Origin of the sequence: Aliamphritea spongicola, from assembly GCF_017051665.1 — a bacterium.
GTDB classification, from domain to species: domain Bacteria; phylum Pseudomonadota; class Gammaproteobacteria; order Pseudomonadales; family Balneatricaceae; genus Amphritea; species Amphritea spongicola.
The window spans coordinates 519,044-575,024 of sequence record NZ_JAFIDL010000002.1 but is presented as its reverse complement, the minus strand read 5'-3'; the positions used below and the strand labels follow the sequence as shown (position 1 = coordinate 575,024).

Annotated in this window: 49 protein-coding genes (1 of these 49 only partly in view); 18 read left to right on the top strand and 31 right to left on the bottom strand. The window is 53.6% G+C overall.

Translation table 11 applies throughout. The annotated features are described in order from the left end of the window. Positions 1–785: 785 nt before the first annotated feature. The 4 genes from JYB63_RS09165 to JYB63_RS09150 form a co-directional block, all read right to left on the bottom strand. A complete protein-coding gene (locus tag JYB63_RS09165) occupies positions 786–2,018 on the bottom strand; it encodes a GGDEF domain-containing protein (protein ID WP_205657557.1) in 1,233 nt (410 codons plus the stop codon). A gap of 771 nt (positions 2,019–2,789) precedes the next feature. Next, positions 2,790–4,766: an LTA synthase family protein gene (locus JYB63_RS09160; RefSeq protein WP_243431883.1), complete on the bottom strand. Its 1,977-nt coding sequence runs from the start codon at positions 4,764–4,766 to the stop codon at positions 2,790–2,792. A 386-nt stretch (positions 4,767–5,152) separates the two neighbouring features. Beyond that, positions 5,153–6,406, bottom strand: coding sequence for a hypothetical protein (locus JYB63_RS09155; protein WP_205657556.1), 1,254 nt, complete (start codon positions 6,404–6,406; stop codon positions 5,153–5,155). Positions 6,407–6,532: 126 nt separating this feature from the next. Then, positions 6,533–7,414 (bottom strand): LysR family transcriptional regulator, encoded by an 882-nt coding sequence (locus tag JYB63_RS09150; RefSeq protein WP_205657555.1) that lies wholly within the window; start codon positions 7,412–7,414, stop codon positions 6,533–6,535. A gap of 267 nt (positions 7,415–7,681) precedes the next feature. Between JYB63_RS09150 and JYB63_RS09145 the strand changes: the two genes are divergently transcribed. Further along, entirely contained in the window at positions 7,682–8,533 is an 852-nt protein-coding gene (locus tag JYB63_RS09145) for a HalD/BesD family halogenase (RefSeq protein ID WP_205657554.1), read from the top strand. 64 nt (positions 8,534–8,597) lie between these two features. Then, the gene (locus JYB63_RS09140) at positions 8,598–9,149 is read left to right on the top strand and encodes an isochorismatase family protein (protein ID WP_205657553.1); all 552 of its coding nucleotides are present in this window, start codon (positions 8,598–8,600) and stop codon (positions 9,147–9,149) included. Between the two features lie 123 nt (positions 9,150–9,272). Here JYB63_RS09140 and JYB63_RS09135 read toward each other — a convergent pair whose 3' ends face one another. The 6 genes from JYB63_RS09135 to JYB63_RS09110 form a co-directional block, all read right to left on the bottom strand. Beyond that, positions 9,273–9,932 (bottom strand): hypothetical protein, encoded by a 660-nt coding sequence (locus tag JYB63_RS09135; RefSeq protein ID WP_205657552.1) that lies wholly within the window; start codon positions 9,930–9,932, stop codon positions 9,273–9,275. A gap of 165 nt (positions 9,933–10,097) precedes the next feature. Then, positions 10,098–11,846 (bottom strand): ABC transporter transmembrane domain-containing protein, encoded by a 1,749-nt coding sequence (locus tag JYB63_RS09130; RefSeq protein WP_272873553.1) that lies wholly within the window; start codon positions 11,844–11,846, stop codon positions 10,098–10,100. Positions 11,847–11,876: 30 nt separating this feature from the next. Then, complete coding sequence (locus JYB63_RS09125) at positions 11,877–14,978, bottom strand: efflux RND transporter permease subunit (RefSeq protein WP_205657551.1); 3,102 nt, start codon at positions 14,976–14,978, stop codon at positions 11,877–11,879. Position 14,979: 1 nt separating this feature from the next. Beyond that, the gene (locus JYB63_RS09120; RefSeq protein WP_205657550.1) at positions 14,980–16,365 is read right to left on the bottom strand and encodes an efflux RND transporter periplasmic adaptor subunit; all 1,386 of its coding nucleotides are present in this window, start codon (positions 16,363–16,365) and stop codon (positions 14,980–14,982) included. Next, positions 16,362–16,997, bottom strand: a complete 636-nt coding sequence (locus tag JYB63_RS09115) for a TetR/AcrR family transcriptional regulator (protein ID WP_205657549.1) — start codon at positions 16,995–16,997, stop codon at positions 16,362–16,364. The genes JYB63_RS09120 and JYB63_RS09115 overlap by 4 nt, the downstream gene beginning before the upstream one ends. 256 nt (positions 16,998–17,253) lie before the next feature. Continuing rightward, entirely contained in the window at positions 17,254–17,997 is a 744-nt protein-coding gene (locus tag JYB63_RS09110; RefSeq protein ID WP_205657548.1) for a YkgJ family cysteine cluster protein, read from the bottom strand. 230 nt (positions 17,998–18,227) lie between these two features. Between JYB63_RS09110 and JYB63_RS09105 the strand changes: the two genes are divergently transcribed. Then, the gene (locus JYB63_RS09105; RefSeq protein WP_205657547.1) at positions 18,228–20,030 is read left to right on the top strand and encodes a hypothetical protein; all 1,803 of its coding nucleotides are present in this window, start codon (positions 18,228–18,230) and stop codon (positions 20,028–20,030) included. A 25-nt stretch (positions 20,031–20,055) separates the two neighbouring features. On the opposite strand, the gene JYB63_RS09100 is transcribed toward JYB63_RS09105, so the two are convergent. From JYB63_RS09100 to aldA, 3 genes are read right to left on the bottom strand one after another with little or no spacing between them, the layout of a single operon-like run. Next, a complete protein-coding gene (locus JYB63_RS09100) occupies positions 20,056–21,669 on the bottom strand; it encodes a GMC family oxidoreductase (RefSeq protein ID WP_205657546.1) in 1,614 nt (537 codons plus the stop codon). A 2-nt stretch (positions 21,670–21,671) separates the two neighbouring features. Then, complete coding sequence (locus tag JYB63_RS09095; protein ID WP_205657545.1) at positions 21,672–22,904, bottom strand: mandelate racemase/muconate lactonizing enzyme family protein; 1,233 nt, start codon at positions 22,902–22,904, stop codon at positions 21,672–21,674. Positions 22,905–22,915: 11 nt separating this feature from the next. Beyond that, positions 22,916–24,340 (bottom strand): aldehyde dehydrogenase, encoded by a 1,425-nt coding sequence (gene aldA, locus JYB63_RS09090; protein ID WP_205657544.1) that lies wholly within the window; start codon positions 24,338–24,340, stop codon positions 22,916–22,918. Between the two features lie 339 nt (positions 24,341–24,679). Here aldA and JYB63_RS09085 point away from each other — a divergent pair, with 339 nt between their 5' ends. The 4 genes from JYB63_RS09085 (at position 24,680) to JYB63_RS09070 (ending at position 27,464) form a co-directional block, all read left to right on the top strand. After that, positions 24,680–25,429: an IclR family transcriptional regulator gene (locus JYB63_RS09085; RefSeq protein WP_205657543.1), complete on the top strand. Its 750-nt coding sequence runs from the start codon at positions 24,680–24,682 to the stop codon at positions 25,427–25,429. Positions 25,430–25,537: 108 nt separating this feature from the next. Further along, positions 25,538–25,927: a hypothetical protein gene (locus JYB63_RS09080; RefSeq protein ID WP_205657542.1), complete on the top strand. Its 390-nt coding sequence runs from the start codon at positions 25,538–25,540 to the stop codon at positions 25,925–25,927. A 50-nt stretch (positions 25,928–25,977) separates the two neighbouring features. Beyond that, positions 25,978–26,706 (top strand): HupE/UreJ family protein, encoded by a 729-nt coding sequence (locus JYB63_RS09075; protein ID WP_205657541.1) that lies wholly within the window; start codon positions 25,978–25,980, stop codon positions 26,704–26,706. A gap of 26 nt (positions 26,707–26,732) precedes the next feature. After that, a complete protein-coding gene (locus JYB63_RS09070; protein ID WP_205657540.1) occupies positions 26,733–27,464 on the top strand; it encodes a transmembrane anchor protein in 732 nt (243 codons plus the stop codon). A 43-nt stretch (positions 27,465–27,507) separates the two neighbouring features. Here JYB63_RS09070 and JYB63_RS23640 read toward each other — a convergent pair whose 3' ends face one another. Then, complete coding sequence (locus JYB63_RS23640; RefSeq protein WP_205657539.1) at positions 27,508–28,530, bottom strand: helix-turn-helix domain-containing protein; 1,023 nt, start codon at positions 28,528–28,530, stop codon at positions 27,508–27,510. Between the two features lie 268 nt (positions 28,531–28,798). Here JYB63_RS23640 and JYB63_RS09060 point away from each other — a divergent pair, with 268 nt between their 5' ends. The 4 genes from JYB63_RS09060 to JYB63_RS09045 are packed head-to-tail and all read left to right on the top strand — an operon-like array spanning position 28,799 to position 33,500. Beyond that, complete coding sequence (locus JYB63_RS09060) at positions 28,799–29,962, top strand: mandelate racemase/muconate lactonizing enzyme family protein (RefSeq protein ID WP_205657538.1); 1,164 nt, start codon at positions 28,799–28,801, stop codon at positions 29,960–29,962. A 50-nt stretch (positions 29,963–30,012) separates the two neighbouring features. Continuing rightward, positions 30,013–30,774 carry an SDR family NAD(P)-dependent oxidoreductase gene (locus JYB63_RS09055; protein WP_205657537.1) on the top strand — a complete coding sequence of 254 codons (762 nt, stop codon included), beginning with the start codon at positions 30,013–30,015 and terminating at the stop codon, positions 30,772–30,774. Between the two features lie 11 nt (positions 30,775–30,785). Then, entirely contained in the window at positions 30,786–32,216 is a 1,431-nt protein-coding gene (locus tag JYB63_RS09050) for an amidase (protein ID WP_205657536.1), read from the top strand. 15 nt (positions 32,217–32,231) lie between these two features. After that, complete coding sequence (locus JYB63_RS09045) at positions 32,232–33,500, top strand: TauD/TfdA family dioxygenase (RefSeq protein ID WP_205657535.1); 1,269 nt, start codon at positions 32,232–32,234, stop codon at positions 33,498–33,500. A 52-nt stretch (positions 33,501–33,552) separates the two neighbouring features. On the opposite strand, the gene JYB63_RS09040 is transcribed toward JYB63_RS09045, so the two are convergent. The 5 genes from JYB63_RS09040 to JYB63_RS09020 all read right to left on the bottom strand — a co-directional run bounded on the left by JYB63_RS09040 (position 33,553) and on the right by JYB63_RS09020 (position 40,342). Further along, a complete protein-coding gene (locus tag JYB63_RS09040) occupies positions 33,553–34,431 on the bottom strand; it encodes a DMT family transporter (protein WP_205657534.1) in 879 nt (292 codons plus the stop codon). An 84-nt stretch (positions 34,432–34,515) separates the two neighbouring features. Continuing rightward, positions 34,516–36,807, bottom strand: a complete 2,292-nt coding sequence (locus tag JYB63_RS09035) for an ATP-binding protein (protein WP_205657533.1) — start codon at positions 36,805–36,807, stop codon at positions 34,516–34,518. Then, positions 36,764–38,167, bottom strand: coding sequence for an extracellular solute-binding protein (locus JYB63_RS09030; RefSeq protein ID WP_205657532.1), 1,404 nt, complete (start codon positions 38,165–38,167; stop codon positions 36,764–36,766). The genes JYB63_RS09035 and JYB63_RS09030 overlap by 44 nt, the downstream gene beginning before the upstream one ends. Then, positions 38,145–39,476, bottom strand: coding sequence for a diguanylate cyclase (locus tag JYB63_RS09025; protein WP_205657531.1), 1,332 nt, complete (start codon positions 39,474–39,476; stop codon positions 38,145–38,147). Before JYB63_RS09025 ends, JYB63_RS09030 begins: the two co-directional genes overlap by 23 nt. Positions 39,477–39,595: 119 nt before the next feature. Further along, complete coding sequence (locus JYB63_RS09020; protein WP_205657530.1) at positions 39,596–40,342, bottom strand: response regulator transcription factor; 747 nt, start codon at positions 40,340–40,342, stop codon at positions 39,596–39,598. A 309-nt stretch (positions 40,343–40,651) separates the two neighbouring features. Between JYB63_RS09020 and JYB63_RS09015 the strand changes: the two genes are divergently transcribed. Further along, positions 40,652–41,110, top strand: coding sequence for an Lrp/AsnC family transcriptional regulator (locus JYB63_RS09015; RefSeq protein WP_205657529.1), 459 nt, complete (start codon positions 40,652–40,654; stop codon positions 41,108–41,110). Between the two features lies 1 nt (position 41,111). Here the strand turns inward: JYB63_RS09015 and JYB63_RS09010 are convergent, their stop codons facing one another. Together JYB63_RS09010 and JYB63_RS23510 are read right to left on the bottom strand one after the other, a co-directional pair. Further along, the gene (locus tag JYB63_RS09010; protein ID WP_205657528.1) at positions 41,112–41,996 is read right to left on the bottom strand and encodes a DMT family transporter; all 885 of its coding nucleotides are present in this window, start codon (positions 41,994–41,996) and stop codon (positions 41,112–41,114) included. A 131-nt stretch (positions 41,997–42,127) separates the two neighbouring features. Then, the gene (locus JYB63_RS23510) at positions 42,128–42,250 is read right to left on the bottom strand and encodes a hypothetical protein (protein ID WP_272873552.1); all 123 of its coding nucleotides are present in this window, start codon (positions 42,248–42,250) and stop codon (positions 42,128–42,130) included. Between the two features lie 31 nt (positions 42,251–42,281). Between JYB63_RS23510 and JYB63_RS09005 the strand changes: the two genes are divergently transcribed. Together JYB63_RS09005 and speB are read left to right on the top strand one after the other, a co-directional pair. Then, positions 42,282–43,043, top strand: a complete 762-nt coding sequence (locus JYB63_RS09005; protein ID WP_205657527.1) for a transporter substrate-binding domain-containing protein — start codon at positions 42,282–42,284, stop codon at positions 43,041–43,043. A gap of 9 nt (positions 43,044–43,052) precedes the next feature. Next, complete coding sequence (gene speB, locus JYB63_RS09000) at positions 43,053–43,871, top strand: agmatinase (RefSeq protein WP_205657526.1); 819 nt, start codon at positions 43,053–43,055, stop codon at positions 43,869–43,871. Between the two features lie 6 nt (positions 43,872–43,877). Here speB and JYB63_RS08995 read toward each other — a convergent pair whose 3' ends face one another. After that, positions 43,878–44,321 carry an Lrp/AsnC family transcriptional regulator gene (locus JYB63_RS08995; RefSeq protein ID WP_205657525.1) on the bottom strand — a complete coding sequence of 148 codons (444 nt, stop codon included), beginning with the start codon at positions 44,319–44,321 and terminating at the stop codon, positions 43,878–43,880. A 182-nt stretch (positions 44,322–44,503) separates the two neighbouring features. Here JYB63_RS08995 and JYB63_RS08990 point away from each other — a divergent pair, with 182 nt between their 5' ends. Together JYB63_RS08990 and JYB63_RS08985 are read left to right on the top strand one after the other, a co-directional pair. Beyond that, on the top strand, positions 44,504–45,607 hold the full coding sequence (locus JYB63_RS08990; RefSeq protein ID WP_205657524.1) for a PfkB family carbohydrate kinase: 1,104 nt from the start codon (positions 44,504–44,506) through the stop codon (positions 45,605–45,607). Between the two features lie 37 nt (positions 45,608–45,644). Continuing rightward, positions 45,645–46,559 (top strand): pseudouridine-5'-phosphate glycosidase, encoded by a 915-nt coding sequence (locus tag JYB63_RS08985; RefSeq protein ID WP_243431912.1) that lies wholly within the window; start codon positions 45,645–45,647, stop codon positions 46,557–46,559. 141 nt (positions 46,560–46,700) lie between these two features. Here the strand turns inward: JYB63_RS08985 and JYB63_RS08980 are convergent, their stop codons facing one another. Beyond that, positions 46,701–48,128, bottom strand: coding sequence for an aldehyde dehydrogenase family protein (locus JYB63_RS08980; protein WP_205657522.1), 1,428 nt, complete (start codon positions 48,126–48,128; stop codon positions 46,701–46,703). Between the two features lie 290 nt (positions 48,129–48,418). Between JYB63_RS08980 and JYB63_RS08975 the strand changes: the two genes are divergently transcribed. After that, positions 48,419–48,715 carry an MTH1187 family thiamine-binding protein gene (locus tag JYB63_RS08975; RefSeq protein WP_205657521.1) on the top strand — a complete coding sequence of 99 codons (297 nt, stop codon included), beginning with the start codon at positions 48,419–48,421 and terminating at the stop codon, positions 48,713–48,715. Positions 48,716–48,781: 66 nt separating this feature from the next. On the opposite strand, the gene JYB63_RS08970 is transcribed toward JYB63_RS08975, so the two are convergent. The 5 genes from JYB63_RS08970 to JYB63_RS08950 form a co-directional block, all read right to left on the bottom strand. Beyond that, positions 48,782–49,030 carry a hypothetical protein gene (locus tag JYB63_RS08970; RefSeq protein WP_205657520.1) on the bottom strand — a complete coding sequence of 83 codons (249 nt, stop codon included), beginning with the start codon at positions 49,028–49,030 and terminating at the stop codon, positions 48,782–48,784. After that, on the bottom strand, positions 48,997–49,605 hold the full coding sequence (locus JYB63_RS08965) for a LysE family translocator (protein WP_205657519.1): 609 nt from the start codon (positions 49,603–49,605) through the stop codon (positions 48,997–48,999). Before JYB63_RS08965 ends, JYB63_RS08970 begins: the two co-directional genes overlap by 34 nt. Before the next feature lie 92 nt (positions 49,606–49,697). Next, on the bottom strand, positions 49,698–50,207 hold the full coding sequence (locus tag JYB63_RS08960) for a DUF411 domain-containing protein (RefSeq protein WP_205657518.1): 510 nt from the start codon (positions 50,205–50,207) through the stop codon (positions 49,698–49,700). A gap of 41 nt (positions 50,208–50,248) precedes the next feature. Further along, positions 50,249–50,644 (bottom strand): Cu(I)-responsive transcriptional regulator, encoded by a 396-nt coding sequence (gene cueR / locus JYB63_RS08955; RefSeq protein WP_205657517.1) that lies wholly within the window; start codon positions 50,642–50,644, stop codon positions 50,249–50,251. A gap of 33 nt (positions 50,645–50,677) precedes the next feature. Next, on the bottom strand, positions 50,678–51,028 hold the full coding sequence (locus JYB63_RS08950; RefSeq protein WP_205657516.1) for a hypothetical protein: 351 nt from the start codon (positions 51,026–51,028) through the stop codon (positions 50,678–50,680). Positions 51,029–51,214: 186 nt separating this feature from the next. On the opposite strand from JYB63_RS08950, the gene JYB63_RS08945 reads away from it, so the two are divergent. After that, a complete protein-coding gene (locus tag JYB63_RS08945) occupies positions 51,215–53,419 on the top strand; it encodes a heavy metal translocating P-type ATPase (RefSeq protein ID WP_205657514.1) in 2,205 nt (734 codons plus the stop codon). 99 nt (positions 53,420–53,518) lie between these two features. On the opposite strand, the gene JYB63_RS08940 is transcribed toward JYB63_RS08945, so the two are convergent. The 3 genes from JYB63_RS08940 to JYB63_RS08930 all read right to left on the bottom strand — a co-directional run. After that, positions 53,519–54,460 (bottom strand): LysR substrate-binding domain-containing protein, encoded by a 942-nt coding sequence (locus JYB63_RS08940; protein WP_205657513.1) that lies wholly within the window; start codon positions 54,458–54,460, stop codon positions 53,519–53,521. A 309-nt stretch (positions 54,461–54,769) separates the two neighbouring features. Continuing rightward, positions 54,770–55,714, bottom strand: coding sequence for a Bug family tripartite tricarboxylate transporter substrate binding protein (locus JYB63_RS08935; protein WP_205657512.1), 945 nt, complete (start codon positions 55,712–55,714; stop codon positions 54,770–54,772). A 99-nt stretch (positions 55,715–55,813) separates the two neighbouring features. Further along, positions 55,814–55,981 carry the final stretch of a tripartite tricarboxylate transporter permease gene (locus JYB63_RS08930; RefSeq protein ID WP_205657511.1) on the bottom strand. Its footprint extends 1,344 nt past the window's final position, so only the last 168 of its 1,512 coding nucleotides appear in the window; its start codon lies beyond the right edge, outside the window; the stop codon is at positions 55,814–55,816.

Genomic DNA, 55,981 nt, shown 5'->3' with positions numbered 1-55,981 from the left:
AATCACGCGTCGTGATTCGGCTTATTCGAGACCAGGCCTCCGGGCACCAACAAATTCTTAAAGAATCCTAGCTTCGTGCTGGGATTTTTTATGCCTGAAAATCACGCGTCGTGATTCGGCTTATTCGAGATACGGCCTCCGGCACCAACAAATTCTTAAAGAATCCTAGTTTCGTGCTGGGATTTTTTATGCCTGAAAATCACGCGTCGTGATTCGGCTTATTCGAGACCAGGCCTCCGGGCACCAACAAATTCTTAAAGAATCCTAGCTTCGTGCTGGGATTTTTTATGCCTGAAAATCACGCGTCGTGATTCGGCTTATTCGAGTGATTTTGAAAACCCGCCCCTCCGGGCACCCATTTATTTTAAGCCTCGCTCCTTAGCGGGGCTTTTTCGTACCTGGCGGACAGAAACCCAGCTACCGGTAATGCAGCCTGATCCTTTATTCATCAGTGCAAGTTTGCCTTTCTCCAGCAGCGGTGATGTACAAAGCCTATTTACTCTATCTAAGCCCGGTCATCATTTCGCACACAGTCCTCCAAAAGGCTGAGTATGAATCGCCCCCAAATTCTGTGGATAAACCTGTTCGCAAAATGCGTATGAATCAAGTCCGGGCTGAACAGCCGTGGCTATAGGTTTAACGGTCAATATCTGACCACAGCAAACCCAACTGCTCTTACTCCAAAGTAAGAATGGCCTGCAAACTGAAAAGGGGCTGTCAGCCCCTTTCCGGATTCTGTTATTCGCTCTGTAACAGTCATCACCTACAGATACTGAACAGCCTTCTCAGGCAACTTCAGCGACTTTATCGGGTATCAACTGCCCACTTTCATTTGTCATGCTCAGATCATCAACCACCTTATCACGACCAGAAGCTTTAGCCTGGTAGAGCAGATCATCTACGCGCTTCAGGGTCTGTTCGATATTTTCACCTGTCTTATACTGAGTTACACCAATGCTCGAAGTGACGTAAAGGTTCTCGCCATCACTAAGCGGAATCGACGTGTTACGAATAGAATGTGCGACGCGATGGGCAATCTGAGTGGCTTCCCCGAGCGACACCCCGGGTAAAACAGCCACAAACTCTTCGCCACCAAAGCGGGCTATGATATCTGTGCTACGCAATTCATGTTTCATAATCCGGGCGACGGTCACCAGTACCTGATCACCCGTTGCATGGCCGTGATAATCATTAATACGTTTAAAGCGGTCCAGATCAAACATCATCACAGAAAATGGCTGTGAATCCTCAGCCGATTTTTTTTGCTCCTGGCTGGCCTGACGTAGCAGCACTCTGCGGTTAATTAACTCAGTTAAGGGATCTACCGTTGATTCCCGATACAGCTTCATAAGCATCAGCAATTGCCCGGTCTGAAGCCACAAACTGATACCGGCAAACAGAGATAACAACCAGAGCGTATTAAACAGAGCATAGTAATCGCCATTAAACCTGCTCACCTCAAACAGCGCGACAGGGATGGAAATCACGCCGGCCAGAAACAGGCCTCCGCTGATAGTCAGAGGAAAAAGTCCCAACATTGCCATTATCAGATAGGGCATCATGCTGAAAAACAGGGGGATACCGCCATCGGGAATAACACTGAAACTTTGCATACTGCAAAGATAGAAAACCGTCGGTACCAGAAATGTCAGCGTGATGACTATTCGGGTAACAACGACAGAGGTCTGACGGTAGAGAACATAACCAAGAAAAAACAGTGAGACTGACAGAGCGATGCGAGTTTTAAGTAAAAACTGCGCCTGTTCAGATGGCAGCGTCAGGAAATCAAACAGCGCAAATACCGGCACCATGATGGCAAAAAACAAACACATCAGCTTAAGACGAACAGCGACATAACTGTAGCGGGTCTGAGTAAAATCTGCAGAATGAAACCAGCTTGAAATAGCATCAGCTTTAGCGTGATTTATGATGGATAAATACACACTTTGCTTTGCAGGCCGCTGACTCTTTTTTCGTCGCTCGTATTCTTTGCTTTGGGTGTCGATTTGTCCGGGCATAACAAATAATTCCTTTTTTACTCTTATCAGAGTGCTCTTATTTTTATTAGAAATTTAAGGAGTAGCGGCTATCGTTTCGAAATAATTTCAAACTGGAAAGGCTAAAAACCACCTTCTTAACCAATTGATTTAAAACGCTTGTTTGCTTTTTATTGCGACTAAGATGCGCTACGCGTGTTGGATTCTAGCGGTCAGACAAAGCGCTTTCCCTGTCTCACATCAATTTTTTCTGACTCTGTTAAGCCTGCTCGACTTACCTATTCGGATTGCCCGACGGATGATAAAAGTAAGCGTTATACCGATGAATGTTTCGGAGTCCCTGAGTCTGGCCGACAGATATAAAAATCAGATGACGACTGATGCAAAGGCTTGGCTGCCCCCGCCAATAAAGTGTATTGAAGATATGCTTCTAAAAAAGATAAATCACCGAAATCTTACAAGACAGCCCGATGCAAAGAGCACCTACCCGGTCGCTCCCCAATACGTAACTTTGGAGTCTCGCCGCCCTCTGGCCAAACTGAGATAAGAGTAGATGATACTTAAATGCGCTGAAAAACCGAATGTCCAGCCATGACGGGAGTGCTTTGCTGCACTCTGCAAGAATATATAACCGGTTTCAGGTTTGTAATGACTAAAAAGTACTGTGTCTGCAATTCGGCTTACCTGAGAGTCTGGCCTGCAGACACCAACACATTCTTAAAGAATCCCAGTATTTCTTTTCACAAAGAACACTGGGATTTTTTATACCCGAATATCCCACATAAACTCAGCTTACTCCGGCTCAGGCCTCGTAGGCTGATAATCCGGCAGCGCCTGGTAATATCCCTTCTTAAACGCCAGGCTGCCCCACATGGCATTGGCGTGGGCCCGCTTGATGTCTGCTTCGCTGAGCGGCGTGGGAGTCAGGCTATCTGCCTGAGGATCATAGGCATAAGTGGAAATCCCCTGTCCCGGCTGGATAACAACCACACCGTTATCGGCCTTCATCCAGCCAAAGTTCTTCCCGCGCTGCATCAGCGCCCGCTGTTTATCAACAGGAACATCTTTGGTTAAGTCATTACCGATCATCGGGTTCTGGCTGCTGATACCCGCCAGTGATAACAGGGTTGGAGGTAAATCAATCTGAGATGCCAGCCGGCTGTCCTGACGGGCTTCAATGCCGCCACCAAAGATAATGGCAGGGATCTTAAAATGCCCCACTGGCACCGATAAACTGCCCGAGGCTCTGGAGTCATGATCCGCGACCGCAATGAAAATGGTCGACTCCCAATAGTCCGACTGTTTTGCCCGTTCAACAAACTGCCCTAGCGCGTAATCCGCATACTTAACCGCATTTTCAACCGTAGCAGCAGGCTGATTGTAAGGCGTAATTTTGCCTTCTGGATATTCGAACGGCGTATGGTTGGAAGAGCTGAACACCAGACTGAAGAACGGCTGTTCCTGCTTCGATAACTGGCTGAACTGCTGATGAGCTTCTTTGTATAAATCCTCATCTGACGCCCCCCAGGAACCCACAAACTCTGGACTTTCAAAACGGGGGAAGTCATGCATATCGGTAAAGCCATTCCCCAGGAAAAAGCTCTTCATATTATCGAAATGGCTTTCACCGCCGTAAACAAACTGTGTGTGGTAACCGTTGGACTTCAGTACATCTGCAATCGTAAAGAAGTTCGTCTGGCTGGCCCCTAACTTAACCACAGCTCTGGCCGGGGTAGGCGTAAAACCGGTGGTAATGGCTTCAATCCCCCTTACCGAACGGGTACCTGAGGCATACATCCGGGTGAAACCCCAGCCCTCCTGCATCAGCTTATCCAGATTTGGGGATGCATCTATCCCACCCAGACTTTTCACATACCGCGCGCCATGACTCTCCAGCAACAGAATCACAATGTTTTTCGGCTTACCCTGATAGCTGGCATAGTGATTCGCCAGCGTTGGCCGGGAACCGGGAATAAAGGCATCCTTATCCACAACCATTGAGGCTTTTATTTCTGCGATGATGTCCTCTTCCGGCATGTCCGGGTAATAGCTGAACGCACTGGCTTCGCTGCTCATCTGTTTCGCCGCAAACAACACCGAGTATCCGGAATTCAGCACCAGATCATTCATCAGTGGGTCACTGGAAAACGATACCATGGCAGGATTCAGAGGCCGGTGACCCAACGATGATCGAGCACCAAGCGCGCCGATCAGCACCACAGCGACCAGAACCAGCGGCCGCCAGTACCATTTGGGATAACGCAGCCCTGTTACCAGATATCCACTGAACCGCCAGCCCAGCACAAGGGTAATCACACTGACCACCAGACTCAGCGCCAGCTCAAACTTGTAGCCGGTCCAGAGCATGCTGAACACTTCTTTAGGGTAAATCAGATACTCAATGAACAGCCGGTTTGGCCGCAAATCATATTCCAGAATAAACGCCGGCGTCGCCGACTCCATGTAGACAACAAACCACAACGCAACGGTTATCCAGATCCTTAGCAGGTAATTTAAAACCCGGCCAACCAAATGCTCACCGCTGAACAGGCTGAGTAACATTGCCGGTATCAGAAACAGAATACAGACTGATGCAATATCAACCCGTAAGCCGCTGGCGAATACCGCCAGCCAGCCATCAGTGGCGCTCACCCGGTCAGACTGCCACAGTGCCAGCCCCAGACGGAAAACGGTCATCAGCAAAATCAAGGCAAAACCCGCCATCACCACCGGGTACACAGGCCCCAGCGTGTTTTTAAGATTTTTCATTGGAATGACTACACCCTTTACATACGGAATATGACTGCTGAACGATGTAAGCAGAGCCTGGTACAGCGTTTCCGGATCCCGCCGGAATCTGAGAAAAGTGTGCAACCGGAACGGATACAGAGGGCCGGTTTACCCACCGGCGCCGATCTTAGTCACAGGGGTGTGGAAATTTTGTGAACCGCAATCTGCGGTTCAAATCAGGGATAAACAAAAGACAAAACGGCAAACTGAGAAAGGAATATCAGAAAAATACAGACGTACCGGGCACAGCCACAGTAAAGGGTAATCACACTTGCCCACAGAAGCTGAGGATAACTCTGTGGGCAAGGTGAGCATGAATGGTTACAGCGCTGTTTCAGCGGGAAAAGCGCCGGTCAGGCTATATTTCAGCCACTTTTGCTGCCCGCCGGCGCTAACAGCCGTTCATAGTGATCCAGCAGATAATTGCGCACCAGAAGCGGATTCTGCTGCAAGTATTCAGCAGCGGTTTCCGGCAGCTCATTCAGCTGTTGCTGGCGGGCACTGTATTGCTCCAGCACCAGCCGGTTATCCTGCCAGTACTGTTCGACCTGTTCAGCCTCAGGGTGCAACGTGCCGTTATCCAGAGTCCCCAGAGGCCGGCCGGCAAGATGGTTATCCACCATGTCCTGCAGGCTGAACCCTCCGGCACCGGAACTCAGAGAAAAGCGCCCGGAAAACTCACTGAACATCCCGTTCATAAGGGTTTGCATCTGCTGATAGAGAGAAGATCGCTGGTCACTGAACATTTCCCGGGCAGCAATCTGATCCAGCCCGTCCAGGTCTTCCCAGCTGCGGGCAGAATCGTCCATCATCAATCGGACACTTTCACCCAGCTCAGGTTTGTACTGGTTCACGTCTTCACGCTCAAGCTGCTCAACGGTACCGTTGCCGGTATCCCCAAAGCCAACCGTTACCGGCCGGTATTCACTGCCCCGCTCAACAGGGCCTGCCGCGTAGGCGTTTTTCAGTTTATCAATCACCAGATTTACATCGTCGGCAGGCTGAATATCACGGCTGCTGAGCCAGCCCTCGACGTCTTCAGGAAAGCTTTCCAGCGCCTGATAGCTCTCCTTCATGGTATTAATCTGAGGCTGATGCGCCGTGACAAAATCATCGATTAAAGCGCTGTCCGGATGCAGGCTGCCATCCGGCATCTGAGCGGCCGGCTTACCTTCTTTGATATTATCCAGCACCTGCTCCGCGCTGATTGCCGGACTGCCTTCAGGGAACTCCACCTGACGGAACTGTTTTTGCAAATTCAGAAAACTGCCCAGATACTGGCTCGCCAGCTGCTGGCGCTCAGTGACCATCTGCTGCTGATAATCTGCAGCCTGATCACCAGCCGCCGTGCCTTCTGCCCGGTATGCCTGCCACTGGCTATGATCTTTTTCGCTCCAGAACATGACTTCCGTAACGCCGTAGATTTCACCTTCAGCATTTTGCCGGAAGCTGCCCATGGTCATACTTTCCTGGCCGATTAAGCCACTGGCCTTAAGCTCATCCACTTCAGACAACGCCTGAAAGCTGGACATGTTGTTGCTGTTAACAACCTTTCTGGCCGGTGGTAGCTGATACGGATTCTGCGACGCCGTCTGCACAATGGCACTGTGTGTATTCATTGTCTGACTCCCTGACTGAACGATGATTGGCTGATTCAAATAATAGAAAGCAGCAAAATCCATTCCATCAGTGTTCAGAACAACACATATACTGTCCCCTGTTCCCGCCGGGCCCCTGCAGCACGCTTATTCTGTGGCCTGAAAGATATCCGCCAGCCATTGCCTGAATGCCCGGCTGTGTAATTTGCCCTCGCCGGCGCTGGCGGGAACGGCAAGATAATGCCGCTGGGTAATTGCCACCGGATCACCGACAATGCTCAGTGGCCGGCCACTGTCGATCGCCCCCCGGGCAAAGCGTTCCAGTACCACAGCGCAGCCCAGGTTATTCGCCACCAGCTCAGCGGCGGCCACGAAAGTATCCACCTGGAAATGTGCCTGACGGCTATCCTGATGCAGCTGAAAAGGACTCAGATAATGATCCCAGTGATCCTCATAGCCCAGAATATGCACCGACGGGCAGTTCAGCAGGTCAGCCGGTCCGTTAATCTGTCCGGCCAGCTGAGTACCACACACCGGCACCAACCGTTCCTCAGACAGCACCTGAGACAGATGCCCCGCCGGCTCACTCGCCGCCAGTACAATGTCGATATCCACATCCTCAGCATCCAGCCCGTCCGGCCAGATAGAGGTAATGAACTTGATACTGACATCCGGGTGCTGCTGCTTAAAACTGCCCAGCTTCGGGGCCAGCCAGACAATCAGCGCCACTGACGCCCGCACCACCAGGGTTTTGCCCTGCTCCGTACTGAACAGGCCGTCTGTTGAAACCGAAAGATTACGCAGCGATTCACGTACCGCCGGCAAATAGGCTTTGCCAATATCGGTCAGACCAAGACTTTTAGGCCCCCGGATAAACAACTTCTGCCCCAACTTGGTCTCCAGCGATTTTATCTGGATGCTCACCGCCGTCTGGGTCAGACCCAGCTCTTTACTGGCCGCTGTAAAGCTCAGATAACGGGCCGTCGCCTCAAAGGTTCGCAGCCAGTTCAGATTAATATTCCGGTTCATTCGCACCCCATCCTTTTGACTCAGTTCAGCCTGTTTCAGCAAAGCCCGTCACAGCCAAGCCCGTCACAGCCAAGCCCGTCACAGCAAAGCTCATCACTGCTATCCGCCATAAAAAATTTATGCCCATTGGCCATGTTTTTTTCGTTGTTCAATTTTTACCGCTCTTCACATACTAACTGTATCACTCATCGCCAGTGAAGCCCTGATCCGGCCAGCCTGCCAGGCGCAGGCTGACCTATAAAAATAATCATAAGCAGGAGATGCTGTATGACGGCCCAGCCCCTTATTCACAGTGACGACTTCATTCTCAGCCTGGTAGATCTGGAACGCTACCCTATCGAAGACCTGACCCAGGGGGCCGGTGCAGAATTTCTGGCCGCCTGCCAGCAACAGATGGAACAGGTCGGCTGGTGCAGCTTTGCTGACTTCATCAAGCCTGAACGGCTGGCAGCCCTGGCAGCAGAAGCGAATAACCTTTTGCCGGAAGCAGAAGAGCTGGTGATCAAACGTAATATTTATCAGGGTGCTGCCAATGCAGACCTGGCAGACGATAACCCCGCCAGTAAAGAATACACCCACCGGGCGCTGCAGCTGGCCGATGATCAGCTGGCAGAAGACACCCTGATCAAGCAGCTATACAAGTCCGATATCCTCACCGACTTTATCCGCCAGGTGCAGAAGAAACCCACTCTATACCGCTGTGAAGACGAATTTCAGGCCCTGAATATCGTGGCACTGGAACCGGGTAGCTGGCATGCCTGGCATTATGACACCACAGAATGCACGGTCACCCTGCTGCTGCAACCGGCGGAACAGGGCGGCGAGTTTACTTTCCTGGCCAACTCCCGTACCGATGACGACGAAGATCATGAAGCCGTCGCCCGGCTACTCAGCGGCGATACTTCCAAGGCCAACACCCTCAGCAGAGGAGCCGGTACACTGACTCTGTTCCGCGGCGGCTACTCCCTGCACGGTGTAACAGAGATCGAAGGTTCAAAACCCCGTATCAGTGCTATTCTGACCTACGCAGAAGAACCCGGCGTGGTCATTGACGACGACATCAACATACGGATATACGGCCCGCGGGCACAGAAAATTATTGAATCCCGTCAGGGCTAACAGCCCTGGCTAAACAGCTTGAAAACAGTTTTAAAAACAAAGAGATCCTAAAAAGGGACCCGACATGAATACAGCTCTACTTGTGATCGATGTGCAAATGGCACTTCTCGAAGACGACAATAACGGTGCCAAGCGCTCGAACCCTGCCGCCGCCGACAACATTACCCGGCTGCTGACCGCTTTCCGGGAAAAAGGCGATGTAATTGTTCACGTTCACCACCATGGCACCGATCCGGAAGACCCGTTCTTCTCAGAAGCACCGGGTGCCGCGGTACAGCCGTTTGCTGCCCCTCAGGGTGATGAGCCGGTAGTCATTAAGTTCGGCAGCAGCGCCTTTGTCGGCACCGACCTGGAGCAAATGCTGCGCGCTCAGAACATCGAACGGGTGGTTATCTGTGGTGCCACCGCCAACCACTGTGCAGAATCCGCCGCACGCTCAGCGAGCAACCTTGGTTTTGACACCCTGTACACCGCTGATGGTGTATGGGCTTACGAAGCGACCGGTCCGGACGGCATTACCCACAGTGCGGAAACCATTCACTCTGTCAGCCTCTCAACCCTTCAGGGTGAGTTCGCAGATGTACTGACCACAGAGGAAATACTGGCAAAGGTCTGAACAGACCCGGCTGTAACCGGGGAGCATGGCGCATGTCTCCCCGCTGCTTATCCGGCGCAGTAAAAAACTGAGCCGGATATCACATTTCAGGGCTCAGGACGCCCCGAATCTCATCATTCCGAATCAGCCAGACTGCTTCAGGATAGACATATACTTGCTGACTTCCGCCGAAGTACGCTGCTCCGGGCTGAGCTTGTCCGCAATGGTGAGTGCGGTCTGTACATCCTTAAGAGATTCTTTCTCTTTCTCAGTCAGAATGTCAGCATCATCACTCTTCAGAAAGCTCTCCAGCTCAGCGGCAGCCGTGGCCGGGTCAACCGGAAAGGTTTTGCTTTTAGAACCGTCCAGGTTATCCAGAATCTCTTTGGAGTTTTCCAGCAGCTTCAGCAGGTTTGAAACACCGTCTTCATCCTTCACCCGCTCAGAGATAGCATCAATAGCACCTTTCAGCTCGCCTACCGAATCCGTAGAACCGGTCACGGAATTCAGTCCGCCCGCCAGTTTAGAGGCTTCACTCTCGGTGATAAGGCCCAACTCAGACAGGCGGTTAAGAAATCCGTTAGTAATCTTAAAATCCGAACCGGTAATGTCGAATTCTTTATTCAGCTGGGCAAACTTTTCCCCCCGGGAGCTGAAAACCTGTTTCTCTTCACTGGCAGCGGTTGCCGGTGTCGCCGTGTTGCCGGTTGTGTCAGTCGCGGTTGTCTGAGCGGCTGAGCTGGCAGTGGTATCGGTCTGTGCCGGCTGGCTGGTTACCTGAGGAGAACTTGTCAAAACCTGCATAGTGTATGTCCTTATTGATTACTGCCTGATGCTATACAAAATTGATGCCAGAAAAATCCTCTTACACAGTTTTCCCGCCAGACGGCGGTTAGCGGCACTCTGCTGCGAAAAAGTCACCCGTTACAATGACATAAGCCACTGAAAACCGGCAAACCGGCGGCAATATCAGGCCTCCCGGAACTGCAGAGCGGCCAGCCGTTTATACAGCTCTGAGGTCTCCAGTAAGGTCTCGTGTGTGCCTTTCGCAACCACCCTCCCCTGATCCATCACCACAATCTGATCTGCGTGCAGAATAGTGGATAAACGGTGGGCAATAATCACCGTGGTACGCCCTTCCATCAGGTTATCCAGCCCCAGCTTAATAGCATGTTCGCTTTCGGTATCCAGCGCACTGGTGGCCTCATCCAGCAACAGAATGCGCGGATCATTCAGAATGGCCCGGGCAATGGCAATCCGCTGCTTCTGCCCGCCAGATAACCGCACCCCCTGCTCTCCCAGATCACTGAGATAACCATCCGGCAAACGGCGGATAAACTCATCCGCATAGGCTGCTTTTGCGGCCGCCTCCACTTCCGCATCTGTGGCGTCTGGCCGCCCGTAACGGATGTTATCCAGTACGTTTGCCGTAAATAACGAAGGCTGCTGGGCCACCAGCGCGGTTTGCTGGCGTAACTGCTGTGGGTGCAGCTGCCGCAGGTCAGTATCCGCCAGACAGACAGCCCCCTGCTGGGGATCATAGAACCGCAGCAATAACTCAAATACGGTGGACTTACCCGCCCCGGAAGGCCCCACCAGCGCGGTGATCTTACCTTCCGGGATATGCAGGCTGAAATCCTCAAGCGCTGCCTGTTCCGGGCGGGACGGATACCTGAACGTGACATCTTTCAGGCTCAGGCTGGCATCCAGCTGTGTAGCATCTTCCGGCTCGGCCGGCGGAGTGATTTCACTCTCGGCATGCAGCAATTCCATCAGCCGTTCAGTCGCCCCCACTGCCCGCTGCAGCTCGCCGTATACTTCGGACAGGGTGCCGGCCCCCATGGCAACGATCAGTGCATAAAATACAAATGCCCCCAGATCACCACCGCTCATAACCCCGGTAATCACGTCGTAACCGCCAATCCAGAGCATCCCGGACAGCGCACTGAAGACCAGCACAATCACCACCGCCATCAGCAAGGCTCGCTGGCTGATCCGCTTACGGGCAACCGTAAAGGCGGTATCCACTTCCCGGGCGAAGGCCCGGCTTTCCTGGGCTTCCTGGGTGTAACTCTGCACGGTTTTAATCTGCTGAATGGCTTCACCGGCATAGGTGCCGACATCGGCAATGCTGTCCTGGCTTTTGCGGGCCAGAGCACGCACCCGGCGGCCAAACAGCAGGACCGGTAACAACACCAGAGGGACACCGGCCACAATGATCAGACTCAGTTTCACATTGGTTACGAACAGCATCACCAGCGCCCCTATCGTGGTCACAATGCTGCGCAGGGCCATCGAAAAAGAACTACCAATGATTGACTGTAACAGAGTGGTATCCGTGGTGAGCCGCGACATAATTTCGCCGCTGCGGTTTATTTCAAAATAGCTGGTATGCAAACGCATCAGGTTATCGAACACCGCCTGGCGGATATCTGCGGTGATCCGCTCACCCAGCCAGGAAACCAGATAAAAACGCACAAAGGTGCCGCCGGCCATCAACAGCGCCATGACGATCAGTACGATAATGGCCTGATTCAGCTGTGCCACGGAGCCGGCAATAAAACCATTATCAATGACCAGCTTTACTCCCTGGCCGATCGCCAGCGTCACCCCGGCGGTGAACAGCAGGGCCACCATCGCCCCCAGCCACTGCCGCCGGTATGGCAACATGAACTGCACCAGTTGGAACAGTGTTGAAAGCTTGCGGATTTTACTCAATGTCTCAATCCTGTATTCATCGTAAATCGCCTACTCAGCGGAAACGTGCTGGCGGGAATTCGCCAGTCCGAAATCTTCCAGAATGCTGTAACAGCACGGCACCACAAACAGCACCAGCAAGGTCGAGCTGGCTATGCCGAACACAATGCTGACCGTTAACGGAATCAGAATCTGCGCCTGCAAACTAGTTTCAAATAACAGCGGTGTCATCCCGGCAATGGTGGTCAGGGAGGTCAGTAATACTGCCCTGAAACGGTCATGGCTGGCCCTTGCGGCAGCGGCATGCACGCTCATGCCTTCGGCAATGCGCCGCTTCACAAACTCCACCAGCAGAATTGAATCATTCACCACGATCCCCGCCAGCGATACAAACCCCAGCATCGAAGGCATGGTGATATCCAGCCCCAGCAGCCAGTGCCCCCAGATCACCCCGATCAGCGCCAGTGGAATATTAATCATCACAATGACCGGCTCCATATAGGAGCGGAACTGGAAGCTCAGCAAAATAAATATCCCCGCCAGCCCCATCAGCATGGATTTACCCATCGAGCCCTGGGTTTCTCCCCCTTCGGCCACTTCACCTTTAAAGACCAGCTTCACATCCGGGTAACGCTCCGCAAACCCCGGCAGAAAGTTCTTCTTCAGATCGCCAAGCACCGCATTGGTGTTATTCAGATTAGCGTCAATATCCCCCAGCACCGTCACGGTTCTGAGGTTATCCACACGGTGAATCCGGGAGAAACTTCTCGTAGGAACGATTTCCGCCACATTGCCTAAGGGAATCACTGCACCGTTCGCCGGATTAATAATCGGGAAGTTATCAAAATCCGCTAACTCATCCCTGGAGGCCTCATCCAGCTCAACAACCACTTCATAGTTTTCCAGCCCGATACTGGATTCAATCACCTTGCTGCCCTGAAACGCTGCCCGCAACTGCACTGCAATGCTCTGGGCCGTCATCCCCAGGCTGTAAGCTCCTTCCTTCAGATGCAGGGTAAATTCCGGTTTACCCGGACGCAGATCATCCAGCAGATTATTCACCCCGGGATAACCGGCCAGCCAGCCCTGTAACTCATGGGAAGCCACTGATAACTGTTCCAGATCGGCCCCCTGCAAACGGATTTCAATGGCCCGTCCGGCAGGCCCCAGACCCGGCTCTTTAATGGCAATACTCCAGGGGCCCTGAATGTCTTCAGCCAGCGCCAGCCACTGTTGTTTCAGGGTGTTAATAGAAAAGTGACGCTGCTCAGCCGTCAGCAGATCTACACTGATGGTTGCCAGGTGCGGCCCGGATTCAAAGGCATCCGAATTAGTGCCGTAATTCACCGTCACGGCATTCACCACAGGCTCGCCCTGAGTACCACTTAACGGGCCGGCAACGTCCTCCAATTGTTGCTTAAGCTGCGCCACCACCTGCTCAGTTTTCTCGATAGGCGTGCCGGTCGGCATCAGAATTTTGGCCTGCAGAATATCCCCTTCAATGGTAGGAAACGCAGAGAACTTCACCACCCCGGATGCCATCAGGCTGACCGACACAATCAGTAAGGCGATGACCCCGCCCACAAACGCATAGCGGATACGGATCAGGGCATTAACACCGGCATCAATCTTTAACCTGAGCCGGTCAAAAACCTCATCCACCCGGGTTCGCAGGGCCGACGATTTTTGCTTACCCGCATGCTCAAGAGAGTGATAAAGATGGCTCGGCAAGATAAAAAAGGCCTCAATCAGCGACACCGAGATCACTGAAATCAGCACCACCGGAATGACCACCAGAATCTGCCCGATATCACCGGTCAGGCTCAGCAACCCACTGAAAATACACAGGGTCGTCAGGAAGGAAGAAAACACCCCTTTGGCCACCAGCGAGGTACCGTCAATGGCCGCCTGCAAAGGTTTTTTACCATGCCGTAATTGCTGGCCGATACTCTCAGAGATCACAATGGCATCGTCCATCAAAATCCCCAGCGCCAGCAACAGCGCCACCATCGACAGCATATTGATGCTCATGCCCATCATGCCCAGCACAAAAGCACTGGCCAGAAAGGAAACCGGCAACCCCATCACCACCCAGAACGCATAGCGGGTGCCAAAGAACAGCCACATTACCGCAAAGACCAGCAACAGGCCCTGCCAGGCATTCTTCGCCAGCATGCTGATCCGGTCTTCAATAATACTGGTGGAATCCTGGGTCAGTACCAGGGTCACAGCACCGGGCAGCCGCTGCTGCTCTTCAGTTATAAAACCTTCCACAGTAGCCAGCACATCCAGGCTGTCATCAATAGTATTCTTGCTGACTTTCAGGAATGCCGCTGGCTGGCCGTTATAGGTCACCTTATTGGCATCCGTATCGAAATCGCTACGAATAGTAGCGATATCCCCCAGACGCAGTTCATTACGCTGATCACCACTGATAATCACCAGTTCCGCCAGCTCATCCGTGGTGCGCTTTTCGTCACTGAAACGGATCTGGTATTCCTGTTCCCGGCCGCTGAGTTCACCAGCGGGCATATCCACATTCTGGCCGCTGATTTTATCGGCAATATCCTGCAGGCTCAGACCATACTGCCGCAGGTTATGCTGGGCTACCTGTATCTGAAATTCCCGTTTACCAAAGCCCTGAATTTCCACCAGCGGGATACCCGGAGTTTGCAACATCCGCTGTTTAAGCTGTTCCGCCAGGGTTTTCAGATCCCGCCTTGGCAGGTCTGCGGTCAGGGCAACAGTCACTACATCCTGAGTCCGGCCGGTTTCGGCCACGACCGGGGTTTCGCTGTCCTGGGGGAAGTTATCCACACCGTCCACGGCGGAGTTTACATCCTCCAGAAACTCACTGAAGTTACCGGCTTCGAGCATTTTCAGGGTCATGATGGCGTTGGAATCACGGGCCTCGCAGCGCTTTTCTTCCATGAAGCTGATGCCGTCCATAGCATCTTCCAGCGGTTTACAGATGCCCAGCTCAACGTCAGTTGCAGCAGCGCCCGGATACGCCACCGAGACCTGCACTTCATACTTCTTAACTTCCGGAAAGGTTTCCCGTTTGATATCCGGCAGGGCCAGAATCCCCGCCAGCATAAACAGCCCCATCAGCAGGTTGGCGGCCGTCGGATGAGCCGCAAAAAAACGAATCATCTCAGTGTGCCTCCAGCCAGTCAGCCAGTGCCTGCTGTGCAGCAGAATCAGCCTGCGGCTCCAGCAACATACCCTTTACCGCCGGAAACAGGTCAGAGGTAATAACCCGGTCTGATGTCAGCGTTATCTGTTGCGGGTCCAGTAACAGCATTTGCTGCTGCGCAAAACCTTCCACCGGCTGGCGCAGCAGTTTCTCACCCTCACCCGCCAGATACAGCTCCCCTTCATGCAGGGCATTTCGCGGCACCACCAGGAACGGCTGGGCCCGGCCCTGCAACTCAACCTGCATATACATGCCATCAATCAGAGGGGGTTTCAGCCCCGGTTCAACCTGCTCATAAGGCCGGTCAACACTGACGATCACCCCCACCGTACGGGACGCCGGATCAAGGTTATTACTGATCCGCTCCACCTTCGCCTCCCAGCTGACCCGGGCGTCATTGCCCACCAGGCTGACACGTGCTTCCAGTCCCAGACGGGACATCAGTGTCTCAGTATCGGTACCTTCTTCAAGAAAGATATCCGCCTGCTCAGCCGGCAGATCAAAGCCTTTGGATAACAGGCGCATTTGCGGCAGGGCGAACTGCGCATTCACCAGCACTTTATCAATGGTTTGCGCCGAGAATAGTGATGTATTCAACCCCACATACTGATCAGTCTCCACGGACTGGCTGGCGATCCGGGCGTCGAATGGCAAGCTGATCCGGGTACGTTCCAGATTCAGTTCCTGAGCCGCCACTTCTGCTTCGGCGATTTCCAGCTGTGCCTGCAAAACTTCGGTGTTATACGGCAGGGCATCCAGACTGTTCTGTAAACTCTGCACTTCCTGCCGGGCCTGCAGCACAGCATTACGCTGGCTGTCTACCTGCGACTGGGCCACAGAACGCTTCTTAAGTAACTGTTCAAAACGTACCAGCTCTTTTGAGGCCAGATTCAGCTTGTCTTTCGCCAGTTTCAGATCCAGTTCCGCATCCTGACGGGTGATCTCCTGCTCCGCCAGATTCGCCCGGTTCTGGGCCAGAGTGGCCTGGGCTTTTTTCAGCGCCAGCACATAGTCACTGTCATCAATCTGCACCACCAGTGTTCCGGCCGGCAGCAACACACCCTGTTTCAGCTGCGGATGCACATACACCACTTTACCGGCCACTTCCGCCCGTACATCCAGCAGAATATCCGGCTCAACCTCTCCGTAACCGGTCACCGTCGGGCGGACTTCATATTCCGCCACCTGCAGCGTGGTTACCGGCACGCCTTTTTCGGCACTGACCTGATGCTGCATCTGTGGCTGGGATTTGATGATCACCAGTGCGATGACAACTCCCAGCGCCACCACCAGCGGCAACGCCCAAAACCGGCCCAGCCAGGATTTCTTATCGGTCTGGCTCATTGCACAGCCCCCTCTGTAAAAATACGGTATACATGTTCTGCCCAGGCATCGCTGGCAATCTCGTCATGGCTGATCTGCCAGACCTGCTCACGCACAGGCACAGCAACAAACGGAGTGATGATCATATTGATCAGCGAAAAGCCCAGCCATTTAGGATTCATATCGCCCTTTATCCGGCCGGCTTTCTGCTCTGCAGCGATCAGCTCAGGCAGCATTTCAGCGGTGCGCTTCGGCAGGGTAGCGATAAAAACCTTTTTCAGCTCACTGTCTCCGGCAATCACTTCATCGGCGATCAGCCGGGTTATCGGCTGATTTTTGGCGAAGAACTTCACCGACCGGCTGATAAACATCTTCAGCGGTTCATCCGACGCCTTAACAGCCGCAAAGTCTTCCTGCTGCTGTTTACTGACCCGTTCCAGCAACGCCAGAAACACTCCCTGCTTATCATTGAAGTAATACTTGATCATCGCTGACTGGGTATTCGCCTGGCTGGCCAGCTCCCGGATGGTAATGCTCCGGTAACTCTTGTGCCGAAGCAGTTCAAATGCAGCATCAAGCAGATCCTCACGGCGCTTTTCCTGCAGGGCAGGATCGGTCGGACGGCCTCTCTTTGGCTTTGCTGGCTGGGTCATAACGGTGTACTGCCTTTTAATTATCATTTAATTGATCAATTGATAAATTAAATGATAAACCTTAGGGAACCGGCGAACAAGTCCGAAACTTATTCACAACACGCCCTCTCCCCGCAGAGCTGCGCGCAGGAGTATCCCTCAGGTAAGTGTTAACTTGCGTTAAGTGGCTGTAAAAATTTGCAAAGATGGCATGTAGCGTCAGGCGCTGAAGAGATAAGCCACCGGGCGCTGAAGGGATCAGGCCGGGATGAGAGAATCAGGCCCCGGCGACCTGCAAGGTATTCAGTGCTTCAAGATAGACCGGCTTCCAGGAACGGCAGAAGTCAGACGGTTCTGCGTCAGTCTCGGTCAGTAATTCCAGCAGCCCCGGAATCAGCAGCCCCTGTTCTTTGTACATACCCTGCTGCTCCGCAGCGATCAGTAACGCAGTAACCGCTGCCTGAAAAATGCGGTGGGTCAGCGGGCGCTGGGAAATCTGCCGTCCATCCGTCAGGGACTGCTCACAACTAAAAGCATTCTGGGAGCTGAACATACGGCACACCAGTGGCCGGTGCTCATATACGCTGCAACTCTGCTCCGCCGTCAGTAACGGGCAGGGGGCCCGCATAAAGGCGCCGCCCCTCTGCTGAATATCCTGCTGCAGTCGGGTATTCAGGTCGGCAAGTTCGGCATCACTAAGGCTGAGCTTAAGGTGCAGCGCTAACTGAACAATGTCCTGAGGTGCAGCCTGCACCGGAAAATGACAGCAGTGACTACAGCCCTGCTGACAGGCGGTCTGGTAGTTATCCGGAAAATTGGCAACGAATATATGTTCCGCATGAACAATGCTGTTGTTGCATATTCTGAGGGTATCAGCCGGTGTGGCAGCGTCTTTTACATCTTCATAAATCTGCCGGCAAAGCTTATTAAAAAGATCATCATAAATGACGCCGGCCTTGCGCATGGCTTCGGCCGCAAATTCAACTTCACTGTGATCAAAGAACTTATCCGTTTGAGACATAACCCCTCACCAGGCTGCTATTGCGGATTCAGCGCTGATTATACCCGCCGGGGCCTTCTTCCCGCCAACCGGATTCCGCGCAAATCTGTACCTGTCAGTTTTTTTTCGGCTGTACATATAAGAACCTTCTGAACAGCCGATATAAGCCTTATCAACATTTCAAAGGAGGCTGCGCCGCTCTGTATCCACACGTATAGGGATGATTTCTGAGGACAGGCAAGGATGACATCATGAAACTCTATTCTGCAACGCTGACCACACCACCGCCAAACAGCCTGACCGGCCCCCGAACCACGGAGGCAAAGCAGCCGGACGCTCAAACAGCGCAGCAGCTGAAAAGCGCACAACAGGCCAGCCAGGACTCGCTGATTAAAAGTGATGGTCCGATTGACGCCCCCCGGGGTGAAAAATTCACCGTTACCGATCCCTCAGCCACGGTTAAAACCTACTTTGTACTGGGCGATGAGCGTAATGAACGTATCGAGAATGTCCTCAACCGGGTCAGCAAAGAACAGCGCCAGTCGCTGATTAACACCGAGATGATTCTCGATGATAACTTCCTGTCGCTGGCAGAATCCCTGGATGACAATGCCCTCGGGCAGCTGGCCAGCAGCATTCATAAAATGCAGACCCCGGCGACGGTGCATATGGCCCCTAACTACGGGCTGGCGACAGCCCGGCTGGCCAAAGAGTTTGTTGCGGATCTGACGGCCATGTCATCAGACACACAGTTACGGGTACTGGAACGGGCTGCGGGTTATGCGGAACAGGTTATCAGCCGGCCAACGGAATCTACCTACAATGCCAACGGCACGCTGCCGTTTGCGCAACCTTCGCCTTCAGCGAACAACCTGTATAACTTTGTCAGCGCGGTTCACAAAAGCGATGACCCGGACGCCATGCTGAATTCCCTGCAGCCCTTCACCGAATCCCAGCAGGATACCCTGTTACTGATTTACGCCGCCGATAATCAGCTAGGTCAGGATGTTGTTGAAGGCCTGACAGACCGTTCTGAACAGGCCACGGATTCCTTCCTGAATTATCTGGGGGGATTAGCCGAGAAGGCCCGGCCGGGATTCGAATACGGTTTCAATAAACCGGTTGGATATGAAGAACCTGACCGGGCCAATATCGATTACGATAACGAAATGCTCTGGGTCGTCAAAGACATGCTGGATACCACCATGAGCTTCATATCTGAATACCAGTTCAGCGATGAGCAGTTATCCGCCATGACCGATAAGCTCAGTTACATGGAATCGACCCACCAGCGCAGTTATCTTGAGATCACCAAAACAGGCCTTGAAACCCTGGTCGGCGATGAAGCAGACACACTGGAACTGGAAGATAACCCTGAAATCATCGAAGCCCTTGATCAGCTGCGGGATAACCACTCCACCCGGGAAGGCATCGCCCTGAGCCGGATGGGTGATGACACCGGTGACCCGACCTCCCGCTATGAAGTCAAAGACGATTACGAAAGTAAACGGGATCAGAAAAACATGATCCGCCTGATGGTCACCGATGCCTGGCTTAACAAAGATGACATCAGCCGCAGTACTGCACTGAACACCACCTTCTCTGAGTTGAACGCAGAACAGCGCGACCAGTTGGTGCAGGACATTAACCAGCTGAACACTGCGGAGGTGCCACTGGCCCTGCAGGAGTCAGAGGAACAGAATCAGCAGTTTTCCCGCTTCCTGACCCGTACCAATACACTGGCTGAAACGGATAATCCGGCCGCGCTGTTACAGGCCGAAGCACAGCAGCCCGGCGAGCAGAAAGAAACCTTCTGGCAGGTTGCCGAGTTTGCCGGCGATCAGGTTGATGCGCTGGTCGGTGTCCTGCTGACCAGCAGTGAAGCGGTTGGCACTCAGCTGCTGGAAAATCTGAGCAGCAGTGCCGACAGTGTTCAGGCCGGGGAAACCGGCGCCCTTCAGGCCCGCACCGAACTGGTGGAAACCCTGAGCTTCTTCAGTGAACCGCGCCCGGAAGAAGAACAGCTTGAATACCTGCAGAAGATAGCCCGGTAAAACAGCCGGGTGGAAGATCAGGTCATCAGACCTGATCTTCCAGAATCATGGTCGCACCCTTCTCCGCCACCATCATTGCCGGCGCATTGGTATTGCCGGAAGTGATATTGGGGAAAACCGACGCATCCACCACCCGCAAGCCGCTGATGCCGTGAACCCGCAGCCGGGCATCCACCACACTGTCAGCAGGGGCCGGCCCCATCCGGCAGGTACCGCAGACATGGTAAATAGAGCCGGCATTTTCCCGGTAATAGGTCAGCAGTGAGTCTGCATCATCCGCCTGTTCCGCCGGCATCACCTCAGCTTCAGTGATAGCCTGCAAAGCCGGCGCCTGTATCAGCGTCCGCACCAGCTTATGCCCCTGCTGCACTTCCGCCAGATCCTTCTCTGTCGACAGATAGTTAAAGGTAATGGCCGCCGGCACAGCAGGATCAGCAGACGCCAGACTGACACTGCCCTTACTGGTTGGCCGGCAGGGATTAAACGCCACCAGAAAACCGGAGTACGGCTCCGGCTTAAGCTGCGCTTTCGGGTCAGGCGGAATCTGATAGGACATGGGATTAAAATACAGCTGAATATTCGGCAGCGCTTCTGCCGGATCCCCCTTAAAAAAGCCCCCGGCCTGATTAACACTCATGGACAACGGCCCCCGTCGGTTCAGCGCATACTGTAACCCGGCTTTCGCCTGCCCCAGCAGCGAGCCAAAGTCATCATTCAGCGTTTTCACCTTCGCTTTGAAATAGTAACTGAGGCACAGATGATCCTGCAGATTCTGCCCCACTGCCGGTAAATGCTGCACTTCGGAAATGTTAAATTCCGCCAGCGATTCCCGATCACCAATACCGGAAAGCTGCAACAGTTTAGGTGAATCTATTGCCCCGCAGGCAAGAATAATTTCCCGTTTTGCGGCTGCCGTTTTCTCAGTTCCGTTCTGCACAAAAACCACGGATTCCGCGTGTTTCCCTGCAGCAAAACTTACCTTTTCCACCCGGACATCACGCAGCAACGTCAGGTTAGAACGTTGCAGAGCAGGCTTAAGATACGCCGTATTACTTGAATCCCGCTGTCCCTTACTGATATTCGCTTCATACACCCCGGCCCCTTCGAAGTCAGCGCCGTTAAAATCATCGGTAAGTGGCCAGCCAAGTTGCTCCGCGCCCTGCAGATAATAATCACACAGAGGGTGAGCATCCTGCTTCATCGGCAGAATACCCATTTTCCCTTCCGCAGAACGGTACTCAGTATTCCCCGCCGGATGACGCTCCAGCTTTTTAAAGTACGGCAGCACGTCATCATAGGACCAGCCCGGGTTTCCGGCCGCCGCCCAGTCATCGAAATCCGCCCGCTGACCGCGCACATAGATCATGGCATTGATCGAGCCTGAACCGCCCTGCACCTTCCCCCGGGGCACATACATATTACGGCCATTCATCGCCGCTTCCGGCTGGCTGTAATACATGTAGTTGTAATCCGGGTTGTAGTAGGTTTTGGCAAAGCCCACCGGCAATTTAATCCACGGCAGGCTGTCTTTTCCGCCAGCCTCTAACAACAGCACTGAATACCGTCCCGACTCACTCAGCCGGTCCGCCAGAATACAGCCGGCAGAGCCGGCCCCGACAATAATAAAATCGTACTGCATACTTACAGCCCGGTTTTCTTCCAGTGAGTGGATGACTGACGTTTGTAATCATAAGGCCGGGCATCCATGGAAAGATGCAAGGTCGGCTCCGTATAAGGGGAGCAGGCCTTAACAGTTTCCATGTTCAGCTCGACACCTAAACCCGGTTTATCAGAGGGAATAATATAACCATCCTGCCAGTCGATTTTCGCTTGCAGTACTTCGGCATGGAAACCGTCCCAGGTGCCGATACTTTCCTGAATCAGGAAGTTAGGTGTCGCCGTTGCCAACTGAATGCTGGCGGCGGCTCCCACCGGGCCGTTATACAGATGCGGGGCGATCTGGCAGTAATAGGCTTCAGCCAGCGCCGCAACTTTTTTACCTTCCAGAATGCCGCCGACCCGGCCCAGGTTCATTTGCAGAATGGCTGCTGCCCGGTTTTTCAGTACGTCGTGGAACTCAAACTTGGTGGTTAGCCGTTCGCCGGTGGCCACCGGTATGCTGGTAGCCTGAGCCACCTGTGCCATGGCTTCCGCCTGTCCCGGCGGCACCGGTTCTTCAAACCACAACGGGTCAAAGGGCTCCAGGCGCTTTGCCAGCCGAATGGCTGCCGCCGGCGTCATCTGGCCATGGGTGCCAAACAACAGGTCACAGCTATTGCCCACCGCTTCACGGATTTTCTCACAGAAGGTGGCAGACTTTTCCAGATCATTCTGGGACAACTGGTGCCCGGAATACGCTGTATAAGGGCCCGCCGGATCAAATTTCAGTGCGGTAAAACCCCGTTCTTTATTCTGTAACGCGCACTCAACCGCCAGCTCGACATTATCGTAGTCGTACTCGCCCTTTGAATTTTCCGGATACAGATAGGTGTAGCTGCGCAACTTATGATTTACCTTACCCCCAATCAGCTCATATACCGGCTTACCGGCCGCTTTACCGATGATGTCCCAGCAGGCCATTTCCAGACCGCTGACCACCCCCATCATGGTCAGGTCCGGCCGCTGGGTAAAACCGCTGGAATAACACTCCCGGAAGAAGCGTTCCACATGGTGCGGGTCATGACCTTTAAGATAACGCTCAAAGACATCTTCAATGGCTTTTTCCATCACTGTCGGGTGGAAGGATGCAGCATATACTTCACCGACCCCTTCAATGCCGCAGTCGGTTCTGAGACTGACAAAGATCCAGTACATGCCACCGACATGGGGTGGCGGGGTGGCAACAATATGGGTTTCGCAGGCAGTTACGTGCATCACAGAACTCCTCAGTAATTGAGTACAACCAGGCGGGTCTGGGTAAATTCCAGCATACCGTGCTTACCGTCATCGCCCCCCAAACCGGAACGTTTCCAGCCCGCATGGTAGCCCTGATACGGGTCTGCCGGGGTCCGGTTAATGTAGATCTCGCCGGCCTCAATATTATTGGCGACGCGCATCGCGGTACGGTAGTTTTCGGTATAAATCACCGATGCCAGTCCAAACTGATGATCATTGGCCAGCTGCAACGCTTCTTCAGAATCGGCGAATTTCAGTACTGGCAGCACCGGCCCGAATATTTCTTCCTGCACGATTTCCATATCCTGCCGGCATTGCGTCAGTAAGGTCGGCGGATAGAAGTTACCGGCGCCCTCAGGGATATAACCGCCGGTTTCCAGCACGGCACCGTCATCAATTGCCCGTTCCACCATCTGGTGAATATTCAGCCGGGCGTTAGCATTGATCAGCGGCCCCATATGGCCAGGCTCTGCATTACGGTCGCCGAACTGCCGTTCACTCATGTGCTGTTTCAGCAACGCAACGAACGCATCATAGATATCTTCATGAACATAAACCCGCTCCACTGCCGTGCATAGTTGTCCACAGTTAGTGGTTTTAGAACCGACGATTTCACGGGCGGCTTTCTCCAGATCCGCATCCGCTTCAACAATCGCCGGCGTCTTGCCTCCCAGTTCCAGCGAAGACTTGGCAATATTCACCTGGGAGTATTCCAGCACTTTACGGCCGGCCCCAACACTGCCGGTCAGGGTGATCATACCCACCTTCGGATGAGTACAGACGATCTCGGAGACCCCATGATCCATGGTCAGGATGTTCACCACGCCGTCCGGCAGGCCGGCGGCCTGAACCGCTCTGGCAATCTCAAAGGCTGAACAGGGGGTGTTATTACTCGGGCGTACAACCACAGTATTGCCGGTAATCAGCGCCGGCGCGATTTTCCGCAGCAGGGTATACACCGGATAGTTAAACGGGATCAGGCAACTGATGACGCCAATAGGCTCACGCTGCAGCAAGAGATTTTCAGAGGGTGTATCACTGGGGATGATCTCCCCTTCAATTCGCCGTGCCCATTCCGCGTGATAACGGGTAATGTCTGCGGCATACACCGCTTCATTGGTGGCATCTTCCAGGCTTTTACCGGACTCCAGTGCCAGCGCTTCGCCAATCTGCCCTTTGTGCGCCAGCAGAGCATCCGCCAGTTTATGCAGGCAAGCCCCCCGTTCGGTGCTGGTCAGCTGACGCCAGCTCCGCTGAGCACGGGCGGCAATTTCCACAGCTTCGATTGCCTCGGCAGCAGTGGCCGACGGCACCTGAGCAATCAGCTCATCGGTTGCCGGGTTATATACCGCCAGCATGGCGGTATTGGCCGATGCCGTAAAAACATTTGCTACAAAATTCTCTTCAACCCGCATACCGTCAAACCTGTTTTCAAAAATGACTTCACCGGCATGCTAGGAAGCTTTCTGAACAGCGTCAAGCAAGTTTCCATATCATGAATTTTAATTTCATATATAAAATATTCTTTAATATCAACAATATAAACTCATACAAATTGTTTCTCTCAAGCCTCCGTATTACCTCTGGTCGACCACAACACCGATCAGACCAGTCGCCAGCAGCCCCGCTCAACCAGTCCACAAAAAGAGAATTTTTTTCTGCAGCCACACACCGGGCTGACATTTCCCCTGTTAACCGGCATCAACTGCTGAAATAATTCCATATATAAAAAACAGCCCCATCAGGATTTTTCAATGACTCAGGCAACCGGCAGTAAAGCACCGGCAATTGATCACAGCGTACAGATTCTCGATTTGCTCACCGCCTCCGCTTACCCGCTGACACTCTCAGAAATCTGCGAAGCCACAGGCATATCACCTGCCAGTGGGCACCGGATCATCAACGCGATGCTCAGCCATCAGCTGATTGCCAGAGATCCGGCCCGTAAAAAGGCCTACTGTATCGGCTCAAAAATCTTTCAGATTTCTTCCAGCATTTACAGCAAACAAAGCCTGATAGCGTTCTTTCATCCGATTGCTGAAATCCTTAAAAACGAAATCCACAAAACCATCTTCCTCAGCATCCCTGTGGGCGATCAGGCCGTGGTGGTCTCCAAGGTAGAATCTTCCCTCAGCCAGGCCTGGAACATATTCACCGGCCAGACCATTCCCCTGCAACAGTCCGCGGCCGGCAAGGCCATTCTGGCCATGCAGTCAGGACACTTCCGGGACAACCTTACCCACAACCTGCAATGTTCACACACGGAGCTGACCGAGCTTCAGGATGATCTGCAACGGGCACAACGGCTCGGTTATGCGGTCAGCCACGGCGAAACCGACAGTGAAATCAGCTGCATTGCCGCCCCGGTACTGAACCTGCGTAACGAACCGGTCGCCGCCATCAGTGCTGCAATCAGCGGCGCACATCTCAACCCGCAGGATGCCCGGGACTATTCCAAAAAACTGATTCAGGCGGCCCGGCAATTATCCGCACGGATTGTTTAATCCGCCGGGAACTCAGGACCCAAAACAGGTTCATAACAGCAGGATTGAGAAACTCTGCAGCATCCTTTATGCTGCCGCCATCTGATAACCCGGACACCCAGACTGACTGTGAAAACTGCCACCCGTAAACGCCTGATCCCCCAGCTGATCTTCATGCTGCTGTATGCATGGGGCGGACATCTGTTTACCCTGGCGGTTACCGTTCACCTGCCGGCACCGGTTGCTGCAAACACGCAAATCCTGGCGGGCAATGATGATCACGGCCACAGTCACGACCATGATCACCGGCAACAGACATTCCATCAGACGTTTAATATTACCCACCAGCACCCGCCCCAGACCGCTGATCATCTGCATGATTCGGTTCAACTGGCGCTGGACAGCAGTGATAATCAGGCTCCGCTGCCTGCTACAGATATCCCCCAATACCGGCAGTGGATTCCTAATCCGCCGCTGTTCCTGATCGAACGCCCTCCAAGAGTTCAGCAGCACGTCTGAAACCGGCAGGCCCGCGCCTGCCTGATGTGTATTAACTCATAGGGCTAATTATGTTTAGTGAACTATCTGCCGGCCGGCCTTTGCCCGCTGGCCGCTACACGCTGCTTATTGTGCTGGCGTGTATGCTGCTGCTCAGCAGCTTTGATGCAGCCTTTGCGCACGGCGTTGCAACCGGCGACAAAGGCTATATTCAGGAAAGCTCCGGGGTACTGATCATCCCGTTTATCTATCTGGGGGCCAAACATATGGTCACCGGATACGATCACCTGCTGTTCCTGTTCGGTGTCATTTTCTTCCTCTACCGGCTTAAGGATGTCGGCCTGTACGTCACCCTGTTTGCGGTGGGCCACTCGGTCACTCTGCTGTTTGGTGTGCTGACAAACATCAGCGTCAGCGCCTACGTGGTGGATGCCATCATCGGCTTTTCCGTGGTCTACAAAGCACTGGATAACCTGGGGGCTTTCCCCCGCTGGTTTGGCTTTCAGCCGAATACTAAGGTCGCCACTCTGCTATTCGGCCTGATGCATGGTTTCGGCCTGGCCACCAAAATTCAGGACTTTGAGATCTCGCCGGACGGCCTGCTGATCAACCTGATTGCCTTCAATGTGGGAGTAGAGTTCGGCCAGATACTGGCCCTGTCCGCCATTCTGATCCTGATGGGCTTCTGGCGGCGCAACCGCAACTTTATGCGCCATACCTATACCGCCAACGTCGCCATGATGAGCCTCGGCTTCCTGCTGATGGGCTACCAGATCAGCGGCCTGATCCTCACCCCGTGACCAGACAGATTTAAGGAAAACTTATTATGTATAACAGTGAATATTCGTCCCAACCCCAGCCCAGCGCGGCTCAGCTGATCCGTTCTACCCTTGCAGCACTGGTAGTTGCCATGGTGCTGCTGGTCTGCGTGGTACTGCCATCAGAATACGCCATCGACCCGACCGGCGCAGGCCGCTTACTGGGCCTGACGGAAATGGGCGAGATCAAGCAACAGCTGGCGGCAGAAGCCGCCGCCGATGCCGCTGGCACTGCCGTTCCGGCACCTGCTCCTGTACCGGTCGCCACCGCTGCGGCGAGCACTGCCCCGGTGCCGGCGGTTACCGTCACCGCTAAGCCAGTGGCGCAGCCCGAACCGCAACCAGCCGCAAAACCGGTGGAGATTGCCGCCGCCAAAACTGAGCAGGTAATAGCAGAACCGGCCAAACCAGCTGCCAACAGCCAGACGGTTAGCTTTGTGCTGAAGCCCGGTCAGGGCGCTGAAATCAAACTGGAGATGAAGCAGAACGCACTGGTGACGTACAGCTGGAGTGCCAACGGCGGCAAGCTTAACTACGACACCCACGGTGATCCGTATGATGCCCCGAAAGGCTTTTATCATGGCTACGGCAAAGGCCGGTTTGTACCTGGCGACAGTGGCGAACTGAAAGCCGCTTTCGATGGTAAACACGGCTGGTTCTGGCGTAACCGCACCAAACAGAACGTCACCCTCAGCCTTGAAGTGAGTGGCGATTTTATTAACCTGAAACGGGTGATCTGATCCGTGCGCAGGGGCTGTACTGAATTGGCCAGCCCCTGCTTTTTTACGTTTTATCCACAGTGACCGATGCCATATCTGCTGTGGTCTGCAATGCGGAAACCGCCCGTTCATCCCGCGGAGAACGGCCGAAAACATCCCGATAGCGACGGGCAAAATGTTCCTGGCTGAGAAAGCCACAGGCAACCGCCACCTGCAGTACTGACATCCGGGTATGCAGCAAATACTGCCGGCCTTTTTCCAGCCGTAAACGCAGATAAAACACCGCCGGCGACATTTGGGTATGTTCCCTGAATAAGCGTTCCAGGGTACGCAGTGACGTGCCGGTCTGCTCCGCTATATCCTTCACCATCAGCCGGGACTCGGTATTCTTTTCCATCAGGTGAATGGCGTACTGCAGCTGTTTGGGAAAGTCATAGCCATATTCCCGCACCAGTGCCTTCTGGGATTCGCCACCGCTGCGCAGTTGCTGATAAAACAAATGCCGGGATACCCGGTGAGTAATCTCCTCCCCCCAATGTTCATGCATCAGCAGCAACATCATATCGATAGGGGCCGTGCCCGCCGAACAGGTCATGCGGTTATTATCCGCTTCGAACAGATGGTCAGTCACGGTTACCCGGGGGTGATCCTCCGCGAACCCGGCGATCACATCATAGTTGGCTGTCGCCCGGAAACCGTCCAGCAAATGCGCCCGGGCCAGCACAATCGCGCCGGTATCAATGCCCCCCAGCCGCAAGCCACTGCGGGCATGCTGGCGTAACCAGCCGAACAGTTGCTCGTCATCCAGCTGTTCCGGATACCAGCTGGCGCAGACAAACAGGGTATCGCAACCGTCGGCCATAAAGGCATCCGCCGTCGCAAGGTCACCGTCCACCGTAATCCAGGCAGTGTTACTCGCCTGCACCTGCTCCGGTCCGGCGGAAAACAGCTGCCAGCGATACAGGGTCTGGCCGGATAACATATTTGCTACCCGTAACGGTTCTATCGCCGCAGACAGCGCCATCATATTGAAAGATGGTAACAACACGAAGGCAAAACGCCGTTGTACAGGCTCGTTAGCAGACACCAAACACCTCCTGACGCAGACAATCAGACATACTTTAACGACTCTGCCAGTTGTTGAAGTAAAACAACAGTCCAAAAACAAAACATACTGCCAAGTAACACGAAAATGCAGAGATCATCGGGTAATAGCGCTACATTTTCATAAATAATAAATAAACCGTTAATTTCAACGCTGCTCACTGCAATCAGAAATATGGCGCATATCATCAGATTTATCATCAATTCCTGACATTAAATGAGGGCTGACACTGAATATCAGGGAGCCGGTTATGTCTGTAATTGTCGATCTTGAAGCCATCATCGTTTCCGTTCCGGCGGAAGGAAATGCGTTTGCCGAGGGGGCGGAAGAAACCGTTCTGGTGAAAGTCACCGACGCCGAAGGCCGCTACGGTATCGGTGAGTGTGTCGCCACCCCTTCCGTGACAAAAGCCATGATCGACATGCCCACTGTGCATTTCTGGAGTCAGGGCATTAAAGAACATGTGATCGGCCGTGAGCCGGTTGAAGCCCGTGCCATTTACGATGCCATTTATCATTCATCCTTCTATCACGGCCGCCGGGGCATTCTGATCCACGCCCTGTCTGCGGTAGACATTGCCCTCTATGATCTGGCGGGAAAACAGTTAGGGCTGCCTGTGTATAAGCTGCTGGGGGGCGCACGCTGTAACAGCATCCGCCCTTACGCGACCATTTACCCCGGTGATATTTACGACGGCCCTCTGAACACAATCGTCAGCGAACTGGAAAAACAGGCCCGGATTGCCGTGGATCAGGGGCTGCGTTCGGTGAAGGTGCCGATCCTGTTCGGCGAACACCTCAGTGACCGCAAACTGGTGGGCTTCATCGAAGACTGCCGCCGGATGGTCGGCGATGACATCAAACTGTCGCTGGATTTTGGCTACCGCTGGCGCGACTGGCAGGATGCTGCCTGGTTGCTGAAACGGATCGATGACTGCCGCATCGCCTTTGCCGAGGCACCTCTCTGGCATGATGACCTGCACGGACACCGCAAACTGGCGGAAGTCAGCCCGGTGAAAGTCGGCGGTGCCGAATTCGCCGTCAGCCGCTGGGAAGTGCGCGACTGGCTGGAAACCGGTGGTGTGTCACTGGTGCAGCCGGGGATCAGCCGGGCCGGCGGTTTTACTGAACTGATGCGCATCGCCGAGATGTGCGAAATGTACGGTGCCAGCCTGATTCCCCATTCCTACGCCACCGGCATCACAGACATCTGCAACATCCACTTACAGGCCGCCTGTCTGACCATTCCGATGGTGGAATTCCGCTCTTCCCGGCTGGGACCTTCCCGGTTACGGACCGAGCTGGTCAGCCCCGCTGAGCCAGACATTAAGGACGGTCTGATCGCCCTGCCGGACGCCCCCGGGCTAGGTATCACCCTGAATGAAGCACTGGTCAGCCAGTACGGCATTCGCTGACCGCTGCTCCGCCAGTTATCTATAACAACAATAATTCTGAGGAATACATCATGATTCATGCGGATCTGAAAGGTAAAACCGCCATCATCACCGGTGGCGCTTCCGGACTCGGGCTTTGCGCCGTTGAACTGTTCACCGAGATGGGCTGCACCGTGGCAATCTGTGACGTCAATGAAGAACGCATTGCAACCCAGGTAACCCGCCTGACGGAAATGGACCGGCATGTACTGCCTGCCCCGGCTGACCTGCGTGACAATGACTCGGTAGACGCGATGGTGAAGCAGGCGGCAGAGGCCATGGGTGGCATCGACTATCTGGTCAATGTTGCCGGGCATTCAGTCACTCTGGAAATCATTCCGCCAGGGGATCTGCAAAGCCAGACCGAACAACTCTGGCAGGACATTATGTCCGTCAATCTGATGTCGGTATTCCGGACGGTGAAAGCGGCCGAACCTTATCTGCGTGAATCCAAAGGAGCCGTAGTTTCCACCAGCTCCATGTCAGGCTTCCGCTCCGGTGGTTCCAGTACCCCTTACTGTGTCGCCAAAGGCGGTGTCGCCACCCTGACCAAGGAACTGGCCCGGGGCCTGTCACCGGATGTCCGGGTAAACGCTATCGCCCCCATGTACGTTGACCCGAATGACACCAACTTCCCCCTCAAATGGGAAACTGTATTTGAAGACAGTAAAGACCTGCCCATCCCCCGCCCGGGCACCGGCCGCGAGTACGCCGAAGTCATGCTGTTTCTGTGTGCCGGTGCCGGCTATATGACCGGCGAAACCCTGCACGTGGATGGCGGCTATAACGCCTGAGGTAAATACTGATGACTGATCAGGATCTGTGTTACCTCAGTGCCTGCGAAGCCCTGCAGCGCTTCAGCGACCGGTCCCTGTCGCCGGTGGAATTGCTGCAGGCACTGATTAAGCAAAGTGAACGGCTGGAACCACAACTGAACGCCTTCACCCAGACTTACTTCGAAGAAGCCATGGACGCTGCCCGGGCCGCTGAGCAGCGTTACACTCAGGGACAGCCCATCGAATTACTGGACGGCCTCTGTGTTGCCATCAAGGAAGATAAAGGCGTAGCAGGAAAACCCACCTCTGCCGGCTCAAAGGTATTCAGTGAAGGCGTAGCTGGCAGTGATGCTCTGCCGGTACAGAAAATCCGCGCTGCCGGCGGCATTATCCACAGCCGGACCAACGTCTGTGAAATGGGTACCGCTGCGATTACCGGTTCAGAAATGCAGAGGCCGACTCATAACCCCTGGCATCCGGAATATAACAGCGGCGGTTCATCCGGCGGGGCGGCAGCTTCGCTGGCTGCCGGCACCACGACACTTGCCAACGGCTCCGACTACTGCGGTTCAATCCGGGTACCCGCTGCCAGTTGCGGGGTTGTCGGTTATAAACCGCCCCGGGGTCGCAATCCGGTGTCGCCCTTCTTTAATCTGGACTGGTACGACCACGACGGCCCGTTAGCCCGCACCGTTGGCGACTGCGCCCTGCTGCAAAACGCCATGAGCGGCCAGCACCCCGGAGATCTGTTCTCACTGCCGGACACCGCTCCTTTACCATTGCACTATCAGGGATCCCTGAAAGGCAAAACCATCGGCTGGTCGATGGATTTAGGCTATGTGGAAGTCGACCCGCAGGTACAGGCCAATACCCGGGAAACCCTGGCATTACTCAAAGAACTGGGTGCAGAGCTGGTCGAAATTGACCTGAACTGGACAGAACAATGCCTGCAGGCCTTCAGGGATCACGGTGCAGCCATCTTCGGTGCCTGGGTGGCCGACTACCTGCCGGAGCACAGCCATGAGATGACTGATTATGCCCGGGCTTACGGTGCAACCGCCGAAGCCGTCAGCGGCAAAGCCTTTATGAATTCCATGGCCCAGGAAGCCTATATGTGGCAACAGTTAGCGCCGGTGCTGCAACGTTGTGATGCACTGATCTGCCCAACACTGGCGTTACCGGCAGTGCCATTGGAGCATTCACCGCTGGATGAGAATTTCAGCATCAACGGTAAACCGGTCGCCGCCGACTTTGGCTGGCTGCTGACCTACCCCTTCAACATGCTCAGCCCTTTGCCGGTCATCAGCATACCGTCAGGGTTTGCCGCCAACGGCATTCCCACAGGCATCCAGATAATTGGCCGCCCCTATGATGACCTCAGTGTTTTCAGCATTGCCGGTGCCTGTGAAGCAGCCCGCCCCTGGCTGAACACAGCAGATCAGCGGCCCCGTTTCAGCTAATCAGGAGAACACAGGATGAAGCAGGAACAGAGTATCTCCGGCGTCACCACCAGCAACGCCTTTATGGGCAATCAGTGTGCCGCACCTGCCGGTTTCAGCGCTGAGCAGAGTCAGATACGGCAGGTAGAAAGCAACGCCCGCAGCATCACTCTGAGCTGGCAGGATAATCAGAAAAGTGAGTTTCACTACATCTGGTTGCGACATAACTGTTTCTGCAGCCAGTGTGGCAACAGTGCCGATGGCATCCGGGCGCTGACCATTCTGGATATTGACCCGGACATCCGTCCCGCCAGGGTCAGCCTGGATGATACCGGTAACCTGCTGATCACCTGGCCCGACGGCCACCGCTCGGAATACGGCCCGGTCTGGCTGCGGTTGCACAGTTACAGCAAACAGCAGCGTCAGCATCGCCTGAGTTTTACACCCACCCTGTGGAAAGCGGATATCACCGATAACTTTCCCAGCCATGATTACCGCCACATCCATGAGGATGAAAGCGCCCATCTGGCCATGCTGGAAACCCTGCGGGACTATGGCATCGTCAAACTGGATAACGTCGGCAGTGAACCGGCAGAAACCGAACGGCTGGCCAGCCTGCTCGGCCCGATTCACGAGACCACCGTATATGGCCGGATCTTCGAAGTTCAGGTTGAAGCGGTGTCCAAGCTGGGATCAAAAACAGCAATCCATCAGGATACCCATCACGATGATGCCTTCTGCTATAACCACCCCGGTGTGGTGGTCTTTCACTGCCTGCAGAATATTGACGGGGAAGGCGGCGAATCCACCTACTGTGACGGCTTCGCCATCGCCGAATCCCTGCGCAATGAAGCCCCGGAAGCCTTTGAGCTGCTGACCCGTATTCCGGTGCAGCATATCCGCCGCCATCCCGGTGAAATTGATTTCCGGATTCACGCCCCGCTGATCCGGCTGGACTGGAACGGTAATGTGTCCGGGGTCCGTTACTTCGATCGCGCCATGGCACCGCTGGATCTGCCCGCCGAATTAATTGAGCCGATGTATGCTGCGGTCAGGGAATACCACCGCCGGATGGTCAGCGATGAGTTCAAAGCTGTGATTAAAATCCCCGCCGGCACCGCGGTTTTCATCGACAATAACCGCAGCATGCATGGCCGTAATGCCTTTGTGCCAACCTCTCCCCGCCGCATCCGTACCTGCCACGTGCCACGGGATGAATTCCATGGCAGGCTGCGGGATCTGGGAGCCCGACTGGGGCGGGATGATTTTGACCTGATCCTGCCACAGGGGGCCTGCCCGGCCTGATGCCCCCTGCCGTGGTCAGTAACAGATCCGGCAGCCAACAGGCATGTAGTGATTACCGGCGGGCTACAGACTGCCGCCGGTATTCATACACCGAAGTGTAGATACCACTGATACAGATAATGCCAATTCCCAGCCACATCAGCGCATCCGGCAAATAAGAGAAAAACAGATAGCTGACGGTACAGGCACCGACAATCTCGGTGTAATTGAAGGGTGCCAGTAATGACGCCGGTGCATACTCACAGGCTTTGATAATCAGGAAATGCCCGGCTGCGGCGAACAGGCCCATCAATGCCATAATGCCCCAACCCTGAAGGTCTGGTGCCACCCAGACAAAGGGCACCACCAGAGTCATCCCCACCAGCCCGACAATGGCGATATACATCAGCCCCATTAACGGCTTGGCACGCTGCGACATCTGGCGGGTATACATAATGTAAAACGCATAACAGACGCCGGCCGCCAGCGCCCATAAACTGGAAAACTGAAAATCATCCGCCGCGGGCTGCAACACAATCAGCACACCGACGAAACCCAGCCCTGCAGCACCGGCCCGGCGTAAGTCCAGCCGCTCCCGCAGGATCAGCGGCGAAAATGCCGTAATGATCAGTGGCGCAACAAATAACAGCGCCAGAGAATTAGGAATAGGATTACTTTGTATCGACAGGAAAAAACACAGGGTACAGGCCAGCAGAAAGAACCCTCGTAACCCCTGAGAACCGGCACTTTCAGGCCAGCGCCACCAGGCCATGCGTTTCCAGGCCAGCAGCGGCAGTAACCAGAGGAAATGAAAGAAATAGCGGGCCCAGACAACCTCAAGCACGGGATACGTCTGCCCCAGTACCTTGGCACACACATCCAGAAAAGGCACCACCAGCATACCGGCGATCATCAGCCCTATTCCCAGCATCGGACGTTGCGGTGTATCCATTCTGTTTCCCTGTTCTGCGCCATTCGGCAAGCCAATTCTCTGAGCTTACTAAATGACAGCAAAACGGCCTGAATACAAGCCTGATCAGTCAGAATATCCGGAACGCCGGCTCATACACTCGCTGATCTGCTCAAACTCAAAATGCCAGAGCAGTTTCTGCAGGATGTCATACATATCCGCATCATGGGCGCGGACAGCTTCGATCATTTGCTGACAATGGGTGAAATTCATTTGCCGGGAAGCCTGCAGTAAGCCCTGATGTAAATCGTCCGGCAGAGCATCCAGCTGTGTCTGGGTAATATCATCCGGCTGGCTGACCGACTTACCGGAGGCAAACCGCTCGAAAACGTATTCAAGCCGTAACAGCCGGCCAACCAGAGATAACAGTTCGAACTCATTCACGGGCTTGCGTAAAAACGCATCGGCACCGGCTTCAATTGCCACCCGCTCTTCATCTTTAAACGCACTGGCAGTGACCAGTATCACCTTCGGTACCCGCAGCCGGGCATCCGCTGCAGCAGACTGAATTTGCTGCATCAGCATAATGCCGTCCATTTCCGGCATCCGCTTATCCATCAGAACCAGATCCGGCTGCCAACTGCGGTATAACTCCAATGCCCGGCTCGCATTCCCCACTTCAGCCAGCCGGAACCCCAGCGGTTGCAAAAATGCCTTAAAGATATCCCGGTTACTGGCCACGTCATCAACAATCAGAATTTTCGGTACGGGCTGCTCAGCAGCCAGCGCCACCGGCCGGCGGTTATACTCGCTCATCCGCCGGGTCTGGTTATCAGCAATATGAACCGGCAATTCCACCGAGAAACAGCTGCCTTCCCCCAGGTGGCTCTGCAGGCGCATTTCCCCTTCCAGCAATTCCAGATACTGGCAGCAGATTGCCAGCCCAAGCCCGGTGCCGCTGCGGCCGTATTGCCGGCTCGACATAACCGACTGCTCAAAGGGCTCGAATATACGTTCCTGCTCTTCCGAACTCAGCCCGACGCCGGTATCCACCACCTGAATAATCAGCCGTCCGGTATCCTCCGTCACCGACTGAAAAACCGTCCGGACAGTCACCCCGCCCTGATGGGTAAATTTAATCGCGTTGCCAATCAGATTCACCAGTAACTGCCGTAACATGCCTTCATCGGTGATCAGAAAATCCGGCATCTGTGAGTCGTTTTCCACCCGGAACAGCAACCGTTTGGAACGGGCTTTATTGGCGAACATACTTTCCATGTCGCCGATGACTTCACGGATATTGAAATAGGCCAGCTGCGGCTCCAGCCGGCCGGCTTCGATCTTGGACATTTCCAGTACATCGTTAATCAGCGCCAGCAGGTGAGTCCCCCCACGGCTAATCGCATCGACAGACTCCCGTTGCTGAAAGCTCAGCCCTTTATCCCTCAGCAGCAGTTGTGAATAGCCCAGAATGGCATTCATAGGGGTACGGATTTCATGGGACATATTTGCCAGAAAAACACTCTTCGCCTGATTGGCAGCCTCAGCGTTTTCTTTCTCTGCCGCCAGTTCTGCAGTGCGCTGCTCCACTTCTTTTTCCAGCTTATCACCGTAGCTGCTCAGTTCATTCAGTTTGCTCTGAATGGAGATACGCATCATATCGACACTGCGTGCCAGCTCGACGATTTCGCCGGAGCCCCTTAACACCACAGGGTTATTCAGATCGCCGGAAGTGATCCGGCTGGCGGCCTCATGCAGCACCATCAGTGGTTGCAGAAAGAAGATCTTTAACAGGTAATACAGGCCGGTAATGCCCAGCAAGATGCACAGGAAAAATACCAGCACTGAAATCAGCAATGAATGGGACAGTTTATTCTCCAGCCCGTAGGCGTCTTCGCCCACAAAGATGGTGCCCATATAACTGCCGTCATTACCGAGTACCGGTATCAGGATGTAAATAATGCCATCCCCCAACAGAGCGGCTTCGCGATACAGGCTTTGACCGGAGGGCAGCACACCGGTAACCGTTGCGCCGATCTGATTCACATCACTATGTGCCACTGCTACCCCCTGCTCATCCAGCAGGGATACAAACTTTACCCCCTGAGTACTCCCGCTCCGGTATAACTCAATACACCGGATCGTCTGGACCTTGCGTATCCAGCTCAGGTTATCATTACTTTCCCGTAACTGCTGCATTTCCCGGGGCAGTTCCTGGGTAAACGTACGGGCATTATTGGTGGCTTCATTAAGGTAAGCGATGCGCAGTTCATAGAGGTGCAGCCAGGTACTGAGCGCAAAGCTGGCAATGATGATCAGCGCCACCCCCAGCAACAGCTTAAGTTTTAAAGAGATCCTTTCCAGCATCTGCACCTCAGTCGCCACTCCGTCCGGAGCCTGATTGCATAATCTGCTCAACCCGGATAACCGCCTGATCCAGTGTGGACGCTACCGGCGCACCGAAGAAAATCTCATTAAACGCCTGCGAAGCCACGCTACCAGCCCGGGGGAATTCAGCAATACCGTTCTGTATCGGATCAATATCTCTCTGATTCAGCAGCCAGCGGCTCACACTGATAAATCCGGGGGCATCAAGGTAATCATAGACGTCAGAATGCCATAGCGATGTTCTGGCCGGTGCATCGTCATGGTGTAACAGCATGGCGGTTTCTTTGGAAGACGCCCATTGCAGGAAGAGCCAGGCAGCATCTTTGTGCTGGCCGCTGGCATTAACCGCAAAGCCCCAGGACCACAAAGATGTGGCTCTGGTCCTCGGCCCCCGGGGCATCGGGGCCGCTTCCCACTTATCCCATATAACTGATTCTTCCGGGCTGTCCATTTCGGCAAATAAATCAGATGCAGCAATAACAGACGCCAGACGCCCTGCTTTAAACTGTTCACGGATTTCGTGGAAATTTAACATTTGTGCCCCGGGCGGGCTGCCGTAACCGGTCACCATGTCCCGGTAGACCCGCAATGCATGCTTGGCCTGAGGGCTGTTAAACACCGGCCGCAGGGACTCATCCATCATCGCACCGCCATAGGCCCGGATCACCGGAATAACCGTCCAGGTATTCATACCGGCACCGGCGCGGGTCCGGGAGGCAAAGGCATACATGTTCTGCATTTCATCCCGTTCCAGGGCCATCTGCAGTGCGGTTTTCATCTGCAGCAATTCTTCATAGGTATCCGGCACCGCGAGCTCATAACGCTGAAAAAGATCTTTACGGTAGAAAAACACGGGGGCAAAAAAATCAAACGGCAGGGCTAGCATCTCACCATCAATGCTGCTCAGAGCCAGACTGCCCGGGGTAATATCAGCCAGGTCATACCAGCAGGCGTCTGTCAGTTGCGGATCATCAAAGTAAGGCTGCAGGGGCTCCAGCCAGCCATTGCGGTGAGCTTCTCCCAGATAGGAAATGCCAATCGGTACAACATCATAGATACCCGCGCCCGCCGCCAGATCCACCCGGCGAACTTCCCGCATCCGTGCCTGAGGTAAAACGTGAAAGCCAACTTTTATACCGGTGAGTTGTTCAAAATACGGGAGCTTTTTCTCTAAAGCGCGAAACGCCGGCTGCGTATTCGCCAGCACAGATAACGTGGTACCTGAAAACTGCCGCCAGTTAATCTGCGCGTTCTGCCAGGGTGAGACATCCGGCTGACTGGCTGCCGCCGTTGCGCTGACTGGCAGAGATGACCATACCAGCAGCACACACAAAACAGCCCGGCAAATACAGAACCGGTTACCCATGTCAGTCATAAGCTGGCTGAACACAGTTGCGGCCCTGGCGCTTGGCATTTAACAGATGGTCATCCGCCACACGGACCAGCCGGTTATAGCCATCTCCGTCTTCCGGATACACCGACACGCCAATACTGACCGTAATGTTAACGTCACCGCTCTCCAGCTGCAGCGGCTGTGCTGACACCCTCAGCCGGATACGTTCAGCCACCTGCAACGCCTGTTCCAAAGACTCTTCCGGCAGAATCACCACAAACTCTTCACCACCGTAACGAAACGCCGAATCAATTGAACGGATCTGTTCTTTAAGTACCGCCGCCAGCGCACACAGCGCAAGGTCACCGGCCATATGACCATAGCAGTCATTGACGGATTTAAAATGATCGACATCAATAATTAACAGTGCCAGTGAATGCCCGTGACGTTTCGATCGGACGATCTCGCTCTCAACCCGCTCAGCAAGCTGCAGCCGGTTGCGTAAACCGGTCAGTGGATCATGATTGGCCAGATAATTGAGGTTTTGCTCATTGCTCTTACGTTCAGAAATATCCGTACTGACCCAGGCATAACGGTCATCATTATGGTTCGCCGGCTCAATCCGGTACCCCTTAGTCTGCACCCACTTCATCGAACCGTCAGACAATATAAGGCGGTAATCCGGCAAGCTGATCATATCCGGCACTTCCCGCATCGCCCGCTCAATACACTGGCGGATTGTCCGTGCATCAGCGCTGGCCAGACGGTTCAGCCAGGCCAGAGGTTCAGCGCGTAAACGGTCAGAACTTTCCCCCCAGACGGATTCATAGGCCGGATTCACATAGTGCATCTGTTGCCAGTCACCGCTAACGATCCAGTACACGCTGTTAACCCGTTCGATCAGCCGGTGAAAAAAACCTTCGCTGCTCTGCGAGAAAGTATCGCGGCATTCATTCAAAGCGCGGCGCAAGGTTGCGGTCTGTTGCTGAAGGTTCAGGTGGTTTTTGATGCGTGCCAGGATTTCCGCTTTATCAAAGGGCTTACGGACAAAATCCACAGCACCGCTTTCCAGCGCGCTGACAATCTCATCACTGCCGCACACAGCACTGACAAACATAACCGGAATATGCCGGGTTCGTTCATCCCCTTTAAGCCGCTGGCACAGTGAAATGCCATCCATTTCCGGCATTTTATAATCCAGCACGATTAAGTCCGGCAATGACTGCCCGATCAGCTCCAGCGCATTTTCAGCGCTGACACTGACTCTGACATCCAGCCCAAGCTCTGCCAGATACTGACTTAATAAACGCAGATCATCGTGGTTATCATCGACCACCATCACCTGATGCTTCTGCACTGCCTTCATAAATCCTGAATCCGATAAAAGGGGCGACCGCATTCCCTGAAAAGTTATCCGCCTGCCCTATATAAAGAAACCGCCGGATAACTGTCATCGCTGACAGCCATTCCCGGCGGTTAAGACGTCTAATGAAACGCTGGTTCCATCAATCCCTGCATAATTGCGGTGACCAAAGCCTGTTCCCGTGTTTTGGCTTCAAGCTTGTTGCGCACATTCGCCAGATGAAACTCCACAGTGACAGGCTTAATATTCAACTGATCCGCTATTTGCACCGTCCGGTAGCCCTGCGCCAGCAGTGACAGGCAATCCAGTTCTCTGGCGGTAAGCTTAACGGTGCCGCCCGCACCGGATTTTTTGGTTTTGCGGGCCGCTTTACTGACCGGTGCATTACCTTTGGCACCGTCAAAATTATCAATAATGCCTTCAAGCTGCTTATTAATACGCCGCAGGGACTTATTGCGCAGCTCAAGCTCAGAATACCCCCGGCAGATCTCCAGATGAACTGCAATCCGGGCCAGTACTTCTGCCGACTTCAGCGGCTTTACAAGATAATCCACTGCCCCCAGCTGTAATCCTCTGACCACATCTTCAGTCTCACTCAGGGCACTCATATAAATGACGGGGATATCCGCCGTGCGCTCATTCGCTTTCAGTTGCCGGCACAGTTCAAAACCGTCCATACCGGGCATTTTTATGTCGAGTAAAATTAAATCTGCTAACTGATTGTCCAGTGCGGCAAACGCTTCACTGGCACTCAGAACGGGTCGAACCTGATAATTTTCTGCCTGTAGCAGCTGACTCAGAAATCGCAGGTCATCTGGCGAGTCATCCACAACCAGAATTTCTTCCACACCACTTAACCGCATACGCATTGCAACCATTCATGTAAACGCTGAACCCGGTGTACTGACCGGCATCCCTGAACGTTCAGCGCCAGAAATCTCCATAACAACCAATGCCATCGCCGTTTAAAACAATTTTTCCTTTGTAAACACTAGAATTAATGTAACCAATAATCTACCTATGAATATCCATAGGTCATTGATCTATAAACCATATAGAAACCAACCACCTGAATAACAGCTGTATAAAGCCGGCCGGAACAGCGAATAAATGCCTCTTGCCAGCCCCACAGGAAACACCCATAGTTAGCTATCCGCAATCAGGACTCGCAGCTACAAATGACTGACGCTATAAACCGAAAAATAATTGCCGCTCTTCAGGAAAATGCCCGCATTTCGTATGCAGAACTGGGCAAACGGGTACACCTGTCAGCCCCGGCGGTGGCAGAAAGAATTCGAAAATTAGAGCAAAGCGGAGTTATTACCGGTTACAGCCTGAAAGTAAATCTGGATAAGCTCGGATATCCTATCGTCGCGCTGGTGCAATGCAAGGTATTCCGTACCAAAGAACGCCAGTTTAAGGCCCTGGTACTGAGCTATGATGAGGTCATTGAATGCCAGAACGTCACCGGTGAACAGGCGTTTCTGGTTAAGCTGGCGGTGGCATCCATGTCACATCTGGATGCCATTCTGGAAGAGTTTTGTGACCTGAGTGATACCAACACCATGATGATATTGTCCACCCCGGTGGAACGGCCACTGCCCCAGACATTTTTCAACGCTGAGGCAGAGTCCTGAATCAGCTCTGTGCGGCCAGCTGACGCTTGCGTTTTGCCGGCCACTGACTGACCACCATACCCGCCAGCATCAGGCTGCAACCGATCATTTCCTTGATACCGATGTGTTCGCCCAGCAGCAGCCAGCCACCCAGTACAGCGAACAGTGCTTCCATTGAAAGGATCAGCGCCGTCGTACTCGGCTCTACTTTACGCTGGGCAATAATCTGCAGCGTACAGGCAATACCGCTGGAAGCGATACCGGCATAGAGAAGTGGCAACCAGGCTGCCTGAAAATCCCCCAGCACCGGCGTTTCATACAGCATTGCAGCGCCGGTTGCCCAGACTGCCGCCACCAGAAACTGAGTAATAGACAAACCGATAGCATCAACCTTACGGGACAACCAGCCAATGGTAATCACGTGCGCCGTCCAGAAAAACGCGCCTATCAGCTCCAGCAAGTCCCCGTAACCGATCTTCAGATCCGGGCCGATGGACAGGTAATAAAGCCCGATAACCGCCAGCACAACACCGATCCAGGTGTTCATATTGGTAGCCTGACCGAGAAAAATGCCTGCAATCGGTACCAGCACGATGTACATGCTGGTGATAAATCCGGCATTACCTGCGGTGGTATACAGCAAACCGATCTGCTGGAAACTGAAACCGGCAAACATCACGCTGCCCGCCAGAATACCGCCATAAAGCAGCGTTTTGCCCTGGGGCAGACGCTGTTTACCCATCAGAATCCAGAGCGGTACCAGTGACAAAGCCCCCAGAATAAAACGGGCCGCGTTAAAACTGTGCGGGCCCAGATAATCCATACCGGCACTTTGCGCGACAAAGGCGAAACCCCAGATTGCTGCCACACTGATCAGCAATAAATGTGCAGGGCTGATAAAACTCATTTCGTTTCACTCCAGACAAGAAACCACAAACAGGCGGCTATTTTAAGCCGCTATCCCAGCAACGCGACAGAGCCTTACTAACGAAGTAACGGCTATCTACTTTAATAATCAAAGTTATTAGCAGCTTTTACTTACGATTCGTAAGCTGTCCACTGAAAACCATCCACTTCCGGCGTTTTAGCGGTGACGGGCATCATTTCCGGCGCTCTGACGGTATTTTCCGGCCAGCCAGCCCCGGCAAGATAAAAACTCACAACCACCAATAAAAATAATCAGGAATCACCTATGACATACCGGATCAAAAAATGGCTGGCACTAAGCGCAGTTGCCCTTAGCAGCCTGAGCCTGAGCCTGACCAGCCAGGCAGACACTATCCGCATCGCCATTGACGGCTCATACGCCCCCTTTGCGGTCGTTGACGCCAGCGGCCAGCTGAGCGGCTTTGATGTGGACATTGCCAACGCCCTCTGCGAGGAAATGCAGGCCGACTGTGAGATTGTTTCCCAACCCTGGGACGGCATGATCCCCGGTTTAAGGGTAAAGAAATTTGATGCGATTATTTCCTCCATGTCAGTGACCGCAGAGCGCTCTAAAGTGGTCGACTTCAGCGACCGTTACTATTCCAATGTGCTGGTGATGCTGGGGCCGAAAGACCGCAGCTTTGAGATCTCAGACAGCGGCCTGAAAGGCCTGACTGTCGGCGCATACCGTTCCACTGTGTCCAGCCAGTATCTGGAAGACAACTTCAGTGGCACCGTGGATATCAAACTCTACGACACACAGGAAAATGCCTACCTTGATATGAAGTCCGGGCGGATTGATTTGCTGGTCTCCGATAAATGCCCGGCCTGGGACTGGTTGCAGTCAGCCGATGGGCAAGCCTTTGAATTTAAAGGCGCTGACATCGACATTCAGGATAAGGTTGCCATTGCCGTTCGCAAAGGTTCTGACCTGAAGCAGGCGTTCAGTGACGCTATCAGTGCCATTGTCGCCGATGGCCGCTATGCCGACATTAACAGCCGCTACTTCCCTTTCAGCATTTATTAACAGGTATTTATGATGACGTTTCAGGCGGTATCGGTACTGGGCATCCCCCTCGACTTTAATTCCTCACACCTGACCGGCAGCGCGGCAGCACCGCCAATTATTCAGGAAGTGCTGCACAACGGCTCGGCGAACCTGAGCAGCGAGTCGGGAGTGGATATTGGCAAGGATACCCGCCTGCAGGACGCAGGCATGCTGGACTGGCCCGATCAGGCAAGTGCATTTGACTGTATCGAACAGCGGGCTGCAGCCATTCGTCGCGACGGGCATAAACTGCTTAGCCTGGGAGGCGATCACTCCGTGACTTACCCGCTGATCCGTGGGCTACAGTCCGACAGAGAGCCTCTGACGATCCTGCACTTTGACGCCCATCCGGATCTCTACGATGAGTTACTCGGCAACCGCCACTCCCACGCCTGCCCGTTTGCCCGAATCATGGAAGAGCAACTGGCAGACCGGCTGATTCAGGTAGGTATCCGCACCCTCAATGACCACCAGCGTCAGCAGGCGGAAAGGTTCGGTGTAGAAGTACATGAAATGCGTCACTGGCAGGGGGTCCCAACACTGGACATTAAAGGGCCGGTGTACATCTCCATCGACCTTGATGCCCTGGATCCGGCATTTGCTCCCGGGGTCTCCCATCATGAACCTGGCGGGCTGACGGTACGGGATATTCTCAGTATCCTGCAACAGCTGGATGCACCTGTTATCGGGGCTGATATTGTTGAATATAACCCCTCACGGGATATCAACGGCATGACCGCCATGGTATGCGCAAAACTCTATAAAGAGCTTGCTGCTCTGCTACTCAGGGACTGTCGGGAAGCCTAAGCTCAATCACGGCAGGTCGCGCCGGAAAAACTCCCGCAGCACGATCCCGGACTCAGTGCGCTCAACACCCTTGAGCGCACTGATCTTTTCAATCACCGCATCCAGTTCTGCCGCATCATGGGCGCGCACTTCCAGCATCAGATCAACACTGCCACTGACAGTTTCACAGCAATATACCTGAGGAACGGTTTCCAGATGGCCGATAACCGCCGACTGATAAGGCGCCAGCACACTGACCGATACCCGGCTGAAAAACTGCGGCCGTGGCAATAACTGCACATTCAGCCGAACACTGTAGCCCTCAATAACGCCCTGCTCTTCAAGCCGCCGGATACGCTCCTGCACCGTCGAACGGGCCAGATTCACTGCCCGGGCAATCTCAGCCGTAGGTAAACGGGCATTTTTCTGTAACAGCGCCAGAATTTGCTGATCTTTACTGTCAAGTTTCAAACAAGTCATCCTCACCGGTCGTGAGGCATAAGCATCCCCCGGCAGGCTGGTAAATGCAATCTGCAAAGCTCCGTTGCGCAACATCCGGCCGTTATTTACTGGCGGAATAAAGGACGGGCCTTGACTGTTTGTCCCACAACCATAAAATAGACAAAATTCAAATTACGGACAAAATTCCAGAAATGACCAATCGTGAACGTCAGCTCTTACAGTTGCTGCAGGCAAACCCACTGATCAGCCAGCAGGAACTGGCAGAAACACTGGGCATCAGCCGTTCTGCCGTGGCTACCCACCTGACCAACCTGACCGCCAAGGGCGCTATTAAAGGCCGGGGTTATATCCTCAGTGAACGGCGTTATTCAGTCGTCATCGGCGGGGCCAATATGGATATTCTCGGCACCCCCGGTCAGGCACTGACACCGGGCAGCTCTACCCCTGGCACCGTCAGTTACAGCCCCGGTGGCGTCGGCCGTAATATTGCCGAAAACCTCGCCCGCCTGGGAGAAGACTGCTACCTGATTGCACCGGTAGGTGATGATCACAGCGGCCGGCAACTCACCGAACTCAGCAGCCAGGCGGGTATCGATACCAGCCAGATGGTCACCATCCCCGGCCATGCCACCTCCAGCTATCTGTCACTAGTGGATGAACAGGGCGAAATGCAGCAAGCCATTGCCGACATGGCCATTCTCGATGCCTTCGGCCCGGATTACCTGCGTAAACATTTAGGCTTGCTGGCCCGGGCTGAATTGCTGGTACTGGATACCAACCTGAAAAACAGCACCCTGGAATGTCTGTTCGGTCAGTTACCGGAGCAGCGCTTTTTTGTTGATTGTGTATCCAGCAGCAAAGCCCCTAAAATCCGGCCGTTTCTGTCCCGTATTCATACCCTTAAGCCTAACCTTGCAGAAGCCGAAGCCATTTCCGGTATTCACACTGACCCGGCGGACCTTTCCGACAGCGCTCTGCAAACCCTCGCCCACTGGTTTCATCAGGAAGGCGTCGAGCGGCTGTTTATCAGCCTGGGCAGCGAAGGGCTGTTTTACAGCCACCGTAACGGCGAATCCTGCCACCACAAGCTCAGCTGCAACACAGTTATTAACAGTAACGGTGCCGGCGATGCCCTGATGGCCGCCCTGTGCCATGGCTGGCTGCAACAGATGCCGGCAGACCAAACCTGCCGTTTTGCACTGGCCGCCGCCAATCTGGCCCTGGCCAGCCAAACCACAATAAACCCGGAGATGTCCCGCCTGAACGTGGCACAGCTCCTGTCCGAATCAATGTAAGAACATGGGAATAAACATGTCAGCACAATCTGCCAACCTGAAACAGTATCTGGATATCCACCCTGACGTTGCCGCCGCCCTGGCTGCCGGCCAGCCGGTTGTGGCACTGGAATCCACCATTATTTCCCACGGCATGCCGTACCCGCAAAATGTTGAAACCGCTTTAAAAGTGGAACAGACCGTCCGTGAAAACGGTGCCCTGCCAGCCACGATCGCCATCATCAACGGCCGTCTTAAAGTTGGCCTGAGCGAAGAAGAAATTACTTATCTAGGCAAAACCGGCAAAGCCGTGATCAAAACCAGCCGCCGGGATATTCCGTTCATTGTTGCCCAGCAACTGGACGGCGCCACCACCGTTGCTTCTACGATGATCATTGCCGCCATGGCTGGCGTCCGGGTATTTGCAACCGGCGGTATCGGCGGGGTTCACCGGGGTGCTGAAACCACCATGGACGTCTCTGCAGACCTGCAGGAACTGGCCGGCACTTCAATGGCGGTGGTCTGCGCCGGCGCTAAATCCATTCTGGATATTGGCCTGACCCTGGAATATCTGGAAACCCACGGTGTACCGGTGGTGGGCTACCAAACTGAAACCATGCCAGCCTTTTACACCCGTAACAGCCCATTCGGTGTGGATTACCGGCTGGAAGATCCTGCGACCATCGCTAAGGCACTGCAGGCAAAATGGCAGCTGGGGCTGGAAGGTGGCGTAGTGGTTGCCAACCCGATCCCTGAAGCCCACGCACTGGATCAGACAATGATCGACGGCGTCATCGATAAGGCCCTGCAGGAGATGGATGAACAGGGTGTCAGCGGCAAGGAAAGCACCCCGTTCCTGCTGGCCCGGGTAGCAGAAGTAACCGAAGGTAAGAGTCTGGCAGCCAATATTCAGCTGGTCCTGAACAACGCCCGGTTAGCCGCTAAGATCGCTGCGGAATACAGCGCGCTGTAAGCTCGACTAACTATCAGCTCGACTAGTAAGCCCCAGCGCATTAAACGCTTTCAGGCGATATATGCAGCACATTAAGCCTGTAACAGGCAAAAAAATACCCCGCAGCAGCGGGGTATTTTTTAGTACCGTCTCAGAGCCGTATCAGCTCTGCCAGTCAGTCACGTGTTTAATCTCCAGGAAGTCTTCCAGCCCCCAGACACCGCCTTCACGGCCATTACCTGACTGCTTGTAACCACCGAAAGGAGATGCGCCGGCAGCATCAATACCGTTTACCCGCACCATGCCACTGCGCAGTTTACGGGCAACGCGACGGGCTTTTTCCGGATCCTGAGTCTGAACATAGTTAGTCAGACCGTAATCGGTATCGTTGGCAATACGGATGGCTTCCTCTTCCGTATCAAACGGAATCATCGTCAGCACAGGACCAAACACTTCTTCCCGGGCAATGCGCATGTCATTGTTCACATCAGCAAAGATGGTTGGTTTAACAAAGTATCCCTGCTCCAGACCTTCCGGCTTACCGGTACCACCGGCGATCAGCCGCGCACCTTCATCGATACCGACCTGAATCAGCTCCTGAATCTTGTTGTACTGCATTTCACTGACCACCGGGCCAATGTGCTTACCCGGTAATGACGGATCTGCAATCTCAGTGGCAGCGGCCGCAGCAATCGCTTCTTCCACCGCCTGATCGTATACCGAACGCTCCACCAGCATCCGGGTCGGCGCGTTACAGGACTGCCCCGTGTTGTTAAAGCAATGGAAGGTACCGCGTTTCACCGCTTTGGCATCGGCATCAGCAAATACGATATTGGCCCCTTTTCCGCCCAGTTCCAGTGTCACCCGCTTCACAGTATCCGCCGCCGCTTTACTGATCAGCGCACCTGCTCTGGTGGAGCCGGTGAAAGACAGCATATCCACATCAGGATGGCCGGACAGCTGGCTGCCAACGCCGACACCGTCACCATTCACCATGTTGAAAACACCCGGCGGGAAGCCCGCAGCATCCACCATTTCTGCAAAGACAATGGAAGACAGCGGTGCCACTTCTGAAGGCTTAAGTACCACTGTACAGCCTACGGCCAGTGCAGGAATGACCTTCAGCGTGACCTGATTCATCGGCCAGTTCCAAGGCGTAATCATGCCGCACACACCAATCGGCTCGTGAATCAGCTGTTCGTTATTACCCAGTGATTTTTCAAACTCAAAGTTCTCAAACGCTTCGATAAAGCCTTCAATGTGTTCGCTGCCGGAACCGGCCTGCGCGCGGGTTGCCAGATCAATCGGCGCGCCCATTTCCATCGAAATCGCCGCCGCCATATCATCGTTACGCTTTTCGTATTCACGCAACAGTGCCTTGAGCAGATTCAGGCGTTCTTCTTTCGGAGTTTCCGACCAGCTGTCGAACGCCTGCCGCGCAGCCGCAACCGCCGCATCAGTATCCGCCTGGCTACCCAGAGAAATAACCGCACAGGGCTCGGCATTTGCAGGGTTGATTACCTCGCAGTCATTGGCCTGGCTCGGTGCCACCCAGGCTCCGTTGATGTAAAAATCGCGTTTATACAACATGGCAGATACTCCTATCGGGGTGTTGACCTGCACTCAGGCCCCCATCTTTTAATAATGATTGCCACAGATCATAGAGAAGCAACCTTCAACAGACAAGCCAAAAACACAAAATAATACGCCATTTACTGTTAATAATTTCAACAAACACAGCTTTTGAAGAAAATATTAATCACTTAAAAATTACTCAATATACCTTACTGAAGTGCTGCATTAGACTAAATAGGGTGATTTTCTGTCCTTACCCGGCAGTGCTATTATGCCCGGTATCACTGAATTTGAGAGGAATTAACATGTTCGTAATCATGGATATCATGGTGTCTCCGGGTGGCGTTGGCATATCCGTTTCACCGTACGTGGCACACTGCCAGAAAATTTTTCAGGAAGCAGGCCTGAGCCACCAGATGCACAGCTATGGCACTAACGTTGAAGGCGAGTGGGATGACGTTCTGGCCGCGGTTAAGCGTTGCCACGAAGATCTTCACGAGATGGGTGCAGTACGTATCACCAGCCACATGAAACTGGGTACCCGTACCGATAAAGCGCAGACTATTCAGGACAAAATCGACAGCGTTAACGAGAAGCTGTAAGACGTTCTGTCCTGTCAGAGTGACAGGTGATGCATATCAGGCGTCACCTGTTATTCACAGCTATTACTACTCTTTTGAATCCGGTTCGTCTTCCGGTTCATCTTCAGGCTTATAGAAAAAATAATCCTTCACACCGTAAAACAAACTGCCAAATCCGATCACAGCAATGATCAGCATGTTCTGCTTGTCATTCAGTTCCGGCAACAAGCCTGAACCGTCGCCAAAATACCCGTATCCCGCCAGAATCAGCAGAAAAATACCGATAGCAACGTTCTTAATACTTACTTGCTTGATGTCAGAGCTAAGCCAAAACATACAAATACTCCTCCGCTCACTTTATTGATAACTTCACTGCCTCTGGGTGTACGCAGTTTATCACGGGCCAGAGTAGCAGCTGCAGCATAGCCACAGTGTATAACTACCACCAAAGCGCTAAAAGTCAGCGCCAGCAAAGCAAACTGCGGAATATAAGCCGTCGCCGGATCAATAAATTGCGGAAACAGTGATAGAAAAAATACGATCGGTTTAGGGTTAAGGGCCGTTATCCCCAGACCTTCTGAAAACCGTTTTCTTACTGAATGACGCCGTCCGGCAGACAAATCCGCCACCTGACCACTGCTGCGCCACAGCTTAATACCCAGATAAATCAGATAAGCTGCCCCCAGATATTTAAGCACCGTAAACGCCAGTGCAGACGTGGTCAGCAACAAACCTAACCCGGCCGCCGACAATACGGCGATCAGCAACATGCCCAGCGCCACACCGGCGATCCCTGGCAAAGCGCCCCGGAAATCATACTGCAGTGTATTTTTCAGCGTCAGGACAATACCCGGCCCGGGACTGGCAATTACAGCCGCCGCAATGAGTATGAATAACAGGTAATTTTCCATCAGTTTCCGGCCTGATCCGTTTCAGTTCAGGCCATGATACGCCGCCTGTCAGCCAGGCGGCAACCATGGAAAAAGGAGGGTTTTATGCCGGATCAGTAGTCCGCATAGGTATTAAAGACGGACTGATCACCGTTGTTTTTAACAGCATAAACCCTGAAGTCATGCTTTTCGGCACCGTCCATATCCATCCCCGGGGTGCCGGAAACCATACCCGGCACAGTCAGCAGACGGATATCGTTATCGGTTTCCAGCATCCGTTTAATATCCTGAGCCGGAACATGTCCTTCTATGATTTTGCCGTTAATGGACGCCGTATGGCAGGAGGCCATATTTTGCGGCACACCAAAGGCCTTTTTCACCGCCGTCATTTCTGAATCGGTGATTTCCTTCACTTTGAAGTTATGGTCCTTCAGATGGTCTACCCAGGCTTTACAGCAACCGCAGGTAGTACTGCGATAAACCGTGATAGGATACGCCGTATTATCGTTACTTTCTTTCCAGAAAGGGTCCGCCGCCTGAGTCACAGCAGAGAAGGAAACACTCATTAAAACAGTTACAAAAAGCAGGGCTGCACGCTGGCCGGCCCGGAAAAAATTCTTCATCATCACTCCAGATCGGGTATGAAAATATACCGGATAATCTGTTACTGGGTACGACCACTCAGCTGATCAATGATCGGGCATTCAACGGATTCATCGCCCTGACACTGCTCAACAATCGGCAGTAAAGCATCGCGCATCGCTTCTAATGCTTCGATCTGCCCGGTGATCTTTTCAATATGCTCCAGTGCTTTACTCTTCACTTCTGCACTGGTGCGGTTGGGATCCTGAGCAAGGCGCAACAAATCACGGGCCTCTTCCAGCGAAAACCCAAGACTGCGGGTCCGTTTGATAAACCTCAGTTCATCAATATGTGCCGGCGAATAGGTCCGGTAACCGTTATCGGAACGCTCAGCCGGGGCAACAACACCCTGCTGTTCGTAATAACGAATCGTCTTCGCGCTAAGTCCGGTGGCCGCTGCGGCCTGAGAAATATTCATACATCAGTATCCACAAACAAAAAGTTAACAAGCTTATGTATGGATCTGTATGGGAGGATGATAGATGGGTTCAGCATACCGAAACTGATAGCTTGTCTGATAATCAACCCGCACAAATCCGGCCTTCGGCAACACCAGTACTGTGTTTCCCCCGATCTGTGGTGAGCACCCCGTACCCAGCGCACAGATGCTGTCACAGTAGTCTGCAGCTTCGTGCCCGCAGCCATCACAATCTGCCATCTCCATTGCCGCACCTGTCACAGGCACAGCAGCAGACACCGGCTGAGCCATTGCTATCCACTGACCCGTCAGGAATATCAGTGTCAGCAAAATCAGCAGCCAGTGGCGTCGTGATATAAAGCTGTTGTGTACGGATTTAATCATCTAAAAGCAATTTCAGTTATGCAGTTTCTTTTATAGACTCGTTGCTTCCGCCGCGAAAATCAAGGGGAAATTGCGTATTACCCTGCGGTTTTGATACAGCTCAATATCTGCCTTGACCTTCCCCCTGGGGGAAGCTTTACACTCCCTGAAAAAGATTCCATCAGTGTGTAATTCCGGAGCATTAACATGGCTACCACCCTTATCCTTGAAGGTGTCCGCTGTGCCGGCTGTGTCGGCAAAATAGAGCGGGGGCTGGCAGAAACACCTGGCGTCAGCCAGGCCAGGGTTAACTTCCCCCAGCGCCGTTTGCGTGTGGAAGGTGACATCAGCGAAGCAGATCTGATCCACGCGGTCGAAGACATCGGCTTTGGTGCCAAAGTAGATCAGAACAGCCCTGAGTATCGTGCCCAGTTGCAGCAACAGGAAGAGAATACTTACCGGCTGCGGCTGCGCAGTGCCGCACTGGCGCTGGCGTTAGGCCTGCCACTGATGCTGATTGGCTGGCTGACCGACAGCATGAATATCACCACTGTGCAGGATCAGATGATCTGGGCAGCAGTCGGCATGCTGACACTGGCTGTACTGGTGTTTCCCGGCCGGCACTTCTTTACCGGCGGCTGGAATGCCCTTAAACACCGCAGCGCTACTATGGACTCTCTGGTGGCGCTGGGCACCGGCAGCGCCTGGCTGTATTCAATGGCTGTGGTAATGTTTCCGGACCTGTTCCCTGACGGCTCCCGCCACGTTTACTTTGAAGCCTCCGCCATGATTATCGGCCTGATCAATCTGGGCAACGCGATCGAAATCCGTGGCCAGCGCCAGACTTCCAGCGCGGTAGAAAAACTGCTCAACCTGCAACCCAAGCAAGTCCGGCTGATCCGTGAAGGTTCCGCTCAGGAAGTACTCCTTGAAGAGGTTCAGGTGGGTGATCATATCCAGCTGCGCCCCGGCGAGCAGATTCCGGTGGACGCCCGGGTCGTGGAAGGTCAGAGCCTGGTAGATGAGTCCATGCTCAGCGGGGAGCCTGTTCCGGTCACTAAAACCACCGGCGATCAGGTGATTGCCGGTACGCTGAACCAAACCGGCAGCCTGCTGATCGAAGCAGAGAAAGTAGGGGCTGATACCGTCATCAGCAAGATCATAGATATGGTACAGCAGGCTCAGGCCAGCAAGCCGGAAATTGCCCGGCTGGCGGATAAAATCTCTGCGATTTTTGTGCCGGTAGTACTGGTCATCAGCGCAGTCACTGCTGCCATCTGGTACCTGTTCGGTCCGGAACCGCAGCTGACCTATATGCTGATTACAGCCACCACCGTACTGGTCATCGCCTGCCCCTGCGCGCTGGGACTGGCCACACCGATGGCTGTCATGCGGGGTATTGCCAAGGCTGCCGACTACGGCATCCTGATCCGTAACGCCAAAACACTGCAAAGCGCCGCCGGTATAGATACGGTGATGCTGGATAAAACCGGTACCCTGACAGAAGGTAAACCTCAGGTCACCCAGACCAGAGCCAGCGGCATCACCGACAGCCAGTTGCTGCAGTTTGCCGCTTCACTGGAACAGCATTCAGAACACCCGCTGGCAGCGGCTATCTGTCAGGCCAATACGGCAGAAGTACTGCCGGTGGAAAACTTCAGTGCCATTGTTGGCCGCGGTGTCACCGGCGAACAGTCTGGTCGCCAGCTGCATCTCGGTAATGAAGCCTATATGGAAACCCTGGGCATTGATCTGGCAGATATGTACAGCCTGACTCTGGGGATGGACAGCGCCCAGACACCGGTATTTCTTGCGGTTGACCAGCAGCTGGCCGGTATGATCAGTATCAGCGACCCGATCCGTGAAGACAGCCGTACTGCTGTTGCCCGTCTGCAAAGTCAGGGATTAAGAGTCATCATGCTGACCGGGGACAATCCTCAGACCGCGCAGGCAGTTGCTACCGCACTGAAGCTGGACGACTTCTATGCAGGTCTGATGCCCGCAGACAAAGCTGAACAGGTAGCAGAATTTCAGAAGATGGGCTGCAAAGTTGCCATGGCCGGTGACGGCATTAATGATGCGCCGGCCCTTGCCCGGGCAGATGTGGGTCTGGCCATCGGCCAGGGGACTGACATCGCCATCGAAAGCGCTGACATGGTATTGCTACACAGCTCTGTAGACAGTATCGCTGACGCGGTGGATATATCCCGTGCGACCCTGCTCAACATCAAACAGAACCTGTTTGCCGCATTCATGTACAACACCCTGGGTATTCCGGTCGCCGCCGGCGTGCTGTTCCCGTTTACCGGGATTCTGCTCAGCCCGGTGGTCGCCGGTGCCGCCATGGCCCTGTCATCCATCAGCGTTATCAGTAACGCCAACCGTTTACGGCTGTTTAAGCCCGGTAACTAAGCAAAGCTAACTGCCACCTTATTCCTTGCGGGGATAAGGTGGCAGCCAGATTCTTCTGGCATTTCTTCAGGCCCGGCATTCTTTCAGCCCAGCAATACCTCAGGAGTCTTCAGCCTTTCCCCAGGCAAACAAGGCTTCCGGCTGCTCATCAAGGGCCTGAATACGGCTACGTAACTGGTCTGCAAAATCCTGTGTGATCAAAGAACGGGGTTTGTTAGCCGGATAAATAATCCCCAACTTTAAGCAGACATCAGAATCAAAACGGCGAAACACCACCTTACCGGGCTGTGCATAAGAGCAATAACTGGCGGCGGATATCGGGTCCATAATACAAACCCCCAGCCCCCGTTCGATAAATCGCAGCGCAGGAATAAAGAACCGGGTCTGCAGGCGTACATTCATACGGTACCCCGAAGACTGAAATAACTGCTGCAGGGCATAATACGTGGAGTGGTCCGGGTGCAGGGTAATCATCGGTTCATCGTCCAGATGTTCCGGTGTAATCACCTCATGCACCGCCAGCGGATGATCTGCTGGCAAGGCACACAGACAAGACAGGGAAAACACTTCTTTATCGATCGCAGAATCCCGCTCGGTCAGCTCCGTCAGACCGATGTCATACTGGTCTGAAGCCACCCACTCACGCACCCCTTCTGATGTCCGGGTTTGCAGAGAAGCCTGAATCTTCGGGTGCTCTTCAAGAAAGTCGGCAACCAGATCCGGTACAAAGAAGTTAGACGGTCCTGGCATACAACCAATCCGGAGGAACCCGTACTGCTTATTCTGAATATCCTGCAGGGTCTGGCTGACGTCATTGATACGTGAAAAGATCGCCTCAATCTCGGCGTATAAGTAATTCGCTTCCGGCGTCGGATACAGCCGCTTCTTGCGGCGCTCAAACAGCTGAAAACCAATCTGCTTCTCCAGTGAGCTGATCACCATGCTGACCGCCGGCTGGGTCCGGTAAAGCTGCTTAGCTGCCTGAGAGACTGAGCCGGTGAGCATCACCGCACGAAAAGATTCCATCTGGTTAAGGTTCATAGTCTCTCCTCAGAAGTGCACTGAACTGATCCGGCCATCAACAGGCACAGCACGTTATTAACAGCAAATGACATTTACAAAATATCAGTTTATCTGATGAATATTGGCAAAAACAGTCTGAAAGTAATGACTCTCAAATACAGAAGCAACCGTTTATCCAACGCATTCCGTAAAGATAAACACAGCAGAACCAACCAAAAGAACAAATAAAAAACTGAAAAAGATTAAAAGCAGAAAAAGAAGGGAATAAAACAGGCTTTTACAGAAGTATCCGGCAGCCTGTCAGGCTGCCGGAGTAAGTGCTATGGCTTACTTCTTCACCTTAGCAGCAGCGTCTTTCATGATGTCGTAAGTCACTTTCATATCAGCAACCCACTCAGGACCATATCGGAAATCAACCACTGCGCCGATGTTCTCGTAGCTCTGCAGTACTTTTGGATCAGTCATTACTTTAGCTGTAGCAGCTTTCAGTTTTGTAATTACTTCTTCCGGTACACCTTTTGGCGCAAATACACCGGACCAACCTTCGAAGCTGCCCTTGATACCGTAGTCTGCGAACGTCGGTACGCCCGGGAAAGCATCCATCTTCTGGTTCATAACCAGTGCACGGGCACGGTCACCCTTAACATGAGGACCGAATGCCGGCGGGAAAGAAACTGCAGAATCGATGTGACCACCAACTACAGATACCATGGATGCAGCAGCGCCTTTCGCGTGAACGTACTTAACGCTGTAACCGGCCTGGTCAGCAATGATGTTTGCCAGAATGGTTCCGGAAGATGAAGCACCCCAAGAACCCTGAGTCAGCTTGTTGGCTTTAGCACCGGCAACGAACTCATCAAAGTTGGTGTAAGGGCTGTCTTTTGATACCACAACCGCCAGCGGTACAGCAGTCATCTTAACGATCGGCTCAAAGCTGTCGAAGTCATAAGGTGTCTTGCTGAAGTTAGGCGTTACCAGCATGTTACCCAGACCGGCATTGATCAGGGTGTAACCGTCGTTCTTGGAGTTAGCAACGAAAGAGGTACCAACCACACCGCCGCCACCAGCTTTGTTGATAACAACAACTGGTACACCCAGCTCTTTCTCAACAGCATCTGCCCAGATACGGGTTGTCAGGTCGGAATCACCACCTGCACCGTAAGGCACGATTACGTTGATCGGTTTTTCAGGATACTCCGCCATCGCACCTGCAGAGAAAGAAACCGCTAAAGCACCGGCCAAGGCTAACAAGGTTTTTTGGGTATTTTTCATACTTTATTTCCTAGCTTTATTTTTATTTAAGTTATGTTTATCCGCACCGGACTGCCCTTAGCTTTAGTCGGTGTGAAGTTTGGGGGTTCATAATTCCGGCTATACAGCTTTTTCCTGTGGTGCTCTGGCAGCCTTATTACGCATCCGAATACTCGAATAAACGAAGAAAGCTGACAGGGCGATAAATACCCAGGAGAAAGGTGAAGCAAAGAATAAGTGGTAGTCAGTACCGACAATCGCCAGTGCCTGATCCAGGTTCTGTTCAAG

What these genes read in the sequence shown, in the direction of transcription:
- JYB63_RS09165 (WP_205657557.1), bottom strand. Translation starts at nt 2,018, where the DNA reads ATGCCCGGACAAATCGACACCCAAAGCAAAGAATACGAGCGACGAAAA.
- JYB63_RS09160 (WP_243431883.1), bottom strand. Translation starts at nt 4,766, where the DNA reads ATGAAAAATCTTAAAAACACGCTGGGGCCTGTGTACCCGGTGGTGATG.
- JYB63_RS09155 (WP_205657556.1), bottom strand. Translation starts at nt 6,406, where the DNA reads ATGAATACACACAGTGCCATTGTGCAGACGGCGTCGCAGAATCCGTAT.
- JYB63_RS09150 (WP_205657555.1), bottom strand. Translation starts at nt 7,414, where the DNA reads ATGAACCGGAATATTAATCTGAACTGGCTGCGAACCTTTGAGGCGACG.
- JYB63_RS09145 (WP_205657554.1), top strand. Translation starts at nt 7,682, where the DNA reads ATGACGGCCCAGCCCCTTATTCACAGTGACGACTTCATTCTCAGCCTG.
- JYB63_RS09140 (WP_205657553.1), top strand. Translation starts at nt 8,598, where the DNA reads ATGAATACAGCTCTACTTGTGATCGATGTGCAAATGGCACTTCTCGAA.
- JYB63_RS09135 (WP_205657552.1), bottom strand. Translation starts at nt 9,932, where the DNA reads ATGCAGGTTTTGACAAGTTCTCCTCAGGTAACCAGCCAGCCGGCACAG.
- JYB63_RS09125 (WP_205657551.1), bottom strand. Translation starts at nt 14,978, where the DNA reads ATGATTCGTTTTTTTGCGGCTCATCCGACGGCCGCCAACCTGCTGATG.
- JYB63_RS09120 (WP_205657550.1), bottom strand. Translation starts at nt 16,365, where the DNA reads ATGAGCCAGACCGATAAGAAATCCTGGCTGGGCCGGTTTTGGGCGTTG.
- JYB63_RS09115 (WP_205657549.1), bottom strand. Translation starts at nt 16,997, where the DNA reads ATGACCCAGCCAGCAAAGCCAAAGAGAGGCCGTCCGACCGATCCTGCC.
- JYB63_RS09110 (WP_205657548.1), bottom strand. Translation starts at nt 17,997, where the DNA reads ATGTCTCAAACGGATAAGTTCTTTGATCACAGTGAAGTTGAATTTGCG.
- JYB63_RS09105 (WP_205657547.1), top strand. Translation starts at nt 18,228, where the DNA reads ATGAAACTCTATTCTGCAACGCTGACCACACCACCGCCAAACAGCCTG.
- JYB63_RS09100 (WP_205657546.1), bottom strand. Translation starts at nt 21,669, where the DNA reads ATGCAGTACGATTTTATTATTGTCGGGGCCGGCTCTGCCGGCTGTATT.
- JYB63_RS09095 (WP_205657545.1), bottom strand. Translation starts at nt 22,904, where the DNA reads ATGCACGTAACTGCCTGCGAAACCCATATTGTTGCCACCCCGCCACCC.
- aldA (WP_205657544.1), bottom strand. Translation starts at nt 24,340, where the DNA reads ATGCGGGTTGAAGAGAATTTTGTAGCAAATGTTTTTACGGCATCGGCC.
- JYB63_RS09085 (WP_205657543.1), top strand. Translation starts at nt 24,680, where the DNA reads ATGACTCAGGCAACCGGCAGTAAAGCACCGGCAATTGATCACAGCGTA.
- JYB63_RS09075 (WP_205657541.1), top strand. Translation starts at nt 25,978, where the DNA reads ATGTTTAGTGAACTATCTGCCGGCCGGCCTTTGCCCGCTGGCCGCTAC.
- JYB63_RS09070 (WP_205657540.1), top strand. Translation starts at nt 26,733, where the DNA reads ATGTATAACAGTGAATATTCGTCCCAACCCCAGCCCAGCGCGGCTCAG.
- JYB63_RS09060 (WP_205657538.1), top strand. Translation starts at nt 28,799, where the DNA reads ATGTCTGTAATTGTCGATCTTGAAGCCATCATCGTTTCCGTTCCGGCG.
- JYB63_RS09055 (WP_205657537.1), top strand. Translation starts at nt 30,013, where the DNA reads ATGATTCATGCGGATCTGAAAGGTAAAACCGCCATCATCACCGGTGGC.
- JYB63_RS09050 (WP_205657536.1), top strand. Translation starts at nt 30,786, where the DNA reads ATGACTGATCAGGATCTGTGTTACCTCAGTGCCTGCGAAGCCCTGCAG.
- JYB63_RS09045 (WP_205657535.1), top strand. Translation starts at nt 32,232, where the DNA reads ATGAAGCAGGAACAGAGTATCTCCGGCGTCACCACCAGCAACGCCTTT.
- JYB63_RS09040 (WP_205657534.1), bottom strand. Translation starts at nt 34,431, where the DNA reads ATGGATACACCGCAACGTCCGATGCTGGGAATAGGGCTGATGATCGCC.
- JYB63_RS09025 (WP_205657531.1), bottom strand. Translation starts at nt 39,476, where the DNA reads ATGAAGGCAGTGCAGAAGCATCAGGTGATGGTGGTCGATGATAACCAC.
- JYB63_RS09020 (WP_205657530.1), bottom strand. Translation starts at nt 40,342, where the DNA reads ATGCGTATGCGGTTAAGTGGTGTGGAAGAAATTCTGGTTGTGGATGAC.
- JYB63_RS09015 (WP_205657529.1), top strand. Translation starts at nt 40,652, where the DNA reads ATGACTGACGCTATAAACCGAAAAATAATTGCCGCTCTTCAGGAAAAT.
- JYB63_RS09010 (WP_205657528.1), bottom strand. Translation starts at nt 41,996, where the DNA reads ATGAGTTTTATCAGCCCTGCACATTTATTGCTGATCAGTGTGGCAGCA.
- JYB63_RS09005 (WP_205657527.1), top strand. Translation starts at nt 42,282, where the DNA reads ATGACATACCGGATCAAAAAATGGCTGGCACTAAGCGCAGTTGCCCTT.
- speB (WP_205657526.1), top strand. Translation starts at nt 43,053, where the DNA reads ATGATGACGTTTCAGGCGGTATCGGTACTGGGCATCCCCCTCGACTTT.
- JYB63_RS08990 (WP_205657524.1), top strand. Translation starts at nt 44,504, where the DNA reads ATGACCAATCGTGAACGTCAGCTCTTACAGTTGCTGCAGGCAAACCCA.
- JYB63_RS08980 (WP_205657522.1), bottom strand. Translation starts at nt 48,128, where the DNA reads ATGTTGTATAAACGCGATTTTTACATCAACGGAGCCTGGGTGGCACCG.
- JYB63_RS08975 (WP_205657521.1), top strand. Translation starts at nt 48,419, where the DNA reads ATGTTCGTAATCATGGATATCATGGTGTCTCCGGGTGGCGTTGGCATA.
- JYB63_RS08970 (WP_205657520.1), bottom strand. Translation starts at nt 49,030, where the DNA reads ATGTTTTGGCTTAGCTCTGACATCAAGCAAGTAAGTATTAAGAACGTT.
- JYB63_RS08965 (WP_205657519.1), bottom strand. Translation starts at nt 49,605, where the DNA reads ATGGAAAATTACCTGTTATTCATACTCATTGCGGCGGCTGTAATTGCC.
- JYB63_RS08960 (WP_205657518.1), bottom strand. Translation starts at nt 50,207, where the DNA reads ATGAAGAATTTTTTCCGGGCCGGCCAGCGTGCAGCCCTGCTTTTTGTA.
- cueR (WP_205657517.1), bottom strand. Translation starts at nt 50,644, where the DNA reads ATGAATATTTCTCAGGCCGCAGCGGCCACCGGACTTAGCGCGAAGACG.
- JYB63_RS08950 (WP_205657516.1), bottom strand. Translation starts at nt 51,028, where the DNA reads ATGATTAAATCCGTACACAACAGCTTTATATCACGACGCCACTGGCTG.
- JYB63_RS08945 (WP_205657514.1), top strand. Translation starts at nt 51,215, where the DNA reads ATGGCTACCACCCTTATCCTTGAAGGTGTCCGCTGTGCCGGCTGTGTC.
- JYB63_RS08940 (WP_205657513.1), bottom strand. Translation starts at nt 54,460, where the DNA reads ATGAACCTTAACCAGATGGAATCTTTTCGTGCGGTGATGCTCACCGGC.
- JYB63_RS08935 (WP_205657512.1), bottom strand. Translation starts at nt 55,714, where the DNA reads ATGAAAAATACCCAAAAAACCTTGTTAGCCTTGGCCGGTGCTTTAGCG.